At 67.9% G+C, this 56,002-nt stretch carries 49 protein-coding genes, 1 tRNA gene and 1 riboswitch (1 of these 51 only partly in view); of the genes, 36 read left to right on the top strand and 14 right to left on the bottom strand.

What is annotated here, in order from left to right; translation table 11 throughout:
• Positions 1-36: 36 nt before the first annotated feature.
• The 11 genes from clpB to arfB all read left to right on the top strand — a co-directional run bounded on the left by clpB (position 37) and on the right by arfB (position 11,124).
• Positions 37-2,658 carry an ATP-dependent chaperone ClpB gene (gene clpB / locus ABID77_RS11155; RefSeq protein ID WP_429595217.1) on the top strand — a complete coding sequence of 874 codons (2,622 nt, stop codon included), beginning with the start codon at positions 37-39 and terminating at the stop codon, positions 2,656-2,658.
• Between the two features lie 5 nt (positions 2,659-2,663).
• The gene (locus tag ABID77_RS11150; protein WP_429595214.1) at positions 2,664-3,005 is read left to right on the top strand and encodes a hypothetical protein; all 342 of its coding nucleotides are present in this window, start codon (positions 2,664-2,666) and stop codon (positions 3,003-3,005) included.
• A gap of 83 nt (positions 3,006-3,088) precedes the next feature.
• Positions 3,089-4,006: a LysR family transcriptional regulator gene (locus tag ABID77_RS11145; RefSeq protein WP_429595211.1), complete on the top strand. Its 918-nt coding sequence runs from the start codon at positions 3,089-3,091 to the stop codon at positions 4,004-4,006.
• Between the two features lie 127 nt (positions 4,007-4,133).
• Entirely contained in the window at positions 4,134-4,526 is a 393-nt protein-coding gene (locus ABID77_RS11140) for a cupin (protein WP_429595208.1), read from the top strand.
• Positions 4,523-5,332 (top strand): putative hydro-lyase, encoded by an 810-nt coding sequence (locus tag ABID77_RS11135; protein WP_429595205.1) that lies wholly within the window; start codon positions 4,523-4,525, stop codon positions 5,330-5,332. The genes ABID77_RS11140 and ABID77_RS11135 overlap by 4 nt, the downstream gene beginning before the upstream one ends.
• Before the next feature lie 96 nt (positions 5,333-5,428).
• The gene (locus ABID77_RS11130) at positions 5,429-6,514 is read left to right on the top strand and encodes a TRAP transporter substrate-binding protein (protein ID WP_429595202.1); all 1,086 of its coding nucleotides are present in this window, start codon (positions 5,429-5,431) and stop codon (positions 6,512-6,514) included.
• The gene (locus tag ABID77_RS11125) at positions 6,514-7,134 is read left to right on the top strand and encodes a TRAP transporter small permease subunit (protein WP_429595199.1); all 621 of its coding nucleotides are present in this window, start codon (positions 6,514-6,516) and stop codon (positions 7,132-7,134) included. Before ABID77_RS11130 ends, ABID77_RS11125 begins: the two co-directional genes overlap by 1 nt.
• Entirely contained in the window at positions 7,131-8,528 is a 1,398-nt protein-coding gene (locus tag ABID77_RS11120; protein ID WP_429595196.1) for a TRAP transporter large permease, read from the top strand. The genes ABID77_RS11125 and ABID77_RS11120 overlap by 4 nt, the downstream gene beginning before the upstream one ends.
• 23 nt (positions 8,529-8,551) lie before the next feature.
• A complete protein-coding gene (locus ABID77_RS11115) occupies positions 8,552-9,280 on the top strand; it encodes a DUF2848 domain-containing protein (RefSeq protein WP_429595193.1) in 729 nt (242 codons plus the stop codon).
• Positions 9,281-9,323: 43 nt separating this feature from the next.
• Positions 9,324-10,661: an amidase gene (locus ABID77_RS11110; protein WP_429595190.1), complete on the top strand. Its 1,338-nt coding sequence runs from the start codon at positions 9,324-9,326 to the stop codon at positions 10,659-10,661.
• Positions 10,662-10,710: 49 nt separating this feature from the next.
• Positions 10,711-11,124, top strand: a complete 414-nt coding sequence (gene arfB, locus ABID77_RS11105; RefSeq protein WP_429595187.1) for an alternative ribosome rescue aminoacyl-tRNA hydrolase ArfB — start codon at positions 10,711-10,713, stop codon at positions 11,122-11,124.
• Here arfB and ABID77_RS11100 read toward each other — a convergent pair.
• Positions 11,093-12,868, bottom strand: a complete 1,776-nt coding sequence (locus ABID77_RS11100) for a SulP family inorganic anion transporter (protein ID WP_429595184.1) — start codon at positions 12,866-12,868, stop codon at positions 11,093-11,095. The two genes, arfB and ABID77_RS11100, sit on opposite strands and share 32 nt — an antisense overlap.
• Entirely contained in the window at positions 12,865-13,791 is a 927-nt protein-coding gene (locus ABID77_RS11095; RefSeq protein ID WP_429595181.1) for an AraC family transcriptional regulator, read from the bottom strand. Before ABID77_RS11095 ends, ABID77_RS11100 begins: the two co-directional genes overlap by 4 nt.
• Before the next feature lie 92 nt (positions 13,792-13,883).
• Between ABID77_RS11095 and ABID77_RS11090 the strand changes: the two genes are divergently transcribed.
• Together ABID77_RS11090 and ABID77_RS11085 are read left to right on the top strand one after the other, a co-directional pair.
• Entirely contained in the window at positions 13,884-15,158 is a 1,275-nt protein-coding gene (locus tag ABID77_RS11090; RefSeq protein WP_429595178.1) for an MFS transporter, read from the top strand.
• Positions 15,155-15,916: a sulfite exporter TauE/SafE family protein gene (locus tag ABID77_RS11085; RefSeq protein WP_429595175.1), complete on the top strand. Its 762-nt coding sequence runs from the start codon at positions 15,155-15,157 to the stop codon at positions 15,914-15,916. Before ABID77_RS11090 ends, ABID77_RS11085 begins: the two co-directional genes overlap by 4 nt.
• A gap of 7 nt (positions 15,917-15,923) precedes the next feature.
• On the opposite strand, the gene ABID77_RS11080 is transcribed toward ABID77_RS11085, so the two are convergent.
• The 4 genes from ABID77_RS11080 to ABID77_RS11065 all read right to left on the bottom strand — a co-directional run bounded on the left by ABID77_RS11080 (position 15,924) and on the right by ABID77_RS11065 (position 19,538).
• Complete coding sequence (locus tag ABID77_RS11080; protein ID WP_429595172.1) at positions 15,924-16,982, bottom strand: metal-dependent hydrolase; 1,059 nt, start codon at positions 16,980-16,982, stop codon at positions 15,924-15,926.
• A 62-nt stretch (positions 16,983-17,044) separates the two neighbouring features.
• Positions 17,045-17,569: a 6,7-dimethyl-8-ribityllumazine synthase gene (locus ABID77_RS11075; protein ID WP_429595169.1), complete on the bottom strand. Its 525-nt coding sequence runs from the start codon at positions 17,567-17,569 to the stop codon at positions 17,045-17,047.
• A 100-nt stretch (positions 17,570-17,669) separates the two neighbouring features.
• A riboswitch (FMN riboswitch) is annotated at positions 17,670-17,827 on the bottom strand.
• A 186-nt stretch (positions 17,828-18,013) separates the two neighbouring features.
• Positions 18,014-18,427, bottom strand: a complete 414-nt coding sequence (locus tag ABID77_RS11070; RefSeq protein WP_429595166.1) for an SWIB/MDM2 domain-containing protein — start codon at positions 18,425-18,427, stop codon at positions 18,014-18,016.
• Between the two features lie 196 nt (positions 18,428-18,623).
• Entirely contained in the window at positions 18,624-19,538 is a 915-nt protein-coding gene (locus ABID77_RS11065; protein WP_429596126.1) for a DMT family transporter, read from the bottom strand.
• 375 nt (positions 19,539-19,913) lie between these two features.
• On the opposite strand from ABID77_RS11065, the gene aceA reads away from it, so the two are divergent.
• The 14 genes from aceA (at position 19,914) to ABID77_RS10995 (ending at position 31,821) form a co-directional block, all read left to right on the top strand.
• Positions 19,914-21,233: an isocitrate lyase gene (aceA, locus tag ABID77_RS11060; RefSeq protein ID WP_429595163.1), complete on the top strand. Its 1,320-nt coding sequence runs from the start codon at positions 19,914-19,916 to the stop codon at positions 21,231-21,233.
• A 235-nt stretch (positions 21,234-21,468) separates the two neighbouring features.
• Positions 21,469-23,376: a threonine--tRNA ligase gene (gene thrS / locus ABID77_RS11055; RefSeq protein WP_429595160.1), complete on the top strand. Its 1,908-nt coding sequence runs from the start codon at positions 21,469-21,471 to the stop codon at positions 23,374-23,376.
• 74 nt (positions 23,377-23,450) lie between these two features.
• Positions 23,451-24,062, top strand: coding sequence for a translation initiation factor IF-3 (gene infC, locus ABID77_RS11050; RefSeq protein WP_429596123.1), 612 nt, complete (start codon positions 23,451-23,453; stop codon positions 24,060-24,062).
• A gap of 162 nt (positions 24,063-24,224) precedes the next feature.
• A complete protein-coding gene (gene rpmI, locus ABID77_RS11045; protein WP_132733279.1) occupies positions 24,225-24,428 on the top strand; it encodes a 50S ribosomal protein L35 in 204 nt (67 codons plus the stop codon).
• Between the two features lie 24 nt (positions 24,429-24,452).
• The gene (gene rplT, locus ABID77_RS11040) at positions 24,453-24,812 is read left to right on the top strand and encodes a 50S ribosomal protein L20 (protein WP_429595157.1); all 360 of its coding nucleotides are present in this window, start codon (positions 24,453-24,455) and stop codon (positions 24,810-24,812) included.
• A 109-nt stretch (positions 24,813-24,921) separates the two neighbouring features.
• Positions 24,922-25,998, top strand: a complete 1,077-nt coding sequence (gene pheS / locus ABID77_RS11035; protein ID WP_429595153.1) for a phenylalanine--tRNA ligase subunit alpha — start codon at positions 24,922-24,924, stop codon at positions 25,996-25,998.
• A 49-nt stretch (positions 25,999-26,047) separates the two neighbouring features.
• A complete protein-coding gene (pheT, locus tag ABID77_RS11030; RefSeq protein WP_429595150.1) occupies positions 26,048-28,486 on the top strand; it encodes a phenylalanine--tRNA ligase subunit beta in 2,439 nt (812 codons plus the stop codon).
• 8 nt (positions 28,487-28,494) lie between these two features.
• Positions 28,495-28,875 carry an integration host factor subunit alpha gene (locus ABID77_RS11025; protein WP_429596120.1) on the top strand — a complete coding sequence of 127 codons (381 nt, stop codon included), beginning with the start codon at positions 28,495-28,497 and terminating at the stop codon, positions 28,873-28,875.
• 65 nt (positions 28,876-28,940) lie between these two features.
• Positions 28,941-29,513: a MerR family transcriptional regulator gene (locus ABID77_RS11020; RefSeq protein WP_429595147.1), complete on the top strand. Its 573-nt coding sequence runs from the start codon at positions 28,941-28,943 to the stop codon at positions 29,511-29,513.
• Between the two features lie 10 nt (positions 29,514-29,523).
• Positions 29,524-29,600 (top strand) — tRNA-Pro (locus tag ABID77_RS11015).
• 108 nt (positions 29,601-29,708) lie between these two features.
• Positions 29,709-29,855 carry a DUF2256 domain-containing protein gene (locus ABID77_RS11010; RefSeq protein ID WP_429595144.1) on the top strand — a complete coding sequence of 49 codons (147 nt, stop codon included), beginning with the start codon at positions 29,709-29,711 and terminating at the stop codon, positions 29,853-29,855.
• A gap of 138 nt (positions 29,856-29,993) precedes the next feature.
• Positions 29,994-30,278 (top strand): hypothetical protein, encoded by a 285-nt coding sequence (locus ABID77_RS11005; RefSeq protein ID WP_429595141.1) that lies wholly within the window; start codon positions 29,994-29,996, stop codon positions 30,276-30,278.
• 38 nt (positions 30,279-30,316) lie between these two features.
• Positions 30,317-31,420 carry an NAD(P)/FAD-dependent oxidoreductase gene (locus ABID77_RS11000; RefSeq protein WP_429595138.1) on the top strand — a complete coding sequence of 368 codons (1,104 nt, stop codon included), beginning with the start codon at positions 30,317-30,319 and terminating at the stop codon, positions 31,418-31,420.
• A gap of 89 nt (positions 31,421-31,509) precedes the next feature.
• The gene (locus ABID77_RS10995) at positions 31,510-31,821 is read left to right on the top strand and encodes a glycine zipper domain-containing protein (protein WP_429595135.1); all 312 of its coding nucleotides are present in this window, start codon (positions 31,510-31,512) and stop codon (positions 31,819-31,821) included.
• Positions 31,822-31,868: 47 nt separating this feature from the next.
• Here ABID77_RS10995 and ABID77_RS10990 read toward each other — a convergent pair whose 3' ends face one another.
• The gene (locus ABID77_RS10990) at positions 31,869-32,942 is read right to left on the bottom strand and encodes a quinone-dependent dihydroorotate dehydrogenase (protein WP_429595132.1); all 1,074 of its coding nucleotides are present in this window, start codon (positions 32,940-32,942) and stop codon (positions 31,869-31,871) included.
• Positions 32,943-32,991: 49 nt separating this feature from the next.
• Between ABID77_RS10990 and rpiA the strand changes: the two genes are divergently transcribed.
• Positions 32,992-33,693 carry a ribose-5-phosphate isomerase RpiA gene (gene rpiA / locus ABID77_RS10985; RefSeq protein WP_429595129.1) on the top strand — a complete coding sequence of 234 codons (702 nt, stop codon included), beginning with the start codon at positions 32,992-32,994 and terminating at the stop codon, positions 33,691-33,693.
• On the opposite strand, the gene ABID77_RS10980 is transcribed toward rpiA, so the two are convergent.
• The 5 genes from ABID77_RS10980 to ABID77_RS10960 form a co-directional block, all read right to left on the bottom strand.
• Complete coding sequence (locus ABID77_RS10980) at positions 33,694-34,353, bottom strand: glutaredoxin family protein (protein ID WP_429595126.1); 660 nt, start codon at positions 34,351-34,353, stop codon at positions 33,694-33,696.
• 103 nt (positions 34,354-34,456) lie between these two features.
• A complete protein-coding gene (locus ABID77_RS10975) occupies positions 34,457-36,514 on the bottom strand; it encodes a M3 family metallopeptidase (RefSeq protein ID WP_429595124.1) in 2,058 nt (685 codons plus the stop codon).
• Between the two features lie 31 nt (positions 36,515-36,545).
• Positions 36,546-37,403, bottom strand: coding sequence for a bifunctional methylenetetrahydrofolate dehydrogenase/methenyltetrahydrofolate cyclohydrolase FolD (gene folD, locus ABID77_RS10970; protein WP_429595121.1), 858 nt, complete (start codon positions 37,401-37,403; stop codon positions 36,546-36,548).
• A 91-nt stretch (positions 37,404-37,494) separates the two neighbouring features.
• A complete protein-coding gene (locus ABID77_RS10965; protein WP_429595118.1) occupies positions 37,495-38,130 on the bottom strand; it encodes a response regulator transcription factor in 636 nt (211 codons plus the stop codon).
• Positions 38,127-40,667 (bottom strand): PAS domain-containing sensor histidine kinase, encoded by a 2,541-nt coding sequence (locus ABID77_RS10960; protein WP_429595116.1) that lies wholly within the window; start codon positions 40,665-40,667, stop codon positions 38,127-38,129. Before ABID77_RS10960 ends, ABID77_RS10965 begins: the two co-directional genes overlap by 4 nt.
• Positions 40,668-40,884: 217 nt before the next feature.
• On the opposite strand from ABID77_RS10960, the gene aceE reads away from it, so the two are divergent.
• From aceE to lpdA (ABID77_RS10945), 3 genes are read left to right on the top strand one after another with little or no spacing between them, the layout of a single operon-like run.
• Positions 40,885-43,614: a pyruvate dehydrogenase (acetyl-transferring), homodimeric type gene (aceE, locus tag ABID77_RS10955; RefSeq protein ID WP_429595113.1), complete on the top strand. Its 2,730-nt coding sequence runs from the start codon at positions 40,885-40,887 to the stop codon at positions 43,612-43,614.
• Positions 43,615-43,665: 51 nt separating this feature from the next.
• On the top strand, positions 43,666-45,363 hold the full coding sequence (gene aceF, locus ABID77_RS10950; RefSeq protein WP_429595110.1) for a dihydrolipoyllysine-residue acetyltransferase: 1,698 nt from the start codon (positions 43,666-43,668) through the stop codon (positions 45,361-45,363).
• Positions 45,364-45,384: 21 nt separating this feature from the next.
• Positions 45,385-47,247: a dihydrolipoyl dehydrogenase gene (gene lpdA / locus ABID77_RS10945; RefSeq protein ID WP_429595107.1), complete on the top strand. Its 1,863-nt coding sequence runs from the start codon at positions 45,385-45,387 to the stop codon at positions 47,245-47,247.
• A 162-nt stretch (positions 47,248-47,409) separates the two neighbouring features.
• Here lpdA (ABID77_RS10945) and ABID77_RS10940 read toward each other — a convergent pair whose 3' ends face one another.
• The gene (locus ABID77_RS10940) at positions 47,410-47,988 is read right to left on the bottom strand and encodes a C40 family peptidase (protein WP_429595104.1); all 579 of its coding nucleotides are present in this window, start codon (positions 47,986-47,988) and stop codon (positions 47,410-47,412) included.
• Between the two features lie 290 nt (positions 47,989-48,278).
• Here ABID77_RS10940 and ABID77_RS10935 point away from each other — a divergent pair, with 290 nt between their 5' ends.
• Positions 48,279-49,355, top strand: coding sequence for a PQQ-dependent sugar dehydrogenase (locus ABID77_RS10935; RefSeq protein WP_429595101.1), 1,077 nt, complete (start codon positions 48,279-48,281; stop codon positions 49,353-49,355).
• A 52-nt stretch (positions 49,356-49,407) separates the two neighbouring features.
• Here ABID77_RS10935 and ABID77_RS10930 read toward each other — a convergent pair whose 3' ends face one another.
• Positions 49,408-50,187 carry a serine aminopeptidase domain-containing protein gene (locus tag ABID77_RS10930; protein ID WP_429595098.1) on the bottom strand — a complete coding sequence of 260 codons (780 nt, stop codon included), beginning with the start codon at positions 50,185-50,187 and terminating at the stop codon, positions 49,408-49,410.
• Positions 50,188-50,298: 111 nt separating this feature from the next.
• Here ABID77_RS10930 and ABID77_RS10925 point away from each other — a divergent pair, with 111 nt between their 5' ends.
• From ABID77_RS10925 to lpdA (ABID77_RS10910), 4 genes are all read left to right on the top strand, one after another.
• Positions 50,299-50,898: an isochorismatase family protein gene (locus ABID77_RS10925; RefSeq protein ID WP_429595095.1), complete on the top strand. Its 600-nt coding sequence runs from the start codon at positions 50,299-50,301 to the stop codon at positions 50,896-50,898.
• A 179-nt stretch (positions 50,899-51,077) separates the two neighbouring features.
• Positions 51,078-53,969 carry a 2-oxoglutarate dehydrogenase E1 component gene (locus ABID77_RS10920; protein WP_429595092.1) on the top strand — a complete coding sequence of 964 codons (2,892 nt, stop codon included), beginning with the start codon at positions 51,078-51,080 and terminating at the stop codon, positions 53,967-53,969.
• 99 nt (positions 53,970-54,068) lie between these two features.
• Positions 54,069-55,340: a 2-oxoglutarate dehydrogenase complex dihydrolipoyllysine-residue succinyltransferase gene (gene odhB / locus ABID77_RS10915; protein ID WP_429595089.1), complete on the top strand. Its 1,272-nt coding sequence runs from the start codon at positions 54,069-54,071 to the stop codon at positions 55,338-55,340.
• 125 nt (positions 55,341-55,465) lie between these two features.
• A protein-coding gene (gene lpdA / locus ABID77_RS10910; protein ID WP_429595086.1) for a dihydrolipoyl dehydrogenase crosses the window boundary here: on the top strand, positions 55,466-56,002 show its 5' end (the start). It continues 891 nt past the right edge of the window; only the first 537 of its 1,428 coding nucleotides appear in the window; it begins with the start codon at positions 55,466-55,468; its stop codon lies beyond the right edge, outside the window.

Here is a 56,002-nt window from a genome sequence, read left to right as displayed (position 1 = left end):
CCATGGTCCTATTTTCGAGGCAAGGAAACATTCGCCATGCGCCAAGACAAACTCACCACCAAATTCCAGGAAGCCCTCGTCGACGCCCAGTCGCTCGCGCTGGGCAACGACAACGCCTACATCGAGCCGGCCCACCTGCTCGCGGCGATGCTGCGGCAGGAGGACGGCCCGCGCGCGCTGCTCGAGCGCGCCGGCGTCAACGTCGGCGGCCTGTCGCAGGCGGCCGAGGCCGCCATCAAGAAGCTGCCGCACGTCCAGGGCGGCGAGGCCGTGCAGGTCGGCCCCGAGCTCAACAAGCTGCTGCAGGCGACCGAGAAGGAAGCCATCAAGCGCAAGGACCAGTTCATCGCCGGCGAGCTGTTCCTGCTGGCCCTGGCCGACAGCAAGGCCGACATCGGCGACCTCGCGCGCGCGCAGGGCCTCACGCGCAAGTCGCTCGAGGCGGCCATCGACGCCGTGCGCGGCGGCCAGGGCGTCGACAGCGCCGACGCCGAGGGCCAGCGCGAGTCCCTGAAGAAATACACCATGGACCTCACCGAGCGCGCCCGCCGCGGCAAGCTCGACCCGGTCATCGGCCGCGACGAGGAGATCCGTCGCGCCATCCAGGTGCTGCAGCGGCGCACCAAGAACAACCCCGTGCTCATCGGCGAGCCGGGCGTGGGCAAGACCGCCATCGTCGAGGGCCTGGCCCAGCGCATCGTCGCGGGCGAGGTGCCCGAGTCGCTCAAGGGCAAGCGCGTGCTGTCGCTCGACATGGCCGCATTGCTGGCCGGTGCCAAGTTCCGCGGCGAGTTCGAGGAGCGCCTGAAGAGCGTGCTCAACGAGCTGGCCAAGGACGAGGGCCAGACCATCGTCTTCATCGACGAGCTCCACACCATGGTGGGCGCGGGCAAGGCCGAGGGCGCGATGGACGCAGGCAACATGCTCAAGCCGGCGCTCGCGCGCGGCGAGCTGCACTGCGTGGGCGCCACCACGCTCGACGAGTACCGCAAGTACATCGAGAAGGATGCCGCGCTGGAGCGCCGCTTCCAGAAGATCCTGGTGGGCGAGCCGACCGTGGAGGCGACCATCGCCATCCTGCGCGGCCTGCAGGAGAAGTACGAGGTGCACCACGGCGTGCAGATCACCGACCCGGCGATCGTCGCCGCCGCCGAGCTCTCCGACCGCTACATCACCGACCGCTTCCTGCCCGACAAGGCGATCGACCTGATCGACGAGGCGGCGGCCAAGATCAAGATCGAGATGGACTCCAAGCCCGAGGTCATGGACCGGCTCGACCGCCGCCTGATCCAGCTGCAGATCGAGCGCGAGGCGGTGCGCCGCGAGAAGGACGAGTCCTCGGTCAAGCGCTTCGGTCTGATCGAGGACGAGATCGTCAAGCTGCAGAAGGAGATCGCCGACTACGACGAGATCTGGCAGGCCGAGAAGGCCCAGGCGCAAGGTTCCAAGGAGGTCATGGAAGAGATCGACCAGATCCGCTTCAAGATCGCCGAGTTCACGCAGAAGGGCGACTTCAACAAGGTCGCCGAACTGCAGTACGGGCAGCTGCCCGGCTTGGAGAAGCGCTTGAAGGAAGCGCAGGAGAGCGAGACCCACAAGGGCAAGGGCAGCGCCCCCACGCTGCTGCGCACGCAGGTCGGCGCCGAGGAGATCGCCGAGGTGGTGGCGCGCGCCACCGGCATTCCGGTGGCCAAGCTGATGCAGGGCGAGCGCGACAAGCTGCTGGTCATGGAGGACAGGCTGCACGAGCGCGTGGTCGGCCAGGACGAGGCCATCGGCGCGGTCGCCAACGCCATCCGGCGCTCGCGCTCGGGCCTGTCGGACCCGAACCGCCCGACCGGCAGCTTCCTGTTCCTCGGCCCGACGGGCGTGGGCAAGACCGAGCTGTGCAAGGCGCTCGCGGGCTTCCTGTTCGACAGCGAGGACCACCTCATCCGCATCGACATGAGCGAGTTCATGGAGAAGCATTCGGTCGCGCGCCTCATCGGCGCGCCGCCGGGCTACGTGGGCTACGAGGAGGGCGGCTACCTGACCGAGGCCGTGCGCCGCAAGCCCTACAGCGTGGTGCTGCTCGACGAGGTGGAGAAGGCCCATCCGGACGTCTTCAACGTGCTGCTGCAGGTGCTCGACGACGGACGCCTGACCGACGGCCAGGGCCGCACGGTGGACTTCAAGAACACCGTCATCGTCATGACCAGCAACATCGGCTCGCCGATCATCCAGTCGATGGTCGGTCGGCCGTCGGAGGAGATCAAGGAAGCGGTATGGGACGAGCTGAAGAACTACTTCCGCCCCGAGTTCCTCAACCGCATCGACGAGACGGTGGTGTTCCACGCCCTCGACGCGAAGAACATCGAGTCGATCGCGGCGATCCAGCTCAAGGTGCTGCAGGCGCGGCTGGCGAAGATGGACCTGTTCCTCTACGTGTCGGCTCCGGCGCTCGCGGAGATCGCCAAGGTCGGCTTCGACCCGGTGTTCGGCGCGCGGCCGCTCAAGCGCGCCATCCAGCAGCGCATCGAGAATCCGCTCTCCAAGCTGCTGCTCGACGGCACCTTCGGCCCGAAGGACACGATCCATGTCGGAACCGATCCCATCCAGTCGCCAGGGCAGTTCTCGTTCACCCGGAAGGAGGAACCATCGGCCGAGGCTCTGGCCTAATGCCGATGATGAACTTTTTCATACGTATCGTCCTGTTCCTGCTGGGCCTGATCGTCGCGACGGGCCTGTTTTTCCTGGTCGCGGTGCTGGCCGCGGTCTGGGGCGCCCGCTACGGCTGGGCGCGCCTGACCGGCAAGCCGGTGTCGCCCTGGGCCGCCATGGCGGGGCGCTTCGATCCGCGCGGCGGCTTCGAACGCTTCCGTGCGGCGGGCCGGGCCGCCGAGCCCAGCGCGGCCGACGTGGTCGGTGCGCGGGCCCGGGGCGAGTCGGTGCGCAGCCCCGTCGTGCTCGGCCCGGCCGACGACGTGACCGACGTGCGGGCGCGGCCGGTCGTGCGCGGCGAGTAGGGTCGGCACGCATCGTCCCGGCGACGAACGTCCGACGCGGGCGTGTCGCTCGTTTTTCTCTCCTGCCTCGATAGACTGCGTGCATGAACGTGCGCTTTCTCGAGGCCTTCGTCTGGGTCGTCAAGCTCGGCAGCTTCAAGGCGGCGGCCGAGAAGATGCACACCACCCAGGCCGGCATCTCCAGCCGCATCGCCACGCTGGAGGAGCAGTTCGGCGTGCGCCTGTTCGACCGTGAGCACCGTGGCGTCATGCTCACCTACCACGGCACCGAACTGCTGCCGTACGCGGAGCGGATGCTGGAGCTGCAGGCCCGCATGGTCATGGCCATGGGCCAGTCCGATGCCTTCTCGGGCATGCTGCGCATCGGCGTCATCGAGACCGTGGCCCACACTTGGCTGCCCGACCTGTTCTCGCGCTTCGCCGAGAAATATCCCAACGCCACGCTCGATCTGGTGTGCGACATCACCCCTCGCCTGCGCGACGACCTGCTGCGCGGCATGCTCGACTGCGTGATCCTGTCGGAGGAGATCACGCCGGGCTTCATCGACAACCGCCGCATCGCCAACCTCGCGATGCGCTGGGTCGCCAGCCCGGCGCTGGCGCTGAAATTCCCCTCGCGCCGGCTGCTGTCCTTCGCCGACATCGCCGAGCAGCCCATCATCTCGTTCAATCGCGAGTCGAGCGTCTATCGCAACATCGCGCAGAACGCCGGCGGCTGCGCCAAGCTGCGGGTGAGCTATTTCTCGTCGATCGGGGCCATGGTCGATCTGGCGCGAACCGGCTTCGGCACCGCGCTGCTGCCGCCGGCGGTGATCCAGCAGGACCTGCGCGACGGCAGGCTGGTGGCGCTCGACGTCGACCCGACGCCCATCGCGCTCCCGCTGGTCGCCAGCATGCGGCTGGAACCCACGTCGCCGCTGGCCGAATCCCTGGTCGGCATGGCGCAGACGGCGTGCGACCAGTTCCTCTCGACCTGCCGCGACGACGCCCGCGCGCCCTGATGCGGCGCATGCGGCGCCCGAAGATGGGGCGAAGCGATGCGCCACGGTCGTGCATCACGAAACGCTATCGATCGTCAAAAGAATTTCCCGTTTGACCCTGTGGGCGGGCGCGACAACACTGCCCGCCATGCACCGTTCCACGACCACCAAGCGACATCGCGAGTTCTTCGCGATCCGTCCCGACGACACCGCCACGGCCTGGTCGCCGGTGGCCTGCTCGGCCGGCCGCATCGAGGAGATCGTCCTGGCCGACGACTTCGACCCGGCCGCCGGCACCGGCTCGCGCACGCGGCTCGCGCGCTGGTCGGCCGGTGCCCTGATCGACCGGCCGGTGGTGCACGATTTCCACGAGGAGGTCTTCATTGTCGAGGGCGAGCTGGTGGTCGGCTGCGACGCCGAGGGCGAGGGCGGCGAAACCTTCGGCCCCTACACCTTCGCCTGCCGCCCACCCGGGGCGGTGCACGGTCCCTTCGTCTCGCGCACGGGCTGCGTGCTGCTCGAATTCCAGTACCACGCATGAACGCCGCCACCGCTTCCCTGGCCGCGCTCGCGCCCGATGGCCGCACCGCCCGCGCATTGATGCGCTCGGGCCGTCACGCCGGCCACACCGCCGGCATGGCGCCGGGTCACGTGCAGGGCAACCTCGCGATCCTGCCGAAGGCGCAGGCCGACGACTTCCTGCGCTTCTGCCAGCGCAATCCCAAGTCCTGCCCGCTGCTGGCGGTGTCGGAGCCGGGCGATCCGGCGCCGCCCGGACTGGGCACGGACCTCGACATCCGCAGCGACCTGCCGCGCTACCGCGTCTGGCGCGACGGCGTGCTGGTCGACGAGCCGACGGACATCGCCGACCTGTGGCGCGACGACCTGGTGAGCTTCGTGATCGGCTGCTCGTTCTCGTTCGAGGAGGCGCTGCTCGAGGCCGGCGTGCCGCTGCGCCACGTCGCCGAGGGCCGCAACGTCGCCATGTACCGCACCGACGTGCCGACCGCGCCGGCGGGCGTCTTCCGCGGACCGCTGGTGGTGTCGATGCGACCGATGAAGGCGGCCGACGCCATCCGCGCGGTGCAGGTCACCTCTCGCTTTCCGCAGGTGCACGGCGCGCCGGTCCACATCGGCCGGCCCGACCTGATCGGCATCGCCGATCTCGCCGCGCCGGACTTCGGCGACCCGGTCGCCGTCCTGGACGACGAACTGCCGGTCTTCTGGGCCTGCGGCGTGACGCCGCAGTCGGTGGTGATGGCCGCGAAGCCGCCGCTGTGCATCACGCACGCGCCCGGCTGCATGCTGGTCACGGACCTGCTCAATCACCGCATCGCCAGCTTCTAGCGCCACCGCCCCACCGCTCAACGACGGTCGCGGCCTGTCGCTCCGTCTCTTTCCGCTCGATCTTTCCATCCGCCTTTCGTCCCCAGGAGTCCATCCATGAAGCGCTTCCCGACTTCCCTCGCCGCCCTCGCGTCCGTGAGCGCCGCCGCGGCCCTGCTGCTGGGGGGCCCCGCCGCCGCCCAGGTGCCGGCCGGTCCCAAGGTCGCCGTGCAGGCGATCACGCAGGTCTCGCCGAACCTGCCGCAGTACACCCGCGTCGACCAGCCGCTGCTGCGCGACGGCATCGCCAAGGCCACCGGCGGCCGCGTCGAGGTCACGCTGTCGTCCTGGCCGGAGCGCAACGTCAACGGCCCCGAGGTGCTGCGCCTGGTGCGCTCGGGCCAGGTCGACATCGCCGCCGCGCCGCTGACCACCGTCTCGGGCGACGTGCCGATGCTCGACGGCGTCGACCTCGCCGGCATGAACGCCGACATCGCCCAGGCCCGCAAGGTGGCCGACGCCATGGTGCCGGTGGCCAACAAGGACCTGGAGCGCCTGGGCATCAAGCTGGTCGCGACCTATCCGTTCTCCGGCCAGATGCTGTTCTGCCGCAAGCCGGTGGCGAGCCTGGCCGACCTCAAGGGCCTGAAGGTGCGCACCAACGGCCCGTCGGCTTCCGACCTGATCAAGTCGCTCGGCGGCCAACCGGTGTCGCTGGCCTTCGGCGAGGTCTACACGGCGCTGGAGCGCGGCACGGTCGACTGCGGCATCACCGGTGCGGGTTCCGGCAACGGCGTGAAGTGGCCGGAGGTCACGACGCACCTCTACACGCTGCCGCTGTCGTGGTCGACCTCGGGCTACTTCGTCAACCTGGCCTGGTGGAACAAGCTCGATCCGGCCGTCCGCGCCCAGTTCGAGAAGACCATGGGCGAGGTGCAGGAGGCGCAGTGGAAGCTCGGCCTGGAGGCCACCAACGACGGCGTCGCCTGCAACGTCGGCCGTGCCGACGGCTGCAAGCTGCACACGCTGATGAATAAGCCGATGGTCGAGGCGAGGGCCGAGTCCGGCGTCGCCGCCGCGCTGCAGAAGCACGTGGCCGACGACGTGCTGCCCGGCTGGATCAAGCGCTGCGGCGAGCGCTGCGCCGCGACCTACGCCCAGGTGATCGCCCCGATCATCGGCATCGCCTACACGGCCAAGTGATGTTCCGCGCCCTCGAATGGGTGAGCGCCAAGGCGATGACCATCGCCGGCTGGTGCTACCTGGTGATCACGCTGCTGATCTGCTTCGACATCGCCGCGCGGCGGCTGCTGGGCTTCTCGACCGAGGCCACCACCGAGGTCACCGGCTACCTGATGGCCATCGGCATGAGCTGGGGGCTGGCGGGCACGCTGTTCGAGCGCGGCCACGTGCGCATCGACGTGCTGGTGCAGAAGATGCCGCTGGCCGTGCGCGTCTGGCTGCACCTGGCCTCGCTGGTGGCGCTGCTGGTGGCCTCGGGCTTCTTCGCCTGGGGCGCCTTCTCGCTCGCCAAGGACTCGTGGGACTTCGGTTCGACCGACCTGTCGGCGCTGCACACGCCGCTGGCGATCCCGCAGGGCCTGTGGGCCGCCGGGCTCGGTCTGCTGCTGCTGGCGGTGGTGGCGCTGGCCGCGCGCGCCGTGCGACAGATCGCCACCGGCGACGCCGACGGCATGGACCGCATGCTCATGGCGCGCACCTACGTCGACGAGGCCGCGGAAACCCTGGAAGCCGTGGCCGAGGCCCAGCAGGGCATGCAATCGCCGGCCCTCCAGCCCGCCGTCACGGGAGCCGCCCGATGATCGCCATCGTCTTCATCGTCGCCATCGGCCTGCTGATCGGCGGCGCCTCGCTTTTCGGCGTGCAGGGCCCGGCCGCGGCCGCCTCGGCCAGCGTGCCGTGGTGGGCGCTGGCCAGCGTGCTGGTCGCCTTCGTCGGCTTCTTCGCCGGCGGCATCTACGTGGGCGCGGCGCTTGCCCTGCTGTCGCTGCTCGCGGGCTTCGGCCTGTCGGAGCGGCCGTTCTGGAACTTCATCGGCGAGATGATCTGGAGCCCGTCGACCAACTTCGTGCTGGTGTCGGTGCCGCTGTTCCTGCTGATGGGCGAGGTGATGCTGCGCGCCGGGCTGTCGGAGCGGCTCTACCGGGCGCTCAACATCTGGATGGGGCGCCTGCCCGGCGGCCTGCTGCACACCAACATCATCTCCTGCGGCGTGTTCTCCGCCGTGGCCGGCTCCAGCGTGGCGACCGCCGCGACCATGGGCTCGGTCGCGCTGCCGTACTTCGAGAAGAGCCACTACCCGCCCAAGCTGGTGCTGGGCTCGCTGGCCGCCGGCGGCGCGCTGGGCAACCTGATTCCGCCGGGCATCACCTTCATCATCTACGGCCTGATCACCGAGACCTCGGTGGGCGCGCTGTACCTGGCGGCGGTGGGGCCGAGCATCCTGGTGGTGGCGCTGTTCACGGCCGTGATCCTGTACTACAGCCACAAGCTCAAGCTGCACGGCGACGCGGCTTCGAAGGCCATCACGTGGCGCCACCGCATCGCCAGCCTGTCGGACCTGGTGCCCACGGCACTGCTGATCGGGCTGGTGCTGGGCACCATCTACGCCGGCTGGGCCACGCCCACGGAGTCGGCCGCGCTCGGCGTCGCGGGCAGCCTGGTGCTGGCGGCGGCGGACCGCAAGCTGAAGTGGAAGATGCTGTCGGAGTCGATGAAGGCGACCGCGCGCACCACGTCGATGATCGCGCTGATCCTCTTCGGCGCGTACTTCCTCAACTACATCCTGTCGTCGCTGGGCATCCCGCAGATGCTGGCGAAGTTCCTCACGGGGCTGCCCTTCCCGGGCTGGGTGATCATGCTGGTGATCATCGGCTTCTACCTGGCGCTGGGCACCTTCATGGAGGGCATGTCGATGGTGATCACCACCATCCCGCTGCTGTTCCCGGTGGTCACGGCGCTGGGCTACGACCCGATCTGGTTCGGCGTGGTCATCACGATGCTGGTGGAGATCGCCATGATCAGCCCGCCCGACGGCACCGTGCTCTACGTGCTCCAGGGCATGCGCCGCCAGCCCGGGCCGATCACCGACGTCTTCGCCGGCGTGCTGCCCTTCATGTTCGTCTACATGCTCGCGATCGTCGTGCTGATGGTGTTCCCCGCCATCGCGCTGTGGCTGCCGGCCTACCTCATGTGACTTTCTTTCGCGGACCCCTTTCCATGTCATCGACCTCCCCGAACCTCTCCTTCGCCTGCGAATCCGTGGCCACCGACGGCACCCGCGCGACGCGGCTCCTGCACGTGGCGCCGCGCCAGATGGTGATCGCCGGCTGGACCGGCCGCGACGCCGCCGCCATCGCCCACCACATCGAGGAACTCGAGGCTATCGGCGTGCCCCGGCCCTCCAGCGTGCCGCTGTACTACCGCGTCGGCGCCGGGCTGCTGACGCAGTCGGATGTCATCGAGGCCCTGGGCCCGCACAGCTCCGGCGAGGCCGAGCCGATGCTGTTCTTCGCCGCGGGCGAGTGGTGGCTCACGGTCGCCTCCGACCATACCGACCGCCGGGTCGAGACCTACTCGGTCGCCGTCTCCAAGCAGATGTGCGCCAAGCCGGTGGCCGCCACCGCCTGGCGCTGGCGCGACGTCGCCGACCACCAGGACGAGTTGCAGTTGCGCTCGCGCATCCTGGAGGACGGCGTGTGGGTCGACTACCAGGCCGGCACCTTCGCGTCGATCCGTCCGCTCGCCGGCCTGCGCGACGGCATCTACGCCGCCGAGGGTGGCGAGGAGGGCCGCTTCATGACCTGCGGCACGCTCGGCGCCATCCCCAACGCGCGGGGCGAGGGCATCCGCCCGGCGGCGGAGATGGAACTGGAGATCCACGACCCGCGCCACGGCCGCCGCATCGTGCACCGCTACGCCGTGCGGGCGCTGGAGGTGGTGGCCTGAGAATGGCCGTTGGCCGAACACGCGCGCTGCGCAGGAGAACCGAATGAATCCATCCCCGATCGCGACCCTGCGCGCGCGCCTCGCGCGCGGCGAGACCACGCACGAAGCCGTCGTGGCGCAGGCGCTCGAAGGCGCCGCCGGCGCGCCGGCGCGACACGTCTTCACGAAGCTCCATGCCGACGCGGCGCTCGCCGCCGCCCGCCATGCCGATGCCGCCCAGCGCGCCGGCGTGGCGCTGCCCGCCCTGGCCGGCCTGCCGGTCACGGTCAAGGACCTCTACGACGTCGCCGGCGAGACCACGATGGCCGGCTCCGTCGTGTGCGAGGGCGAGCCCGCCGCCGTGGCCGACGCCGTGGCCGTGGCGCGCCTGCGCACGGCCGGCGCCGCCATCCTCGGCAAGACCAACATGACCGAGTTCGCCTTCTCCGGCGTCGGCATCAACCCGCACCACGGCACGCCGCGCAATCCGGCCGATGCGGCCGTGGCGCGCATCCCGGGCGGCTCGTCGTCGGGCGCGGCGGTGTCGGTGGCGCTCGGCCTGGCGGTGGCGGGGCTGGGGTCGGACACGGGCGGATCGATCCGCATCCCGGCCGCGCTGTGCGGGCTGGTCGGCTTCAAGAGCACGCAGTCGCGCGTGCCGCGCACCGGCGCCTTCGAACTGGCGCGCTCGCTCGACACCGTCTGCGCCATGACGCGCAGCGTCGCCGACTGCCTCGTGGTCGACGCCGCCATCGCCGACGCGCCGCTCGCGGTGCGCCGCCGGCCGCTGCGCGGCGTGCGCCTGGCGGTGCCGCGCACGGTGATGTTCGACGGCATCGAGCCGGCGGTGGCGCAGGCCTTCGACCGCGCGGTCGGCACGCTGTCGGCGGCCGGCGCGGAGATCGTCGACGTGCCGCTGACCGAGCTGGCCGAGATCGCGCAGATCAACGCACCGGGCGGCTTCTCGCCGGTGGAGGCCTCGGCCGTGCACCGCGACCGCATCCGCGCGCATCGCGACCGCTTCGACACCCGCGTCGCCGCGCGCATCGAGCTGGGCATGTCGGTCGCCGCGGCCGACTACATCGTCATGCAGGACCGCCGCCGCGATTGGATCGGCCGCGTCGAGGGCGCGCTCGAGGGCTTCGACGCATTGCTGTGCCCGACCGTGCCGATCGTCGCGCCGGCCATCGACGCGCTCGCCGCCGCCGACGCCTTCTTCAAGGCCAACGGCCTGCTGCTGCGCAACACCTTCGCGATCAACTTCCTCGACGGCTGCGCCTTCAGCCTGCCGTGCCAGCGCGCGGGCGAGCTGCCGGTGGGATTGATGCTGTCGTCGGTGCGCGGCGACGACGCGCGGCTGGCGGCGGTCGCGCTGGCGGTCGAGGCGGCGCTGGCGGTCTGACGCGACCCGGTCGCCAGGCGGCCGGACGGCGTTCCGGGACAATCGCCGCATGAACCCGCGCGCCGTCTCCATCCCCATCGACCCCGACGAGGTCGAGCTGAGCGCCATCCGGGCGCAGGGCGCGGGCGGGCAGAACGTCAACAAGGTGTCGAGCGCGGTGCACCTGCGCTACGACATCCCGGCGAGCTCGCTGCCGCCGGACGTCAAGGAGCGGCTGCTGGCATTGCGCGACGGCCGCATCACGCAGGAGGGCGTGCTGGTGCTCAAGGCGCAGCAGCATCGCACCCAGGAGATGAACCGCGCCGATGCGCTCGCGCGCCTGCAGGCGGTGGTCGACAGCGTCGCCGTGCCGCCGCGCATCCGGCGCGCCACCAAGCCGTCCTACGGCGCCAAGCAGCGGCGGCTGGAGGGCAAGAGCCAGCGCTCGGAGATCAAGAGCCTGCGCGGGCGGGTGAAGGACTAGCCGCCGGCGCATCCGCCGTGCCGCCTGCTTCGGGTTCGCGTGGCCGAGGGCCGGTGTCCCGTGCGGCCGGTGTCCCCAGGGCCGCCAGTGCCGCCAGGGCTTCCGCATCGGTCCGGTAGCTCGCCAGCAGCGGATCCGGCGCGAGCAGGCCGGCGTTCTCCAGCACCGTCTGGGCGGGCAGCTTCAGGCCGCTGAGGTACAGCGCGATGCCACGCGCGGCGAGGCTCTGGCGGATCGAGCCGAAGACCTCGGCGCCGGTGACGTCGACGCGGTTGATGGGCTGGGCGAAGAGGCAGACCGCCCGCAGCCCCGGCCGCGCCGCGACCTGCTGGCCGATGGCGCGTTCGAGCGTGCTGGCCGAGGCGAAGTCGAGTTCGGCGTCCATGCGCAGTGCGTAGACGTCGGGCGCCAGCGGCGGCAGGTGCCACAGGTGACGGTCGCGCAGGCTGCCGTCGGCGTGCAGACCCACCTCGATGATGCGCGGGTGCAGGTGCCGGTACATGTAATGGCTCAGGCTCATCAGCAGGCCGGCGAGCACGCCCCAGTAGATGTCCGGTGCCGTGACCACCGTGAGCCCGAAGGTCACGCCGGCCGTGATCGCCTCGACCCGCGAGACGCGCCACAGCTGCACGAAGGCGCGCGGCTTGATCAGCCCCAGGATGGCCGTCACCACCAGCCCCGCGAGCACCGCCTGCGGCACGTGGTAGAGCAGCGGCATCATCCACAACAGCGCCAGCCCGATCAGCGCCACGCAGACGATCGTGGCCCAGCCCGTCTTGGCGCCCGCGTAGAGGTTGATGGCCGAGCGCGAGAACGACGAGCTGGTCGCGAAGCCGCCCGAGAGCCCGGAGGCGATCTTCGCCAGCCCCTGGCCGATCAGGTCCTGGTTCTCGTTCCAGAGCTTGCCGGCACGGCCGTTGTCGATCTTGGCGCTCGAGGCCGTCTCCAGGAAACTCACCAGCGTGATCATGCAGGCCGGCAGCAGCAGCGCGCCCAGCGTGCCGAAGGAGATCGCGCCCGGCCAGTAGGGGGCCGGCAGCCCGCCGGGCAGCGTGCCGACGACCGCGCCGCCGCGCAGGGCGTAGCCGAACGCCGCGCTCGCCAGGGCCCCGACGACCACCACCACCATCGCCGCCGGCAGCCGGGGCCAGCGCTGCTTGGCCAGCCACAGCGCGGCCATCGTGCCCAGGCCGAAGGCGATGGCGACGACGTCCGGCGGCGGCCCGTCAAGCACCCGCGCGATCGGCCGGCCCGTGAAGCCCAGCAGCGCGGGCAGTTGCGACATCACGATCAGCAATGCCGCGCCCTGGGTGAAGCCGATCAGCACCGGCGAGTTGACCAGCTTGAGCAGCCAGCCGAAGCGTCCGACGCCCAGCACCAGCTGGATCGCGCCGGACAGCAGCGCCAGCCACACCGCGAGCGACACCCACTCGGCGCTGCCCGGAATGGCCAACGGTGCGAGCGAGGCGCCGATGAGCAGGCTGGTCAGCGCGGTCGGCCCGACCGACAGCCGCGCCGAGGCGCTCCACAGCACGCCGACGAGCGCCGGCACGAAGGAGGCGTAGATGCCCGTCACCAGCGGCATGCCGGCCAGCGCGGCATAGGCCACGCCCTGCGGGATCACGAACATCGCCACCGTCAGGCCGGCGACGACCTCGCCGCGCAGGGTGGCCCGGTCGGGCCGGGGCCAGCCCAGGAAGGGCAGCCAGCGCGTCAGTCGCGCGCGGGTCGGGCGCACGCTCATCGGTCGCGGGGCTTGGCGGACAGCCGGGGCTTTCGGTGCTGGAAGGTGGTCGGCGAGCGGCCGGTGGCGGCCTTGAACATGGCGCAGAAGGCGCTGTCGGTGGCGTAGCCGCTGGCGCTGGCCACCTGGCTGACCGGCATCCCGCGCGCGAGCAACGGCAGGGCGTGCGCCATCACCGCGTGCTGGCGCCACTGCTGCCAGCCCATGCCGAGCTGGTCGCGGAACAGGCGCGCCACGGTGCGCTCGCTGGCGCCGATGGCCGCCGCCCGCTCGGCCAGCGTGGCGCGGTCGGCCGGGTTGCGCAGCAGCGTCTCGCACAGCTGGCGCAGGCGCTTGTCGGCCGGCAAGGGCACGTCGATGCGGATCTGCGTGGCGCGGCCGAGCTCGTCGATCAGCAGCGGCGCGATCATGCGTTCGCGCTGCGGGGCATGCGGGTCGGCCGGCGGCCGGCCGTCGGGCGTGGTGTCCAGGGCCAGCATCAGGGCGCGCAGCAGCGGGCTGATCTCCAGCACCTCGCAGCGTTCCCAGCCCGGCGCCAGCCACGCGTGGAGGTAGACGGTGCGCAGCTCGGCGTCCTCGATCAGCGTGATGCTGTGCGGCACGTTGGCCGGCACCCACAGGGCGCGCGAGGGCGGCACGATGTAGCTGCCGTCGCGCGTGCTCAGGCGGATCACGCCGCGGGTGGAGAAGGTCAGCTGCGGCCACGGATGCACGTGCAGGTCGACCTGCGTGTCGGCCTTGAGGAAGTGTTCCTTGGCCCGCAGGGGCCGCACCGCGTCGGGCGCGTAGAGATGGGGGGTGAGGGGGCCGACATGGGTGGTCGAGCCGGTGGCCGCGAGGCGCAGGTGGTTGCGCCGGCGGGACGGGGAACCCGGAGCGGGCCCGGTCGGCGCCTGCTCGGGATCGACGGAATCGACTGTCATGGTTTCGACATAGGTTGTCCTTCTATCGCCATTCTGACGTCGGTGCGCGACCTACGATCAGGGCCTTCCGGTTTTTCTCCCCGCCCGACATCATGCCTGCCTCCCACGCTTCTTCGACATCTTCCGCCCCGCCCACCTTCCGGGCCGACGCGCAGCTGATCGGCCTGGTCGGCCTCGGTCACGCGGTCAGCCACTTCAGCCAGCTCGTGCTGGCGCCGCTGTTCCCGTGGCTGAAGGAGGCCTTCGACGTCAGTTACACGCAGCTCGGCGCGGTGCTCACGGTGTTCTTCGTGGTGTCGTGCCTGGTGCAGGCGGCCTCGGGCTTCGTGGTCGACAAGCTCGGTCCGCGGCCGGTGCTGTTCGTCGGGCTGGCGATGCTCGCCCTGGGGTCCTTCGGCTACGCGCTGGCGCAGAGCTACTGGATGCTGCTGGCCAGCGCGGTGGTCGGCGGCGTGGGCAACGGCGTGTTCCACCCGGTCAACTACACGCTGTTCAACCGCAAGGTGGCGCCGACCCGGCTGGGCCACGCCTACAGCGTCCACGGCATCACCGGCAGCCTGGGCTGGGCGCTGGCGCCGGCGTTCGTGGTGCCGCTGGCCATGGCCTACTCGTGGCGGGTGGCGCTGGCCGCGGCGGGCGGGGTGGCGCTGGCAGTGCTTGTGCTGCTGTGGCTGTACCGCGCCATCCTCGCGCTCGACGTCAGGGCGGTGCTCAAGGCGACGGGGCAGGGCGTGCCCGGCGCGCCGCACGCGGCCATCACCGGCCAGTTCGATTTCCTGCGCATCCCGGCGGTGTGGATGTGCTTCGGTTTCTTCTTCTTCTACGCCATGGTCATCAGCATCGTCCAGACCTTCGCGCCGGTCGCCGCCGGCCGTCTGCACGACGTGCCCGTGGGGCTGGTGGCGATGTGCCTGACGATCTACATGGGCGCGAGTGCGGCCGGCATGGTGCTCGGCGGCTTCCTGGCGTCGGACCCGTCGCGTTGCGAGCGCATCGTGGGCACGGGCTTCGGCATCGCCGCCGCGCTGGCGCTGGTGCTGGCCTTCGTCGACTTCGCCCCGCTCATGGTGCCGGTGATCTTCGGCGCGATGGGTTTCGTCTCGGGCATCGCCGGGCCGTCGCGCGATCTGCTGGTCAAGCGCTCGACGCCGTCCAACGCCACCGGTCGCGTCTACGGCGTGGTCTACGCCGGCCTCGACATCGGCCAGGCGACCGCGCCGCTGCTCTTCGGCGGCTTGATGGACCAGGGTCAGTACCGCAGCGTGATCGTCGGCCTGGCGGTGGTGCAGGCGGTGCTGATCGCCAGCGCCTTCAACGTGCGCCGGGTGCGCCGCGAAGCCCTGGCGCCGGCATCCGTGTCGGCATGAGCGCCATTCCGCTCTCGCTCTATCTGGTCGTCGCCCTCGGTGCCGCGGTCGCGGGCTTCGTGCAGGGGCTGTCGGGCTTCGCCTTCGGGCTGGTGGCGATGTCGTTCTGGGCCTGGACGGTGGAACCGCAACTCGCCGCCGTGCTGGCGGTCTTCGGCGCGCTGACGGGGCAGGTGATCGCCGCCGTCACCGTGCGCCGCGGCTTCGACTGGCGATCGCTGCTGCCGTTCGTGATCGGCGGCCTGGTGGGCGTGCCGGTGGGCGTCTGGTTGCTGCCCCGGATCGACGCCCTCGTGTTCAGGGCCGGCCTGGGCACGCTGCTGGTGGTCTGGTGCTCGACGATGCTGATGGCGCGCAGCCTGCCGCGCGTGCGCTGGGGCGGACGGTTCGCCGACGGCGTCTCGGGCCTGCTGGGCGGCGTGTGCGGCGGCATCGGCGGCTTCACCGGACCGATCCCGACGCTGTGGTGCACGCTGCGCGGCCTGGAGCGCGACGCGCAGCGCTCGATCGTGCAGAACTTCAACCTGGCGATGCTCGCCGTGTCGTTCGCGATCCATGCCGCGGCGGGGCACGTCACGTTCGCGATGCTGCCGTTGCTGGCGCTGGTCGGGGTCTGCGTGCTGGTGCCGGTGCTCCTGGGCGCGCGGTTCTACATCGGCATGAGCGATGCGGCGTTCCGTCAGCTGGTGCTGGCGCTGCTGACGGCCTCGGGCGTGGCGCTGCTCGTGGGCTCGCTGCCGGCGCTGCTGTCGCGTTGAAGCGCGTTCAGCGCGCCGCGCCGTCGGGGCGCGAAGGTTCGTTCCAGATGCGCTGCCAGAGCGCCCCCAGGCCGTCGAGCGGTGCCTTCCAGGGCTGCTGGCGGGGCGGGATCGCGCGCCAGGGTCCATCGCCTTCGCGACGCGCGACCTCGAACTGGAAGGTGTAGCTCGGCTCCTGGCCCATGCGCAGGTCCGACAGCACCAGCACGCCATCGGATGTCGACTGCGCGCGCATGAAGCCGCCGTTGAACCACGAGAGACGCCGCACGGCCGGCAGGTCGCCCGCGTCGGCCAACGCCCGCACGTCCGACGGATAGGCCCGGAAGGTCATCGGGCCACGGTCGGCGGCCAGCGAACGTTCGCCTTCGAGATACCCCGTCGGCGTCATCGCGACGACGCGCCAGAGCAGGGTGTTGAACGCGGTCGGACCCGCCAGGCGCGGCGCGTCCGCCAGGCCCATGGCCGCCAGCGCGCGGTCGGCCTCGCGCTCCACGGCGTTTCGCGCCAGCAGAGACCACCCCAGGTAGGCGCTGCTGATCGCCAGCGCACCCACGAGCGCGCGCTGCGAGCGGCGCATCGTCGAGGGCCGCTGCGCTCGTGCCTCGGACGCGGCCCACCAGGCGTAGACGCACGCGGCCAGCAGCCACAGCGTGTAGGCCGGGTCGATGATGAAGACGCTCGACCACGACACCGGCGGTGTCGGCAGGGGCCACCACAGCTGCGTGCCGTAGACCGTGAAGGCATCGAGCAACGGATGCGTGAGCAGCGCGAGCTGGATGGCCCAGAACCAGCGTCCCGGCGACTCGGCCACGCGCCGGCCGCGCCGTCTGAACAGCCACCAGATCAAGGCGCCGACGACGGGCAGCACCAGCAGCGAGTGGCTGAAGCTGCGATGCATCGTCATCAGGGTCACCGGGTCGTCGGTGAAGGGCTTCATCAGCAGCCCGTCGAGGTCGGGCAGCGTGCCGAGCGCGGCGCCGGCGAGGAGGGCGGCGCGGCGGTGGCGGGCCGGGGCGATGGCGGCGGCCACGGCACCGCCGAGCACGATCTGGGTCAGGGAATCCATGCGCCCGATGCTAGCCGGGGCGTTCCTGCCATGCCCGGCGGCGGACCGGGCGCGGGGCGCCGTCAGGCCGTGGTCGGTACCAGCAGCGCGTCGAGCGCCCGCAGGCTGGCGATCGTCTTCATGCAGGCGTCGGCCACCTCGGTGCCCTTCACGGCGAAGTGCTGGTGGAAGTATTTGCGATGCTCCACGTGCTCGTGGAAGTGATGCGGCGTGAGCACCGCCGAGAGCATCGGCACGTCGGTCTGGAGCTGCAGCGACATCAGCGCCTCGACCACCGTGGCGGCGACGAATTCGTGGCGGTAGATGCCGCCGTCGACCACCAGCGCGCAACCGACGATGGCGGCGTAGCGGCCCGACAGCGCGAGGCGCCGGGCGTGCAGCGGGATCTCGAAGGCGCCGGGTACGTCGATGACGTCGATGCGCTCGCGCGGGAAGCCCTGGCGCGCCATCTCGGCGAGGAAGGCGTCGCGCGCCTGGTGGACGATGTCGGCATGCCACTGGGCTTGGACGAAGGCGACGCGCTGAATGCCGGCATCGTCGTCGGCCTTGGCAATGGCGGAGAGTGGAAGGTCGTTGATCTGACTCATGGTGGGCCTCGTGCTTCGGTGAGGAAGCGGGTTTTCCTGAATCAGGGCGCACGAAGCCTGCGGCCTGCCTTGCGCGAGGAGCGCACGGCCGGCCACGGGTTCGCGCTCTCTTTCATCCGGACTGTGACCGTCGGCCCCGGGATCGCACCGGGTCTGCTGACCCCGCCACGCGCAGGGGCACGGCGGGCGCTCGCGGGCTCGTGCGAACGCATCGCCATCACCGCCGGTGGGGAGTTCCGCCCCGCCCTGAGAACGCTTGGTTGCTCCGGTCGGGCCGGAGCGGCGACGATTCTAGGCAGGTCTCGATCCTCGTCCTGTCGCCTTCGCGGCGGCCCCTGCCACCCATGTGGGATCGTTCGGAATCGCATGGACGAAAAAAAACCGGCCGAGCCGGTTTTCCTTTCGAATGTCGCCGGCGTCCGATGCGGACGAGCGACGATTCGCTTACTTGACGTGCTTGCCGATCAGTGCCGCCAGTTCGAACATCGACACCTGCGACTTGCCGAAGATGGCCTTGAGCTTGTCGTCGGCGTTGATGTTGCGCTTGTTGTTCTTGTCCTGCAGGTCGTTCTTCTTGATGTAGTCCCACAGCTTGCTGACCACCGCGGTGCGGGGCAGGGGCGTCGAGCCGACGACGGCCGCGAGTTCGGCGCTGGGGGTCAGTTCCTTCATGAAGGCGGCGTTGGGCGTGCGCTTCTTGGCCGGAGCGGCGGTCTTCGACGCGGCGGACTTCTTGGCCGGAGCGGCAGCGCTCGTGTCGGCGGCCGTCGTCTTCGCAGGAGCCGCTGCCTTCTTGGCGGGTGCCTCGGCCTTGGGTGCCTCGGTCTTCTTGGCCGGAGCCTTCTTTGCAGTTGCCATGGTTGATTTCCTTGTTGGATTTGCGGATCTCGCCAATGAAAAACGGGTCTTCATCGGAAGATCGGATGCTAAAGGAGAAGAAACGCGTTTCCAAGGGAAAAAGGGACTTTTCGCTGGGCGGCTGTTGCTTTTTTCCGAGGGTCGACGAGCGTGGTTTGCGTGTCCTGGACATGGGGTGCCGGGGATCGTCGCGGCGTCAACGCGAAGGACCTTCGACACCGCGTTGCGGCCATGTCGCCAGCATCACGCCGGCCAGCGCCACCGCGAAGGCCGCGAACTGCGCAATGGAGAGGGTTTCTCCCAGCGCGAGGACGCCTGTCAGCGCCGCGCTGACGGGAAGCAGCACGGCGAACACGCCGGCCTGCGACGCGGGCACGTGTGCGAGTCCCGTCATCCACAGCCACACGGTCCCGATGCTCGCGGCCATCGCGTAGAAGACCAGCAGCAGCCACGTCGCACCGCCGACCGCACCGAAATCGAATCGCCACGCCAGCCACAGACCGAAGGGCGTCGAGAGCGCGAAGCCCCAAAGGTTGATGAGCGACGAGATCCGCTTGGGTCCCAGGCGACCGGTGAGCGACTTGCCGATGACCGCATAGGCCGCCTCGCACAGCACGGCGCAGAACACCAACGCATTGCCCAACCACGGCAGGGCCGACCGCGCGTCGCCACTCGCCGACGCGTGGACCGGCGCCGTTGATGGCGCCAGGGCGAGCAGTCCGATGCCGAGGGCCGCGCAGCCGACCGCCAGTCCCGTGCGCCACGTGATGCGTTCTCCCAGGAAGACGAAGCCCGCGACGGCGATCGCCGCCGGAATCGACGCCATGATCACGCCCGCCGACACGGCGCTCGTCATGCTCACGCCGAACAGCATGCAGATCGAGAACATGAAGTTGCCGAGGAACGATTCCAGGAACACCAGGCCGCGCGTGCGCAGGGTCATGGGCGGCTCGCCCGGCGGGCGACGCAGCCAGTGCGGCATGGCCAGGGCAGCGAGACCGAAGCGCAGCCATGCCAGCAGCAGCACCGGGAAGGCCGCCACGAGCGGCTTGGACAGCGCGACGTAGGTGCCGACGAGCGACATGCTCAGCGCGAGACAGCCGTAGGCCATCCAGCGGCTGGAGGCGGAATCGGGATGGATCAAGGAGACGACGCCGGTCACGGCGCGGTGGCGGCGAGACGTTCGATGATGCCCGATGCGTCATGGCGGCTGACGACGGTCGCGCCGGAGGAAATGTTTTTCACAGTCAGGAAGCTGTTTTGCATCGTGGAATATGAGTTTGCTGCAGCGCGGTATATTTTCTCGATATGAGACATTGGATTTCACATTGAAATATATAGACTTCAAGTCATTGATTTCATTGAATAAAAAATAAGTCTTATATAAGACATAAGACAAGCGAGAGGCGTTAAAGTCATGCCATGGCGACGACGTCGGATCCGAACCGATGCCAGCCACCGATCAACAACCATCCCAGGAGTGACCATGCCCCAGACCCTCACCGAACAACTCAGCCGTGAACAGCAGATCGCCGCCCTCGAAAAGGACTGGGCGACCAACCCGCGCTGGAAAGGCATCAAGCGTGGCTACAGCGCCGCCGAAGTGGTTCGCCTGCGCGGCTCCTTCCCCATCGAGCACACGCTGGCGCGCCGCGGCGCCGAGAAGCTCTGGGACCTCGTCCACGACGAGCCCTATGTCAACTGCCTTGGCGCCCTGACCGGTGGCCAGGCCATGCAGCAGGTCAAGGCCGGCATCAAGGCCATCTACCTGTCGGGCTGGCAGGTCGCGGCCGACAACAACAGCTACGCGTCGATGTACCCCGACCAGTCGCTCTATCCGGTCGACTCGGTGCCCACGGTGGTCGAGCGCATCAACAACACGTTCCGCCGCGCCGACGAGATCCAGTGGTCCAAGGGCACCAACCCGGGCGACGCCGGCTACATCGACTACTTCGCACCGATCGTGGCCGATGCCGAAGCCGGCTTCGGCGGCGTGCTCAACGCTTTCGAATTGATGAAGGCCATGATCAAGGCCGGCGCCGGCGGCGTGCACTTCGAGGACCAGTTGGCTTCGGTCAAGAAGTGCGGCCACATGGGCGGCAAGGTGCTGGTGCCGACCACCGAAGCGGTGCAGAAGCTGATCGCCGCGCGCATGGCGGCCGACGTCTGCGGCACGCCGACGCTGGTCATCGCCCGCACCGACGCCGAAGCCGCAGACCTCATCACCAGCGACTACGACGAGAACGACAAGCCCTTCATCACCGGCGAACGCACGGCCGAAGGCTTCTACCGCACGAAGAAGGGCATGGACCAGGCCATCAGCCGCGCCGTCGCCTATGCCCACTACGCCGATCTGGTGTGGTGCGAGACCGGCACGCCCGACCTCGAGTTCGCCCGCAAGTTCGCCGAAGCCGTGCACAAGGTGCATCCGGGCAAGATGCTGGCTTACAACTGCTCGCCGTCGTTCAACTGGAAGAAGAACCTCGACGACGCGACCATCGCCAAGTTCCAGCGCGAACTCGGTGCGATGGGCTACAAGTACCAGTTCATCACGCTGGCCGGCATCCACTCGATGTGGTTCAACATGTTCGATCTGGCGCAGGACTATGCGGCACGCGGCATGTCGGCCTATGTCGAGAAGGTGCAGGAGCCCGAATTCGCGGCCCGCGACCGCGGCTACACTTTCGTGTCGCACCAGCAGGAGGTCGGCACCGGCTACTTCGACGAGGTGACGACCGTGATCCAGGGCGGCAAGTCGAGCGTCACGGCACTGACCGGCTCGACCGAGGAAGAGCAGTTCCACTGATCCGGCGACTTGCCGGGGCGGGGCGGGCGGATAGAATCGCCGGCTCCGCCCACAGCAACAAGAGCGAGAAAGGCAATCTGGTTATGACACCGCGAACTACGTCCGACGCACTCGCCAGCGCTTCCGTCGAAGGAATGCGCCGGTAGAACCGCGCACGTCGGCAGGGTCGCCGTCCATCCACCAGCAAAGCGCGGTCACCACCGCGCTTTTTTGTTTTTCCGGCTCAAGGTCTCACATGATCCACATCACGCTCCCCGACAACTCGCAGCGCGAGTATCCCGGCCCCGTCTCCGTCCTCGATGTGGCCCGCTCCATCGGGCCCGGTCTCGCCAAGATGACCGTGGCCGGCAAGGTCGACGGCCGGCTGGTCGACGCCAGCGACGTCATCGACCGCGATGCCAGGCTCCAGATCATCACCCCCAAGGACGACGAGGGACTGGAGATCATCCGCCACTCCACGGCGCACCTGGTCGGCCACGCCGTCAAGCAGCTCTATCCGACGGCGAAGATGGTCATCGGTCCGGTGATCGACGAAGGTTTCTACTACGACATCGCCTACGAGCGCCCCTTCACGCCCGAGGACATGGTCGCGATCGAGCAGCGCATGAAGGAGCTGATCGCCCAGGACTACGAGGTCGTCAAGAAGGTGACGCCACGCGCCGAGGTGATCGAGGTCTTCCAGTCGCGTGGCGAGGACTACAAGCTGCGCCTGGTCGAGGACATGCCCGACGAGCAGGCCATGGGGCTCTACTACCACCAGGAATACGTCGACATGTGCCGCGGCCCGCACGTGCCGAACACGCGGTTCCTGAAGGTCTTCAAGCTGACCAAGCTGGCCGGCGCCTACTGGCGGGGGGATGCCAAGAACGAACAGCTCCAGCGCATCTACGGCACCGCCTGGGCCGACAAGAAGCAGCTCGACCAGTACATCCAGCGCATCGAGGAGGCCGAGAAGCGCGACCACCGCCGGCTGGGCAAGGAACTCGACCTGTTCCACATCGACGAAGTCGCGCCCGGTGTCGTCTTCTGGCATCCGAAGGGCTGGGCGGTGTGGCAGGCGGTCGAGCAGTACATGCGCCAGGTCTACAAGGACACGGGCTACCAGGAGGTCAAGGGTCCTCAGATCCTGGACAAGAGCCTGTGGGAGAAGACGGGCCATTGGCAGAACTACCGCGAGAACATGTTCGTCACCGAATCGGAAAAGCGCGAGTACGCGCTCAAGCCGATGAACTGCCCGGGCCATGTCCTGATCTTCAAGTCGGACCTGCGCAGCTATCGTGACCTGCCGCTGCGCTATGGCGAGTTCGGCCAGTGCCATCGCAACGAGCCCAGCGGTGCGCTGCACGGCATCATGCGGGTGCGTGGCTTCACGCAGGACGACGGTCACATCTTCTGTACCGAGGACCAGATCCTGGAGGAGTGCGTCAACTACACCGCGCAACTCCAGAAGGTCTACACCGATTTCGGTTTCACCGACATCCTCTACAAGGTGGCGACGCGGCCGGAAAACCGCATCGGCTCCGACGCTCTGTGGGACAAGGCGGAGCATGCCGTCATGGAAGCGCTGCGTCGCTCGGGTGTCGATTTCGTCATCGCGCCGGGTGACGGCGCCTTCTACGGCCCCAAGATCGAATACACGCTCAGGGACGCCATCGGCCGCCAGTGGCAATGCGGCACCATGCAGGTCGACTTCAACATGGCCGAGCGCCTGGGCGGCGAGTACGTGACCGAGACCAGCGGTCGCGCCCATCCCGTGATGCTGCACCGCGCGATCGTCGGCAGCCTGGAACGCTTCATCGGCATGCTGATCGAGCACCATGCGGGTGCTTTGCCGGCATGGCTCGCTCCGGTACAGGTCGCGGTACTGAACATCAGCGAAGGACAGGCCGATTACGCCGCGTCCGTGGCGAAAGCGCTGCAGAATCAAGGGCTTAGGGTCCAACTGGATCTGCACAACGAGAAGATCACGTATAAAATACGGAAGCATTCGTTGCAAAAGCTTCCTTACATCGTTGTCGTGGGCGACAAGGAAAAGGAAGCTGGTGCCGTCGCAGTGCGCGCCCGAGGCAATGTTGACCTCGGTGCCATGTCGGTGGAGGCGTTCTTGCAGAAGGTCGCCGACGACATCCAACACAAACGCTGATCCTGGGTTGAAAAGCGGTTCGTGAGCGCAATCTGCGGCAATCGTCGTCATTCCGGCGACAAACTGTTTGAAGGATCCTGACCATCGCTACTGCATTCCGCGACCGCCGCCACCGCGAGGAACGCCAACACCGCCTGAACCGGGAAATCATGGCCCCGGAAGTCCGCCTGATCGGGCCCGAGAACGAGCCGCTGGGTGTCGTGAGCCTCATGGAGGCGCTGCGCCTGGCCGGTGACCAGGACGTCGATCTGGTGGAAGTCGTCGCGGCGGCCAATCCGCCGGTCTGCCGCCTGATCGAGTACGGAAAGTTCAAGTATCACGAGCAAAAGAAGGCGGCCGAGGCGAAGTCGAAGCAGAAGATCGTCGAAGTCAAGGAAATCAAGTTCCGACCGGGTACCGACGACGGCGACTACAACATCAAGATGCGCAACATCAGGCGTTTTCTTGAAGAAGGCGACAAGTGCAAGATCACCTTGCGCTTCCGCGGTCGTGAGATCACGCACCAAGAACTCGGTCTGGCACTGCTACAGCGCATTCGCGACGAATTGGGCGACACCATCATGGTGGAGCAGTTTCCGAAGCTCGAAGGGCGTCAGATGATCATGATGATCGCTCCGGGCCGCAAGAAGGCCGGGGCTGCCAAGCCGATCAGCGAAACCGCAGCATCGTCGACCGCAGCGGCTTGAAGACCGCCTGCGGATCGAGTCGATCTGATTTCGGGTTTCGAAGGGTTTCTTGCCGGCGATGCCTCAAAGCATCGATGGCGGGGGAAAAAGAAGTGTCTCGGGGCCAACAAGTCTGTGGACGATCCGCAGCGCCTCACGAGCACAAATCAAAGGAGCATTCACATGCCCAAAATGAAGACCAAGAGCAGCGCGAAGAAACGTTTCCGCGTTCGTCCCGGTGGCACCGTCAAGCGCGGTCAAGCCTTCAAGCGTCACATCCTGACCAAGAAGACCACCAAGAACAAGCGCCATCTGCGCGGTGCAGTGACCGTCCACGAAACCAACATGGTTTCGATGGCCGCGATGCTGCCCGGCATGGGCATCTAATTCAGACGAACAAGGAGTAAATACATGCCTCGCGTCAAACGTGGTGTAACGGCTCGCGCCCGCCACAAGAAAGTTCTCAAGCTCGCCAAGGGTTTCCGCGGCCGCCGCGGCAATGTCTTCCGCATCGCCAAACAGGCGGTGATGAAGGCGGGCCAGTACGCCTACCGTGATCGCCGCACCAAGAAGCGCGTGTTCCGTCAACTGTGGATCGCGCGTATCAACGCCGCGTCGCGTGAACTGGGTCTGACGTACAGCCAGTTCGCCAACGGCATCCGCAAGGCCGGCATCGAGATCGACCGCAAGGTCCTCGCCGACATCGCCGTGCACGACAAGGCCGCGTTCGCTGGCATCGTGGAACAGGTCAAGGCCAAGCTGGCGGCTTGATTTTCGCCCGGTGGGTGATTGCTTCCGGGCAATCGACCACGCCCACGGCACGAGGGCTGGCGCTTGAAGAAAGCTCCAGCCCTTTTTTATTTTCCTCTGAAGAATTTTCATGAACGAGCTGGATTCCCTGGTCGAGACCGCGCGTGCCGCCTTCGCCGAGGCGGTGCTGCCCGCAGAGCTGGAGAACGCGAAAGCACGCTTCATCGGCAAGGCCGGTCGCATCACCGAACTGATGAAGGGCATGGCCCAGCTGCCGGTCGAAGAGAAGAAATCCCGCGGCGCGGCGATCAACGTTGCCAAGCAGGCCATCGAAGCGGCGCTGTCCGAACGCCGCCAGCAACTCGCCGACCTCGAACTGGAAGCCCAGTTGCGCGCCGAAGCGCTCGACGTCACCCTGCCGGGCCGCCGCCGCGTGACCGGCGGCCTGCATCCGGTGAGCCGCACGATGGAGCGCATCGAGGCCATCTTCTCCAGCATGGGTTTCGACGTCGCCGACGGCCCGGAGATCGAGAGCGACTGGCACAGCTTCACCTCGTTGAACAACCCGCCCAACCATCCGGCGCGTTCGATGCAGGACACCTTCTACGTCGACCTCAAGGGCGAGGACGGCATCGCCTACAACCTGCGGCCCCACACCAGCCCGATGCAGGTGCGCTACGCCCATCAGCACATCAAGAAGCACGCGGCCGCTTTCGAGGCCGCGGCGCAGGACACCAGCGGCACCGTCAAGGCGCCGGAGATCCGCGTGATCGCCCCGGGCCGGACCTACCGCGTCGACAGCGACGCCACCCACTCGCCCATGTTCCACCAGTGCGAGGGCCTGTGGCTCGGCGAGAACGTGAGCTTCAAGGACCTGAAGGTCGTCTTCACCGACTTCTGCCGCACGTTCTTCGAGAGCGACGACCTGGTGCTGCGCTTCCGTCCGAGCTTCTTCCCGTTCACCGAGCCCAGCGCCGAGATCGACATCCAGTTCCAGAGCGGGCCGCTGGCCGGTCGCTGGCTGGAGGTGGCCGGCTCGGGCCAGGTGCATCCGAACGTGGTGCGCAACATGGGGCTCGATCCCGAGCGCTACATCGGCTTCGCCTTCGGCATGGGCCCGGACCGGCTCACGATGCTGCGCTATGGCGTGAACGACCTGCGCCTGTTCTTCGACGGCGACCTGCGCTTCCTGTCGCAGTTCCAATGACGCGCCGACGTCCGCTCGCGCGCCCCATCGATTCCTGAGAGAACAACGAATGCAATTCCCCGAGTCCTGGTTGCGCGAGTTCTGCAACCCGCCGCTGTCCGGCACCGAACTGGCCGAGACGCTCACCATGGGTGGTTTCGAGGTCGAGGAACGCCGTCCCGTGGCGCCGCCGTTCAGCCGCATCGTCGTCGGCGAGATCAAGGAGGCCGTGCAGCATCCCAACGCCGACCGCCTGCGCGTGTGTCAGGTCGACGTCGGCCAGGGCGCGCTGCTCAACATCGTCTGCGGCGCGCCGAACGCCCGCGTGGGCATCAAGGTGCCCTGCGCGCTGGTGGGCGCCGAACTGCCGCCCGGCGACGACGGCAAGCCTTTCCTCATCAAGCTCGGCAAGCTGCGCGGCGTCGAGAGCCAGGGCATGCTGTGCTCGGCACGCGAACTGAAGCTGAGCGAGGACCACGGTGGCCTGCTCGAACTGGATGCCGATGCACCGCTCGGTGCCGACGTGCGCGACGTGCTCGCGCTCGACGATGCGCTCCTCACGCTCAAGCTCACGCCCAATCTGGCACACGGCCTGAGCGTGTACGGCATCGCGCGCGAGCTGTCGGCGCTGACCGGCGCGGTGTTGAACACGCCCGCCATCCCCGCTGTGGAGTCGACGCTGGCCGACACGCTGCCCGTCAGCGTGGAGGCTCCCGACCTGTGCGGTCGTTTTTCCGGCCGCATCGTGCGCGACGTCGACACCACGGTGAAGACGCCCGCCTGGATGGTCGACCGGCTCGCGCGTTGCGGCCAACGCAGCGTGTCGCCCCTGGTGGACATCTCCAACTACGTGATGTTCGAGTACGGCCAGCCGACGCACATCTTCGACCTGGACAGGATCGACGGCGGCCTTTCGGTGCGCTGGGGCCGCGCGGGCGAGCAACTGAAGCTGCTCAACGGCAGCACCGTGACGCTCGACGAGAAGGTCGGCGTGATCGCCGACGAACGGGAGGTCGAGTCGCTCGCCGGCATCATGGGCGGCGATGCCACGGCCGTGTCCGACACCACCCGCAACATCTATGTCGAGGCCGCCTTCTGGTGGCCCGAAGCGATCCAGGGCCGCTCGCGGCGCTTCAACTTCTCGACCGACGCCGGCCATCGCTTCGAGCGCGGCGTCGATCCGAGTCGCACCGTCGAGATCATCGAGCGCATCACGCGGCTCATCGTCGACATCTGCGGCGGATCGGCCGGTCCGGTCGACGACCGCATCCTGCGGCTGCCCGAAGCCAAGTCCGTCACGCTGCGCGTCGCGCGCGCGGCGCGCGTCATCGGCATGCCGGTCACGCAGGCACAGTGCGTCGACGTGCTGCAGCGGCTCGGCCTGCCGATCGAACAAGGCGACGGCGTCGTCGTCGTCACGCCCGCGCCGCACCGCTTCGACCTGCGGATCGAGGAGGACCTGATCGAGGAGGTCGCGCGGCTGATCGGCTACGACAAGCTGCCCGTCACCGCGCCGCTCGCACCCATCACGGCGCGCGTGCAGCCCGAAGACCGGCGCGGCCGCTTCGCCATCCGCCATCGCGTGGCCGGACTCGGTTATCAGGAGACGATCAATTTCAGCTTCGTGGAAGCGCACTGGGAGCACGAACTCGCGGGCAATCCCGATCCGGTGAAGCTGCTCAATCCGATCGCCAGCCCGATGAGCGTCATGCGCTCGTCCCTCATGGGATCGCTGCTGCAGGTGCTCAAGTTCAACCTCGACCGCAAGGCGCCGGGCGTGCGCGTGTTCGAGATCGGTCGCGTGTTCCTGCGTGATGCGAGCGTCGCGACCACCGACACCACGGTACAGGGCATTCACCAGCCGATGCGCCTGGCCGGTCTGGCGTGGGGCGACGATGCCGAGTCGCGCTGGAACGGCAAGCCGCAGCGCGTCGATTTCCACGACGTCAAGGGCGACGTCGAAGCGTTGCTCGCCCCCCGCGTGGCGACCTTCGAGGCCGTCGAGCATCCGGCGCTGCATCCCGGCCGCTCGGCGCGCGTGACGGTCGACGGCCGTGCCATCGGCGTCATCGGTGAACTGCATCCGCGCTGGCGCCAGAGCTGGGACTTCGCCCAGGCACCGGTGCTGTTCGAACTCGATCTGGATGCGGTCGCCGTGCAGCCCGTGCCGGTGGCCCGGCCGGTGCCCAGGCATCAGGCGGTCGAACGCGACATCGCCGTGATCGTGGGGGAGTCGGTCACCCATCGCGCGCTGCTCGACGCCATCGAGGGCGCGTCCACCCAGGGCCTGCTGCGCGATGCCGTGCTGTTCGACATCTACCGGCCTCAACCCGCGCGCGACGGTGCTTCTTCCGGCACCGCCGGCTTGGCACCGGGGGAAAAGAGCATGGCCGTGCGTCTCGCTTTCCAGTCGGAAAGCGGTACCTTGAACGATGATCAGGTCGAACCGGCCGTGCGTGCCATCGTCGAACGTCTGGCATCGACCCTGGGCGCGCGACAGCGAGGATGAACAAGATCATGGATTTCACGCTCGAAGCCTTGGAAACGCCCGCTTTGACGAAGGCGCATCTGGCCGAACTGCTGTTCGAGCAGATCGGCCTGAACAAGCGCGAATCGAAGGACATGATCGAGGCGTTCTTCGAACTGGTGGCGACCAGTTTGATCGAGGGCACCGACGTCAAGATCTCCGGCTTCGGCAATTTCCAGATCCGCATGAAGGCGCCGCGCCCAGGGCGCAATCCGCGAACAGGCGAGGCCATCCCGATCGGCGAGCGTCGCGTGGCGACGTTCCACGCCAGCGCCAAGCTCAAGGAACAGATCCAGAACGGCGGCGGAACCGACGAGGCTTCCGACACCGGGTCGACCGAAATCGAGGTTTGGCGAGTCGGTGCCGAATAAGTGCTTGGTCGGCTGCAGGCGCGTGGAGTAACCTTCGAGGTTTGGCTCGTACGGCATTGATTTCAATGGAGAAAGCGCTTCCACCGATTCCCGCCAAGCGCTACTTCACCATTGGTGAGGTAGGCGAACTGTGCGGGGTCAAACCGCACGTGCTGCGTTACTGGGAGCAGGAGTTCACGCAACTGCGTCCCATGAAGCGCCGCGGCAACCGGCGTTACTACCAGCACCATGAAGTGCTCATGATCCGGCGCATCCGAGATCTCCTCTACGACCAGGGATTCACCATCAGCGGGGCACGCAACAAGCTCCAGGAACTCGCGCAGTCCGAACGCGAGCGTCGCAGGGCGATGGTGGAGAACGCCACGACAGGCCGTTTCGAGCCGGACGATGGCGACGTCGAGGTCGAGGAAGAAGGCCGTGGCGTGGACGGTGTCGAGACCACGGACATCGATCGCGAAGTCTGGGAGGCCGCGGTGCACGAATCCTTTCCAACGTTTCCTGCGACGCAGGCCACGACGGTCGAGACTGCGACCACGTCGATCGATGGTCATCGCGAGCCGCTGCTGCAGGAGCTGCGACGCGAATTGTTTGAAATTCGCGAACTCCTGGCCTTGGAGCCGGGTTTGCGCCGGCTATAATCGCGGGCTTCGGTGTGTGGCGCAGCCTGGTAGCGCACTTGCATGGGGTGCAAGGGGTCGAAGGTTCGAATCCTTTCACACCGACCAACATGGAAACGGGTCGGCAACTTCAAGTTGCCGACCCGTTTTTCTTTGGCCATGGCAAATTCGGCGGATTGGAAGATTTGAAGAAGCCAGCGATCGAAAGTCCCCGCCATGCGCATGCGAAAAAAAGCTGATCTGCCTCAAAAGAACTGCCTGCGTTGCGGTCTGCCCTTCACTTGGCGCAAGAAGTGGAGCAAGGATTGGGAAGCGGTGAAGTACTGCTCGGAGCGCTGCCGCAACGAACGCAAGAGCGGTTGAAGGTCGTCATGTGCCTCGCGATGCTTCGACCGGGCTTCTCGTTTTTCCTGTCGGTCCGCACCGACGCCGTTTGGGCTTGGCTGCTTGCGCACGCGGTTCCAGCAACTCCTGAAAAAGAGGCCATTCAAGGAGTCGCCCATGACAAACGGTACCCACCTCCCAGTTCCCGATCTTCCGACACCCATCACGACGCCCGACCCCGTCGAAGAAGATCCGTCGCAACTGCCTGTCGAGCCGGAACTCGATCCTTCGAATCCGGCCAAGCCCTTGAGCGTCGCAGGATCACGGGTTTCCAGAACGATCTCGAATCGCATCCGCTCGCTCCATACCGCCACGAGACTTCGATTCGTGGCCAACCGGCAATTCATGCGAGCCGCGACCTTTCGCTGGCCGAACATCAAGGCGTCGGTGCTGCCCACCTAGGAAGCAAATACTCCGCCGGCTTGCGATAAGCTGGCCGGATGAATGATCTAGATTGTGTCGTCGTCGGTGCGGGTGTCGTCGGTTTGGCGGTAGCACGCGCATTGGCATTGCAGGGGCGTGACGTGATGGTGCTCGAAGCGGCATCGTCCATAGGGACCGGCATCAGTTCGCGCAGCAGCGAAGTCATCCATGCAGGGATGTACTACCCGCAGGGCTCGATGAAGGCGAAGTTGTGCGTCGAGGGTCGACGCCTCCTTTACGAGTACGCCGTCGAACGAGGGGTGCCGCATCGGCGCTGCGGCAAGTTGATCGTGGCGACCTCGGAACCACAGAAGGCCTATCTGCAGAAGATCATGGCCAGTGGCGTCGCCAACGGGATTCCGGATCTGACGCTTCTCACGGCCGAGGAAGCCAAGTCCATCGAGCCGCAACTCCAGTGCAGTGCCGCGCTGCATTCGCCGAGCACCGGTATCGTCGACAGCCATGCGCTCATGCTGTCCTATCAAGGTGACATCGAGAACGTGGGCGGCATGGTCGTGTTCAAGACCGGCGTGAGAGGTGGTCGATGCGATTCTCGGGGGATCGAACTGATCCTGGAGGACGACACGGTCGTGCGATGCCGGACGCTGGTGAATTCGGCCGGCCTCGACGCGCCTCTGCTGGCGCGAAGACTGGCCGGGCTGTCCTCCGAATTCGTTCCCACACCTCATTACGCCAAGGGCAGCTACTTCACGCTGGCGGGCAAGGCGCCCTTCGAGCGACTCATCTATCCCGTGCCTGAAGCCGCAGGCCTCGGGGTTCATCTGACGCTCGATCTCGGGGGCCAGGCCCGTTTCGGCCCCGATGTCGAATGGGTGTCCTCGCCCGACGATCTGGTCGTCGATCCGGCGCGCTGTGCCGGCTTCTACGCCGAAGTGCGGCGCTACTGGCCGGGGCTGAAGGACGACAGCCTGGTTCCCGCCTACGCCGGCATGCGACCGAAGATTTCGGGACCCGGTGAGCCTGCCGAGGATTTCCGCATCCAGGGTCCCGCGGTGCACGGCATTCCCGGACTCGTGAACCTGTTCGGCATCGAGTCGCCCGGCCTGACCAGCAGCCTGGCCATCGGCGCGCACGTGGCGCAAATGCTGGAGGCCGCGTGAATCGTCTGTAACATGAAGTGGCATGCCATTTGCGGGCATGCGGGTTACCGGCACTCGGCCGGCATTTCGCGTGAAGGAACGTTTTTCCCATGAGTGCAGCCAACAACCTCGAAGCAGCCTCCAACGCGGTGATCGAGGACATCGCCACCGAAGTCAAGGTCGGGCTCGGCGGCAAGGACCTCGAGGCCAATCCGCAGATCAAGGCGCTGCGCCAGCGTCTGGAGGCCAAGATCACCATCGCACGCGAACTCGCGGCCGAGAAGGCCAAGATCGCGGCGCACAAGGCCAAGGAAGCGGCGAACACGGCCAACGCCTACGCGCACGACGAACCCTGGCAGATCGCCGCCGGCGCGATGGCGGTCGGCGTGTTGGTCGGCCTGTTGATCTCGACGAGACGCTGAGGCATCGACGCGCTGCGACAGGCGAGTCCTTCCCCGTCACATCCGCTTCAGCGCCGCGCTGAGCGCAATGCTCGGGCCGTCTGCGTGACGAGACCGGGTCCGCGGTAGATGAGGCCGGTGTAGATCTGCACCGCGTCCGCACCGGCGTCGATCTTGGCCTGGGCATGGACCGCATCGAGGATGCCGCCGACACCGATGATCGGATAGCCCGGACCCAGCGCGCCGCGCAGTTGCGCGACGACCCGATCGCTGGCTTCGCGCACCGGCGCACCCGACAGTCCTCCCGTTTCGGCCGCATGGGGCAGACCCTGGACCGCGTCGCGCGACAGCGTGGTGTTCGTCGCGACGACACCGTCCACGCCATGGCGCCGGAGGGCGGCGGCGATGACTTCGACCTGTGCGGACACCAGATCCGGGGCGATCTTCAGGAAGATCGGCACCCGCCGGCCCTGCGACTGCGCGAGCCGCCCGCGGCGTTCCATCAGGGCCTGCAGCAAGCCATCGAGCGCCTCGTCGCTCTGGAGCGAACGCAGGTTGGCGGTGTTCGGACTGGAGATGTTCACCGTCACGTAGTCGGCATGCGGATAGACGCCTTCCAGGCAGGTCAGATAGTCGTCCGTGGCGCGTTCGATCGGCGTCGCCGCGTTCTTGCCGATGTTCAGGCCGAGCAGCATCGCCGGCATGTGCTCGGGCCGACCGCGTTGCCGGTGGAAACGCGAGCGCCGCACGTTGGCGACGAAGGCGTCGAGCCCGTCGTTGTTGAAGCCCAACCGGTTGATCAGTGCCTGGCGTTCCGGCAGCCGGAACATGCGCGGCTTCGGATTGCCCGGCTGCGCCTTCGGCGTCACGGTACCGACCTCCACGAAACCGAAGCCCATCGCGGCGAAGGCATCGATGCAGCGCGCGTTCTTGTCGAGCCCGGCGGCGAGGCCCACCCGGTTGGGGAAGGTCAGACCGGCCAGCGTGACCGGGTCCTCGACCCGCCGCGTCCGGTAGAGGCGGTCGAGTGGGGTGTTCTGGCTGCGCTCCAGGGCACCGAGAGTGACTTCGTGGGCATGCTCGGGATCGAGCCCGAAGAGGACGGGTCGGGCGAGTCCATAGAGGGACGAGGTCAGCGGCATCGGATAATTCCCGGCTTCGATTGTTCGGAACAACCCAGGATTCTCCCCGATGACCACACCCCGCTTCACCCAGGACGAACTCAAGTCGCAGGTCGGCCGCGCCGCGCTCGACCATGTCGTGAGGGGTGCCATCGTCGGGGTGGGCACCGGCTCCACGGTCAACAAGTTCATCGAGGCGCTGGCCGACATCAAGGACGACATCGAGGGCGCGGTGTCGAGTTCGCTGGCTTCGACCGAGCGCCTGCGCGCGCTCGGCATCCGGGTGTTCGACAGCAACGAGGTCGACGAACTGGCCGTCTACATCGATGGCGCCGACGAGATCGACGGCCACGGCTTCATGGTCAAGGGCGGTGGCGCCGCGCTCACGCGCGAGAAGATCGTGGCGGCGCAGTCGCGCCGCTTCGTCTGCATCGCCGATGCGTCCAAGCGCGTCGACGTGCTCGGCACGTTCCCGCTGCCGGTCGAGGTGATCCCGATGGCGGCGCGCCGCGTCATGCGACAGTTCGAGCGCCTGGGCGGCATCGCCCAGGTGCGCGAGAGGGACGGCGTGGCCCTGGTGACCGACAACGGCCAGCACATCGTCGACGTGACCGGGCTGAGGATCACCGACCCGCTCGGTTTCGAGACCGAGGTCAGCCAGTGGCCGGGCGTCGTGACCGTCGGCGTGTTCGCCCACCAGCGCGCCCACGTGTGCCTGCTGGCCACGCCGGACGGCGTCCGGACCCTGCGTTTCGACGGAACGACCGACTGATCAGAACTGGATGCCCGCCGGGTTCTGCGGTGTCGGGCCGCGCGGCACGGGCGTGGCGGGCGCAGGCGGGCCGGCCGCCGGCACCGCATCGCGACCGCTCGCCGTCGTCGATTCGGCGGGCGTGATCGCCACCAACGGCTGTGCCGCCGGACGGCGATAACCGGCGGGCAGTGCAATGCTCTTCGGATAGCCGGCCGCGTCGAGGTATTGCGACCACTCGGTGTCCGCGAAACCCTTGAGCTGTTGCGTGCCGATCGACAGCAGCGGCAGGGCGTCCTGCCCGCTCAGACGCCTCAACGCATCGCTGTCGGCATTCGTCCGGACCTGGCGCTCGTCGAACGGAATGCCGCGCGCGGCGAGCAGGGCGCGGCCCGCGTCGCAGGGCTCGCAGTCGTCGCGCGTGTAGATCGTGACCGGGTAGCGCTGCACGACCTGGCGCAGTTCGTAGGGCAGCCCGGCGCCGCCGCCATCGAGCACCGATGCGCCCGCTGGTGCCACCGGCTGGGCATTGGCCGCCGGCGGCTGGTCCGAGAACACGACCTGGCCGTTGCGGTCGAGATGGCGGTAGATGGGCTGGGCCGCGACGACGGCGGGTCCGGCCATCGCCAGCAAGGTGGCAGCGCCGGCGAGCATCCGGGCGAGTGAGGCGGCGGGCATCATGAGAGGAACGTCTTTCGTGATGTGGGGACCGCCCGAGTATGTCAGGCGGTCTCCGTCCGCTGCGGCGTGCAGATGAAAGCCTCGCCCAGGGGCGGCCTGCGGATCAGGCCGGCTGCGGCTCGGCCATGCCCTGGTGGCGCAGCAGGGCGTCGAGCTGCGGTTCGCGGCCGCGGAAGGCCTTGAACGACTCCATCGCGCTGCGGCTGCCGCCGGCCTCGAGGATCGCCTGGCGGTACCTGCGCCCGGTCTCGACGCTGGGCAGGCCGTCGTCGCCCACCGTTTCCTCGAAGGCCGCGTAGGCGTCAGCGCTCAGCACCTCGGCCCACTTGTAGCTGTAGTAACCGGCCGCGTAGCCGCCCGAGAAGATGTGGCTGAAGGTGTTGGGCGTGCGGCTGAAGGACGGCGAGGGCATCACGGCGACCTCGCGGCGCACGTCGGCGAGCAGTCCCAGCACGCCGCCGTCCGGCGCGCTCGCGGCCTGGTACTCGGTGTGCAGCAGCATGTCGAAGAGCGACAACTCGATCTGGCGCAAGGTCTGCAGGCCGCTCTGGAAGTTCTTGGCCGCCGTCATTTTGTCGAACAGCGCGCGCGGCAGCGGCTCGCCGCTGTCGACGTGCCCGGTCATGTGGCGCAGCACGTCCCACTCCCAGCAGAAGTTCTCCATGAACTGACTGGGCAGTTCGACCGCGTCCCATTCGACGCCGCTGATGCCCGAGACGTCGCGCTCGTTCACGCGGGTGAGCATGTGGTGCAGGCCGTGGCCGAACTCGTGGAACAGCGTGGTCACGTCGTCGTGCGTGAGCAGTGGCGGCTTCCCGCCGACGCCCTCGGCGAAATTGCACACGAGATGCGCGACGGGGGTCTGCAGCGCCCCGGTGTCGGGGCGGACCCAGCGTCCACGCACGTCGTCCATCCAGGCGCCGCCGCGCTTGCCCTGGCGCGCGGACGGGTCGAGGTAGAACTGGCCGACGAGTTCGCCAGCGCGCTCGATGCGGTAGAACTCGACCGTCGGATGCCAGACCGGCGCGCTGTCGCGGCGGATCGCCACCTCAAACAAGGTCTCGACGATCTTGAACAGGCCGCCCATGACCTTCGGTGCCGGGAAATACGGCTTCACTTCCTGCTCGCTGTAGGCGTAGCGCGCCTCCTTGAGCTTCTCGCCGACGTAGCTCCAATCCCAGGGCTGCGGATCGTCGAGGCCGAGCTGCGAGGAGGCGAAGGAGCGCAGGTCGACGAGATCGCGTTCGCCGTAGGGCCGCGCTTTGACGGCCAGGTCGCGCAGGAACTTCACGACCTGCTCGGGCGAATCGGCCATCTTGGGCACGACCGAGAGTTCGCCGAAGTTTCGGTAGCCCAGGAGCCGGGCTTCTTCCTCGCGCAGCGCCAGGATCTCGGCGATGAGTGCCGTGTTGTCGAAGGCCGGATCGCCCAGGTCGCTGGCGCGGGTGCCGAAGGCACGGTAGAGGTGCTCGCGCAGGTCGCTGCGCTTGGCGAACTGCATCACCGGCAGGTAGCACGGCATCTTCAGCGTGAGCTTGTAGCCGGCCTTGCCTTCGGCCTCGGCGGCGGCGCGGGCGGCGTTGACCACGTCCTCGGGCAGGCCCTCGAGCTCGCTCGCGTCGGCGTAGTAGGCGAAGGCGTCGGTGGCGTCGAGCGCGTTCTCGCTGAACTTCTGGCCCAGTTCGGCCTGGCGCTCCTGGATCGCGGCGAAGCGCTCCTTGGCCGCGCCCTGCAGGTCGGCGCCACCGAGCACGAAGTTGCGCACCGCGTTGCGGTGCGCCTGGCGCTGCTCGGCGTTCAGGGTGGCGGGATCGATGGCCTTGTACTTGGCGAACAGCCGCTCGTCGGAGCCCAGGCGCGTCCAGAACGCGGTGACGCGGGGCATCGCCTCGTTGTAGGCGGCGCGCAGCTCGGGCGTGTCGGCCACGGCGTTCAGGTGCCCGACGGCGCTCCAGGCACGGCCGAAGCGTTCGGAGGCGACGTCCAGCACCTTCGAGATGGCGAGCCAGTCGGTCGGGAATTCCGGTGCGGTCACGGTCTGCAGCGCGGCCTCGGATTCGGTGAGGAGGGCGTCGACGGCGGGTGCGACGTGCTCGGGCCGGATGCGGTCGAACAGCGGCAGGTCGGTGAAGTCGAGGAGCGGATTGGACGTGGTGTTCATGGAGTTCATCTGGCGCCGCGTGGCGGCAAGTTCAAGTCGGGGTGGCCGCGCGTTCGGCCGCTTCCAGCGTGTTGACCAGCAGCATCGTGATGGTCATGGGGCCGACGCCGCCGGGCACCGGCGTGATCCAGCCGGCGACCTCGCGCACGCCGGCGAAGTCGACGTCGCCGCAGAGCTTGCCTTCGTCGTTGCGGTTCATGCCGACGTCGATGACGACGGCGCCGGGCTTGACCATGTCGGCGGTCAGCACGTTGCGCTTGCCGACGGCGGCGACGACGACGTCGGCCTGGCGCGTGAAGGCGCCGAGGTCGGCGGTGGCGCTGTGGCAGACGGTGACGGTGGCGTGCTTGGCCAGCAGCATCAGCGCCATCGGCTTGCCCACGATGTTGCTGCGGCCGATGACCACCGCGTGCTTGCCGCGCAGGTCGCAGCCAATCGATTCGAGCATCTTCATGCAGCCGTAGGGCGTGCAGGGCCAGAAGCCGCTCGCGCCGGTCATCAATGCGCCGGCGCTCGCGACGTGGAAGCCGTCGACGTCCTTGTGCGGCGCGATCGCCTCGATCACCTTCTGGGCGTCGATGTGCGCCGGCAGGGGCAGCTGGACGAGGATGCCGTGGATGGCCGGGTCGGCGTTGAGGGCGTCGACGCGCGCGAGCAGTTCGGCCTCGCCGAGGTCGGCGGGGTACTTCTCCAGCACCGAATGCAGGCCGTTGTCCTCGCAGGCCTTGACCTTGTTGCGCACGTAGACCTGGCTGGCGGGGCTGTCGCCGACCAGGACCACCGCCAGGCCGGGGGTCGTGCCGCGTGCTTTCAGGGCCGCGGCGCGCCGGGCCACGTCGGCGCGCAGGGTGTGCGAGAGGGCATTGCCGTCGATGAGTTGGGCTGTCATGGGAGGATTCGATTTTCCAAGTGGAAACGCCCGCTTGCGCAGGCGTTCCGAGCGGTTGTCGCTATGCGTGCGATAGCGGGGTCGGGGGGAGTCAGGGGGTCTTGGCCGTCGGCTGGACCTGGCCGAGCGCGATCTTGAGCAGGTCGGCGACGGTGTTGGCATTGAGCTTTTCCATGATGTTGGCGCGGTGCGCCTCCACCGTCTTGATGCTGATGCCGAGGTCGTCGGCGATCTGCTTGTTCAGGCGGCCGGCGACGATGCGCTCGAGCACCTGGGCCTCGCGGCCGGTGAGTTTGGACAGCAGCGCGTCGCGGCTGGCGGACTGCTGGTGCTGCGCGAAGGCGTCGCGCGCGTGTTCGAGCATGCGCTCGACCAGCGTCACGAGCTGGTCCTCGTTGAAGGGCTTCTGGATGAAGTCCATCGCGCCCTTCTTCATCGAGTCGACCGCCATCGGCACGTCGCCGTGACCGGTGATGACGACGATCGGCAGCGGCGAGCGGCGCTCGATCAAACGGTCCTGGAGTTCGATGCCCGACATGCCGCCCATGCGGATGTCGACGATCAGGCAGGCGACTTCGCGCGGGTCGTAGCGGGAGAGAAAGGATTCGGCGGAATCGAAGCAGCGGACCCGGTAGTCCTTGCCTTCGAGCAGCCACTGGAGCGAATCGCGCACCGCTTCGTCATCGTCGACGACGTAGACCGTGCCCTTCTTCGGAATCAAGCTCATGCGGGTACCTTCGCCTCGTCGTTTGCTATGGAATTCGTAGCGTCCGACACCGGAATCCAGAAGGAGAAACGGCATCCGACCACATCCGATCCATTGTAGATGTTCTCCGCCTGCATCCGTCCGCGGTGGGATTCGACGATGGTGCGGCAGAGGTTCAGGCCGATGCCCATGCCTTCGGGCTTGGTGGAGAAGAACGCCTCGTAGAGCCGGTCCATGACCTCGGGCGCCAGGCCGCGGCCGGTGTCCTGCACCGAGAACTCGACCGCCGCCTGGGCCTCGATGGTCTTGGGCAGCACGCGCAGCTCGACGCTGCGCCGCGCCAGCGGCCGCCTGGCGTTGTCGATCGACTCGGCCGCGTTCTTCAGCAGGTTGACCAGCACCTGCTCGATCAGGATCGGATCGACCCGCACGATGGGCAGGCGTGCCGCGACGTAGTGGTTGAGCCGCACGTTGTGGCGGCGCAGCTCGATGCCGGCGAGTTCGACCGCCTCGCTCACCATCGTCGCCACGTCCGACGGCGTGCGGTTGGGTTCGCTGCGTTTCACGAACGAGCGGATGCGCTGGATGATCTGGCCGGCCCGCTGCGCCTGCTTGGAGGTCTTGTCGAGCGCGGCGAGGAGGGCGTCGGTGTCGATCTGCTGGTTGCGGATGCGCGACATCATCCCGTTGCAGTAGTTGGTGATGGCGGTGAGCGGCTGGTTGAGCTCGTGCGCGACGCTGGAGGCCATCTCGCCCATCGTGATGAGCCGGCTCGACGCATGCGCGCGGTCGGCCTGCGCCGCGGCCAGTTCCTCGGCGTCGCGCCGGGGGGTGATGTCGGTGGCGATGACGAGCTGCGCCAGGCGGCCGTCGACCCAGGTCAGGTAGCGCGAGCGCACCTCCAGCCACTTGCCCAGTTGCGGCACGAAGATCTCGTTGTTGGCCGGCTGGGCGGCGGTCAGCGTGTCGATGGGCAGGCCGGCGAACGGATCGACGTCGTCGAGCGCGTCGTCGTGCGCGGCCGAGGCCGGCACGCCCGCCTGGGCGACCATGCCCAGGTGGCCGATGGTGTCGGAGCCGAACCAGAGCCGGTAGAGCTTGTTGGCGAACAGCAGCTCCTCGCTGCCGATGGGCGCCACCGACACCGCCGCGTCGAGCGCTTCCAGCACGGTCGTGAAGCGCTCGTAGGAGGCCGACAGCTGCTCGCGGATGCGGGTCGGCTCGGTGATGTCGGTCATCGAGGTCATCCAGCCGGCCTGGTGGCCGCGCGCGTCGATGAGCGGCGAGACGTAGAGCCGGGCGTTGAAGACCGTGCCGTTCTTGCGTCGCACCCGCACCTGGAAGCCGCCGGGCAGGGCGCGGCCGTGGATCTCTTCTTCCAGCCGCTCGTTCATGACCTCGCGCTCGGACTCCAGCCAGTAGGGGAAGGGCGGCTTCTTGCCCACGAGGTCGGCCTCGCTCCAGCCGGTCATGGCGCAGAAGGCGGCGTTCACGTAGGTGATGCGGCCTTCGAGGTCGAGCACGCGCATGCCCGTGAGCATGGAGTTCTCCATCGCGCGGCGGAAGTTGGTCTCGGCCACCAGTGCCTGCTGCGTCTGCAGCCGCCGCCGGGTGTGGCGCCAGGTGCCGATGAGCATCCAGGCCGTGAGCACGCTCAGTGCGCCCACCAGCCAGAAGAGCCCGTTGCCCACCAGCCCGGGCGAGGTGCGGTAGGCCTGCGCACGCAGAATCAGACCGTTGCCCACCGGCGAGACCGGCACTTCGTATTCGTTGGTGCGCTCGGCCCAGGGCAGCATGCGCGCGCCGCTCTCGCGCGGGTTGACCGTGTTGCCCGCCAGCAGGCCGCCCTTGCCGTCGAGCAGCGCTACGGCGTAGCGCGCGGCCACCTCGGGCGGCACGCCGTAGCGCAGCAGGCTGTCGATGGAGAACTCGCCGAGCACGACGCCCGCGAACAATCCTTGCTCGTACAGCGGGATGTGCAGCTGCAGCATGGGATTGGGATCGTCGCCCTTCATCGGTTGCGAATAGACCGGCTGACTGAGTTCGCGGGCCAGGGCGTAGTTGCTTTCGATCTCGCCCGGACGCAGCACGTCGTCGACCGGGTGCTGCTGCGCCGGATGCACGCTCGGCGCGGCATGGCTGGCCTTGAAGCGGCGGCGGTCGTCGATCCAGCTGAGGGCCTGCAGTTCGGGGTACTGGCTGATCAGCGATTCGGCCCGGCTGGTGAACTCGGGACCGTCGATCTCGCGGTTGGAGGCGTCGCGTGCCAGGCGCATGAGCTGTTCCTGGCGCTCCAGCAGCCGCAGTCGCAGGCGCTGCTGGGCGTATTCGACATCGCGCTTGACCGACTCCTGCTCGCGCTCGACCTCCTCTGCCCGCAGGTACCAGAACGCGCAGACGATGGCCGCCAGGAACAGCACCACCGCGGCCAACGGCGCCAGCATCGCCACGGCGTCCTGCAGCATCGGCGTCTGCCGGCGCCACCAGCGGCGCCACCACGACAGGGGCGACGCCTTCGCGGCACTTCGTGCGGCGGCGAGCGGGTTGAAGTGAGGCATTCGATCGAGTGTAGGGGAAGCCCCTAATGTGGCGGTCACGACGCCTTCGGAAAAACCGTTCAGACTGGCAGGCGCCTGTTTCGCCCAGGTCGCTGGCCATCGGATCAATCGACTAAATTTCACATGAAGAAAACATAAAACACCATTTGAAATTCGACTGGTTATGTGAGACATTTCCGCCTAATTTTTCAAGCCACGCCCCCAACAGGAGACAAGCATGTCGGCAATCCCCGAGAACACCCACGGCTCGGCCGCGAACGACGCGGATGCGCAAGAGACCCGTGAATGGACCGACGCGCTGTCCGCGGTCATCCAGAGCGAAGGCCCCGAGCGGGCGCACTTCCTGCTCGAACAGCTGCTCGAGCACGCGCGCCAGAACAGCATCGACAAGCCGTTCTCGGCCAATACGGCTTACATCAACACCCTGGAGCCCGACCAGGAAGAACGCTCGCCGGGCAACCTGGAGATCGAGGAGCGCCTGCGTTCCTACATGCGCTGGAACGCGATGGCGATGGTGGTCAAGGCCAACCGCCTGCACCCGCCCGAAGGTGGCGATCTCGGCGGCCACATCGGCTCCTTCGCCTCGCTGGCGAGCATGTTCGGCGCCGGCTTCAACCATTTCTGGCACGCCGAGAGCGAGAACCACGGCGGCGACTGCCTCTACATCCAGGGCCACGTATCCCCGGGCATCTACGCCCGCGCCTACCTCGAAGGCCGCCTGACTGAGGAGCAGCTGCTCAACTTCCGCCAGGAAGTCGACGGCAAGGGCCTGTCGAGCTACCCTCATCCGAAGCTGATGCCCGAGTTCTGGCAGTTCCCGACCGTCTCGATGGGCCTGGGCCCGCTGATGGCGATCTATCAGGCGCGCTTTCTGAAGTACCTGCACGCCCGCGGCATCGCCAACACCGAGAACCGCAAGGTCTGGGTCTTCTGCGGCGACGGCGAAATGGACGAGGTCGAGTCGCTCGGTGCCATCGGTCTGGCCGCGCGCGAGAAGCTCGACAACCTGGTGTTCGTCATCAACTGCAACCTGCAGCGCCTCGACGGCCCGGTGCGCGGCAACGGCAAGATCATCCAGGAGCTCGAAGGCGAGTTCCGCGGTGCCGGCTGGAACGTCCTCAAGCTGATCTGGGGTTCCGGCTGGGACCCGCTGCTCGCCCGCGACAAGGAAGGCGCGCTGCGCAAGCTGATGATGGAGACGAACGACGGCGACTACCAGTCGTTCAAGGCCAACGACGGCGCCTACGTGCGCAAGAACTTCTTCGGCCGCGATCCGCGCACCCTGGAGATGGTCGCCAAGATGAGCGACGACGACATCTGGGCGCTGCGCCGCGGCGGCCACGACGCGCAGAAGGTCTATGCGGCCTTCGACGCCGCGGTCAAGCACAAGGGTCAGCCGACCGTGCTGCTGGTCAAGACCGTCAAGGGCTTCGGCATGGGCAAGATCGGCGAGGGCAAGAACAACGTCCACCAGACCAAGAAACTGGCCGACGAGGACATCAAGACCTTCCGCGACCGCTTCAACATCCCGATCCCGGACAGCCAGCTCGCCGACATCCCGTTCTACAAGCCGGCCGACGACACCCCGGAGATGAAGTACCTGCACGAACGCCGCAAGGCGCTCGGCGGCTACCTGCCGCACCGTCGCGTGAAGGCCGACGAGAGCTTCACCGTGCCGGCGCTGGAGACCTTCAAGTCGGTGCTGGAGCCGACCGCCGAGGGCCGCGAGATCTCCACCACGCAGGCCTACGTGCGCTTCCTCACGCAGCTGCTGCGCGACCAGGCGCTGGGCCCGCGCGTCGTGCCGATCCTGGTCGACGAGGCCCGCACCTTCGGCATGGAGGGGTTGTTCCGCCAGATCGGCATCTACAACCCCGCCGGCCAGCAGTACACCCCGGTCGACAAGGACCAGGTCATGTACTACAAGGAGGACAAGGCCGGCCAGATCCTGCAGGAAGGCATCAACGAGGCCGGCGGCATGTCCAGCTGGATCGCCGCGGCGACGTCGTACTCGACGAACAACCGCATCATGGTGCCGTTCTACGTGTATTACTCGATGTTCGGCTTCCAGCGCATCGGCGACCTGGCCTGGGCGGCCGGCGACATGCAGGCACGCGGCTTCCTGCTCGGCGGCACTTCGGGGCGCACCACGCTCAACGGCGAAGGACTGCAGCACGAGGACGGCCACAGCCACATCCTGGCCAACACCATCCCCAACTGCGTGAGCTACGACCCGACCTTCGCGCACGAGGTCGGCGTGATCCTGCACCACGGCCTGAAGCGCATGGTGGAGAAGCAGGACAACGTCTACTACTACCTGACGCTGCTCAACGAGAACTACGCCATGCCCGGCCTGCAGCCCGGCACCGAGGAACAGATCATCAAGGGCATGTACCTGTGCCGCCAGGCCCCGGTGGTCAAGCCGGCCAAGGGCGCCAAGGCGGCGCCGACCGTGCAGCTGCTGGGCAGTGGCACCATCCTGCGCGAGAGCTTCTTCGCCCAGGAACTGCTGGAGAAGGACTGGGGCGTGAGCGCGGCGGTGTGGAGCTGCACCAGCTTCAACGAACTCACCCGCGACGGCCAGGACGCCGACCGCTGGAATTTGCTGCACCCGACCAGCGAGGCGCGCGTGTCCTTCGTGGGCCAGCAGCTCGCCGCCAGCGAAGGCCCGGTGGTGGCCTCGACCGACTACATGAAGGCCTACGCCGAGCAGATCCGCCCCTACATCCCCAAGGGCCGCACCTACAAGGTCCTGGGCACCGACGGTTTCGGCCGCAGCGACTTCCGCAGCAAGCTGCGCGAACACTTCGAGATCAATCGCCACTTCATCGTCGTCTCCGCGCTCAAGGCGCTGGCCGAGGACGGCGTGCTGCCGGCATCGAAGGTCGCCGAAGCGATCGCCAAGTACGGCATCAACGCCGAAAAGGCCAACCCGCTCTACGCCTGACAGCAAGCGCAACCCACAACCGACGCGCCCCACGGGCGGGAGACAACAGACATGGCAGCAGTGGAAGTCAAGGTGCCGGACATCGGCGATTTCGATGAAGTCGCGGTGATCGAGGTGCTGGTTAAGGTGGGCGACACGGTCAAGGCCGAACAGTCGCTCATCACGGTGGAATCGGACAAGGCCTCGATGGAGATCCCATCGTCGACGGCCGGCGTCGTCAAGGAGATCAAGGTCGCGGTCGGCGGCAAGGTCAAGGAAGGCTCGGTCGTGCTGATCGTGGAGGCCGAGGGCGCCGCAGGCGCAGCGCCCGCGCCCGCATCCGCGCCGGCTGCCGCCGCGCCGGCGCCCGCTGCGGCTCCGGCCGCAGCGGCCCCTTCCCCGGCGCCTGCGGCGGCCCCTGCCGCCGCGGCCGGTCCGATCGAGATCAAGGTGCCCGACATCGGCGACTTCAAGGACGTCGCGGTGATCGAGGTGCTGGTGAAGGTCGGCGACACGGTCAAGGCCGAGCAATCGCTCATCACGGTCGAATCCGACAAGGCCTCGATGGAGATCCCGTCGTCGCATGCCGGCGTGCTCAAGGAACTCAAGGTCAAGGTCGGCGACACCGTGAACATCGGCGATCTGATCGCCATGCTCGAAGGCGCGGGCGGCGGCGCGGCCCCGGCCGCCGCGCCGGCCCCTGCGGCATCGGCCCCGGCGCCCGTGGCCGCCGCGCCGGCACCGGCCGCCGCTGCCGCGGCACCGGCGTCGTCGACGGCATCGGCCCCGGCACCCGCCGCGCACAACCCGACGGTCGCGCCCTCGGGCAGCCTGCCGCATGCCTCGCCGTCGGTGCGCAAGTTCGCCCGCGAACTCGGCGTGCCGCTCGAGGAGGTCAAGGGCACCGGTCCCAAGGGCCGCATCACGCAGGAAGACATCCAGGGCTTCACCCGCTCGGTGATGAGCGGCCAGACGACGACCAAGGCTGCCGCGGCGTCCGCCAAGCCGGCGGCATCCGGTGGTGGCGACGGTGCCGGCCTGGGCCTGATCCCCTGGCCGAAGGTCGATTTCGCGAAGTTCGGCGCGGTCGAGCGCAAGGACCTCTCGCGCATCAAGAAGATCAGCGGCGCGAACCTGCACCGCAACTGGGTGATGATCCCGCACGTCACCAACAACGACGAGGCCGACATCACCGAACTGGAAGCCTTCCGCGTCTCCACCAACAAGGAGAACGAGAAGTCGGGCGTGAAGGTCACGATGCTGGCCTTCGTGATCAAGGCCATGGTCTCGGCGCTGCGCAAGTTCCCCGAGTTCAACACCAGCCTCGACGGCGACCAGCTGGTCTACAAGCAGTACTTCAACATCGGCTTCGCCGCCGACACGCCCAACGGGCTGGTCGTGCCGGTGCTCAAGGACGCCGACAAGAAGGGCGTCATGCAGATCAGCCAGGAGATGGGCGAGCTCGCCAAGAAGGCGCGCGACGGCAAGCTCGGCGCCGCCGACATGCAGGGCGGATCGATCTCGATCAGCTCGCTCGGCGGCATCGGCGGCACGCACTTCACGCCCATCATCAATGCGCCCGAAGTGGCGATCCTGGGCCTGTCCAAGGGCGCCATGAAGCCGGTGTGGGACGGCAAGCAGTTCGTCCCGCGCCTGATGCTGCCGCTGTCGCTGTCGTTCGATCACCGGGTCATCGACGGCGCACTGGCCGCGCGCTTCAACGCCTACCTGGGCCAGGTGCTCGCCGACTTCCGTCGTGTGCTGCTCTAAGAGAACCAAGGAAACGACGAGATGAGCGAACAACAGATCAAGGTGCCGGACATCGGCGATTTCGACGAAGTCGCGGTGATCGAGGTGCTGGTGAAGGTGGGCGACACGGTCAAGGCCGAGCAGTCGCTGATCACGGTGGAGTCGGACAAGGCCTCGATGGAGATCCCGTCGTCGGCCGCGGGCGTGGTGAAGTCGCTGTCGGTGAAGGTCGGCGACAAGGTCAAGGAAGGCTCGGTCGTGCTGGTGCTGGAGGGTGCCGGCGAGGCGGGCGCCGCCGCGCCGGCGCCCGCACCGGCCGCGTCCGACGATGCCGCTTCCAAGCCTGCCACCGTCGGCGAGAGCCAAGCACCGGCGCCCGCGCCGGCCGCCGCGGCCCAGACCCAGGCGCCGGCCGCGCCCAAGCCTGCTGGCTCGTACGGCGGGCCGGTCGACGTCGAGTGCGACGTGCTGGTGCTCGGCGCCGGACCCGGCGGCTACTCGGCCGCCTTCCGCGCCGCCGACCTCGGCCTGAAGGTCGTGATGGTCGAGCGCTACGCCACCCTCGGCGGCGTCTGCCTGAACGTCGGCTGCATTCCTTCGAAGGCGCTGCTGCACGTGGCCGCCGTGATGGACGAGGTCAAGCACTTCGCCGACATCGGCGTGGACTTCGGCGAACCGGTCATCGACCGCGCCAAGCTGCGCGGCCGCAAGGAGCAGGTCGTCGGCAAGCTGACCGGCGGTCTGGCGGCGATGGCCAAGATGCGCAAGGTGACGGTGGTGCGCGGCGTCGGCGAGTTCGTCGACCCCTATCACGTCACCGTGCAGGAGACCTCGGGCGGCGGACGCGACACCACCGGCAAGGCGCAGACCGTCAAGTTCCGCCACTGCATCATCGCGGCGGGCTCGCAGGCCGTGCACCTGCCGTTCATGCCCAAGGACCCGCGCGTGGTCGACTCGACCGGCGCCCTGGCGCTGGCCGTGGAGCCCAAGCGCATGCTGATCCTGGGCGGCGGCATCATCGGCCTGGAGATGGGCTCGGTGTACTCGTCGCTCGGCGCACGGCTGGACGTGGTCGAGATGCTCGACGGCCTGATGCAGGGCGCCGACCGCGACCTGGTGAAGGTCTGGCAGAAGATGAACGCGCCGCGCTTCGACAACATCATGCTCAAGACCAAGACGGTCGGCGCCGAGGCGACGCCCGAGGGCATCAAGGTCACGTTCGAGGGCGAGAACGCGCCCAAGGAACCGCAGGTGTACGACCTGGTGCTGCAGGCCGTCGGCCGCAGCCCCAACGGCAAGAAGATCGGTGCCGAGAAGGCCGGCGTCGCGGTGAGCGATCGCGGCTTCATCCCGGTCGACGTCCAGATGCGCACCAACGTCGGCCACATCTTCGCCATCGGCGACATCGTCGGCCAGCCGATGCTGGCGCACAAGGCGGTGCACGAGGCGCACGTGGCGGCCGAGGTGATCGCCGGCGAGCAGCAGGGCAACAAGGAACTGGCGAGCGCGGCCTTCAACGCCCGCGTGATCCCGAGCGTGGCCTACACCGATCCGGAGGTGGCCTGGGTCGGCCTGACCGAGGACCAGGCCAAGGCCGAGGGCATCAAGGTGACCAAGGGCCTGTTCCCTTGGACCGCCTCGGGCCGGGCCATCGCCAACGGGCGCGACGAGGGCTTCACCAAGCTGCTGTTCGACGAGAGCCACCGCATCGTCGGCGGCGGCATCGTGGGCACGCACGCCGGCGACATGATCGGCGAGGTGGCGCTGGCCATCGAGATGGGCGCGGACGCCATCGACATCGGCAAGACCATCCACCCACACCCGACGCTCGGCGAGAGCATCGGCATGGCGGCCGAAGTCGCGCACGGCAGCTGCACCGACCTGCCACCCGTCAAGAAGAAGTGAGCGGCCGGACCGCCGGCACCGCCGACGTGTCCCTGAAAGCAAAAAACCCGCCGAGGCGGGTTTTTTGTCGTGTGGACAAGCGATGCCTCAGAGAGGTCTTGCCCGTGTAGCGTCGACGCTGAAAGACATTTCGGCAGCGGGAGAAACCGTCTCGGCGACCGCTCACTCGCCGCCCGCCGACGACGCGTCGCGGTCCGCGATCGACTTGTCGTCGGCCGATGCCTGGACACGCCGCGCGCCGTCGAAGCGTCGCTGCCAGTAGTTGCCTTCGAAGTTCTCGACCCGCACCGTCGCGCCCGGCTTGGGCGCGTGGATGAACTTGCCGTCGCCGATGTAGATCCCGACGTGGCTGAAGGCACGGCGCATGGTGTTGAAGAACACCAGGTCACCCGGCTTGAGGTCGGTGCGATCGATCTTCTCGGTCGCGGCGGCCTGTTCCTCGGCCCGACGCGGCAGCAGGTGGCCGATGGTCTGCGTGTAGATGGCGCGGACGAAGCCGCTGCAGTCGAAACCGGTCTCTGCACTGTTGCCGCCGCGACGGTAGGGCACGCCGAGGAAGCCGAAGGCGGTGTCGACCAGGTCGGACGTGCGGTCGACGACGGTCTGGCGAACCTGCTGCAGGTGGCTGATCAGGCCGCGCTCGAACAGCATCCGGTCCATGGCTTCCGACCGGTCCTGGGGGGGCGATGCATGAGCGGTCGAAGCCAGGACGAGGGCGGCAAGTAGGACGGTAAAACGCATGCCGCGTAGGATATTGACGACGACAGTGAGTGTCAACCTCGAATCGACATCAATTACCTGGGGTAAGTTGTTGTTTCAATTGATTTTTTAAATTTTTAAGAAATTAGTTTATCAATAGAAGATCAGCAAAAAGTAAGCTGTCAATTAAAGCGTATGACAAAAGTTTATAAGATTTCGTGAACTTGTCATCGTTTGGGTTGGAAATCGAAGCCAACTTCTGGAGGTCATCGATGCCGTTGTCATCTGGAATTCTGGGTCGCCGTCCGGGTGGAACCGTGCTCGCCATCGCGATGACGGCAGCCGTCGTGCCGGCGACGGCCCAGGTCCGCGCCGAGGTCGTGACCTCGGAACTGCAGAACCCGTGGGGCGTCGCCTTCCTGCCCGATGGCCGTTTCCTGGTCAGCGAGAAGGCGGGCCGCCTGCGCGTGGTGGAGTCCGACGGCAGGCTCGGCGCGGCGCTCCAGGGCGTGCCGCCGGTCGCCTCGGGCGGGCAGGGCGGCCTGCTCGACGTGATGGCCGATTCGGGCTTCGCAGCGAACCGCACGGTCTACTTCTGCTATTCCGAACCGGCTGCGTCCGGTCCGGCCAATGGCACGGCCTTGGCCCGCGCACGCCTGTCGGGCGATCGCACCCGGCTCGAAGCGGTGAAGGTGCTCTTCAGCCAGAAGCCGAAGGTCGCCAGCTCGGCCCACTTCGGCTGCCGCATCGTCGAGGCGCGCGACGGCACGCTGTTCCTGACCCTGGGCGATCGGTTCGGCCGCAAGGACGACGCGCAGAAGCTCGACAACCATCTCGGCAAGATCGTGCGCATCCGCAAGGACGGCACGGTGCCGCCGGACAACCCCTTCGTCGGACGCGCCGGTGCCGTGCCCGAGATCTGGAGCTACGGCCATCGCAACGGCCAGGGCGCCACGCTCGCGCCCGACGGAAGGCTCTGGATGACCGAGCATGGTCCGCAGGGCGGCGACGAGATCAACGTCCCCGTGGCCGGTGCCAACCACGGCTGGCCGGTCGTCACCTACGGCGAGAACTACGGCGGCGGCAGGATCGGCGACGGTCTCACCAGCAGGGAGGGCATGGCGCAGCCGCTGCATCACTGGGTGCCGTCGATCGCGACGTCGGGCATGGCCTTCCTCACCAGCGATCGCTACGGCGCCGCCTGGAAAGGCAACCTGTTCGTGGGTTCGCTCAAGTTCGGCTACCTCGACCGCATCGAGTTGAAGGACGGCAGGGTGGTCGCCGAACACAAGCTGCTCGAGGATGGCCGCGCGCGCATCCGCGACGTGAAGCAGGGCCCCGACGGCCTGCTCTACGTGCTGACCGACGCGTCGCGCGATGGCAGCCTGATCCGTCTGCGTCCGCAATAGACCTGACCAGGCGATGCGGGCCTGGCCGGCATTCGCGCGGCGACGGTGCCGTTCAACCGCAGCGCGGCAGCGGCAGCGTCGACAGCAGCGATCGCCAGAGGCGCTTCCATTCCGGCCAGTCGTGGCCGCCCTCGGTGGTCGCCACGCGGTCGGCGGGCAGGGCGGCGGCCAGCAGGCGATGGTTGAAGGCGAAGCGATCGTCGAGGCCATAACCCAGGTAGAGCGGCGGCGCACCCGCGTCCGTCGGTCGCGCCGCACGGCCCTGCAGCCAGCGCCAGAGTGCCGGGTCGCGGGACTCGCGCGATTCGCGTTGCGCCGGCTGCAACGGTCCGGTCGGCGCCTGCCAGCGCAGGAGCCCGCCGGCGTTGTCGATCTCGGTGGCCGTCGCGCGTTCGCCCAGATAGGGCGCGATGAGGACCAAACCCGCCAGATCGGCCGGACGTGCCTGCGCGTACAGCACGCCGCCGAGGCCGCCCAGGGAGATGCCGGCGATCCAGATCGAGCGGTAGCCGCGGGCCTGCGCCGGCGCGATCACGTCCTCGCGCAGGCGCTGCACCACGGCGAGAGAGGCGTCGTAGTAGGCCCGGTGCGCGTCCGCGCGCACCACGTCCACCGCCAGGCCGCGCTCGCGGACCTCCTCGATGAAGCCTTCGCGCTCGAATTCGTCGATGGGCGAACGGGCACCGGGCAGCAGCACGAGAAGGGTGTCGGTGGTCGCCGGGCAGGCGCCGGCGTCGAAGCGCGTCGGCATCGGGACGGTGACCGGGCGGGAGGCGCAGCCGGTGCCGAGCAGGGCGCACAGGACCATCGGTACGATGAAGGATCGGAGCATCGATCCAGTCTATGCGCGCCATGGTGGGCCGGCGCGGTGGTACGGTTCGGGTCGCGGGCCGGACACCGACGCCGGCCGTCCTTCTTCCCTTTTCTCGAACCCATCGATCCCATGCTGCTCGACGCCTCCCAATCCCAGCTCGTGCTGGTCGACTACCAGTCCCGCCTGATGCCCGCCATCTTCGAGGGCGACGCCGCGGCGGCCAACGCATTGCGGCTGGCGAAGATCGCCGCGCTGGTCGACGTGCCCGCCTGGGGCACCGAACAGAACCCGTCCAAGCTCGGCGAGAACCCGGCCGAACTCCGCGCCCTGTGCCGGCGCACGTTGGCCAAGATGCATTTCAGCGGTGTCGAGGAGGGGCTGGGCGAATGGCTGCGCGCGCCGGCCAAGGCGCCCCAGGGCAATGCGCGCAGCCTGCCCAAGCACCTGCAGAAGCCGGCCGCCGCCGACGAGCGCAACACCATCGTCGTCGCCGGCTGCGAAGCCCACGTCTGCCTGCTGCAGACTGCGCTCGACCTGCTGGAGGACGAGTTCGAGGTCTGGGTCGTGACCGATGCCTGCAGCTCGCGCACCGAGCGCAACCGGGACGCCGCCTTCGACCGCTTGGCCGGCGCCGGCGCCGAACTCGTGACCACCGAGATGGTCGGGTTCGAGTGGCTGGGCACCGCCGAGCATCCGCGCTTCCGGGAATTCCTCGAACTGATCCGGTGAGCGTTTGTCGGATCGCGGCGACAGGCGATCGAAAGAGTTTTCGATATGCCGTGGCACAATCGTAGAGTACTAGGCCCTTCCCCAGCCACAGTCGCATCCGCCAATCGGTTCAGCCGTGTCGCGGAAGGTTTCTCAAACCAGCTAATGCTTCCCAGAGGGAAGCGAAGGTCAGCGGAATAATGAGCGATTCAACGACGCCCTCGGCGTCTGCCCACCAGATCTACCAAGCCTACGAAGGCAGTACCTACCTCTTCGGCGGCAACGCGCCGTATGTCGAGGAGATGTACGAGAACTACCTCGCCAATCCCGGCAGCGTCGCCGACAACTGGCGCACCTACTTCGACGCCCTGCAGCACGTGCCCTCGGCCGACGGCGGCAACGCCCGCGACGTGCCGCACCTGCCGGTCGTCAACGCCTTCGCCGAACGCGCCAAGCAGGGCACCACCCGCGTCGTGCACGCGAGCGGCGCCGACTCCGAACTCGGCCGTCAGCGCACCGCCGTCCAGCAGCTGATCGCGGCCTACCGCAACGTCGGTGCCCGTTGGGCCGACCTCGATCCGCTCAAGCGCACCGAGCGTCCGTCGATTCCTGAACTGGAGCCGTCGTTCTACGGCTTCACCGACGCCGACCTCGAGACGGTGTTCAACACCAGCAACACCTTCTTCGGCAAGGACACGATGTCCCTGCGCGATCTGCTCAACGCCCTGCGCGAGACCTACTGCGGCACGATCGGCGTGGAGTACATGTACACCACCGACCAGAACCAGAAGCGCTGGTGGCAGCAGCGGCTCGAGAGCGATCGCGCCAACCCGAAGTTCAACGCCGACCAGAAGAAGCACGTGCTCGAGCGCCTGACGGCGGCCGAGGGCCTGGAACGCTTCCTGCACACCAAGTACGTCGGCCAGAAGCGCTTCTCGCTCGAAGGCGGCGAGAGCTTCATCGTGTCGATGGACGAGATCATCAACGGCGCCGGCGAGAAGGGCGTTCAGGAGATCGTGATCGGCATGGCCCACCGCGGCCGTCTCAACGTGCTGGTCAATTCGCTGGGCAAGCTGCCGGCCGACCTGTTCGCCGAGTTCGACCACACCGCGCCCGAGGACCTGCCCAGCGGCGACGTGAAGTACCACCAGGGCTTCAGCTCCGACGTCACCACGCGCGGCGGCCCGGTCCACCTGAGCTTGGCCTTCAACCCCTCGCACCTGGAGATCGTCAACCCGGTGGTCGAGGGCTCGGTGCGCGCGCGCATGGACCGCCGCGACGACCCGCAGGGCAAGCAGGTGCTGCCCATCATCGTGCACGGCGACGCGGCCTTCGCCGGCCAGGGCGTCGTCATGGAGACGCTGGCGCTGGCCGAGACGCGCGGCTACCACACCGGCGGCACGGTGCATCTGGTCATCAACAACCAGATCGGCTTCACCACCAGCGACCCGCGCGACAGCCGCTCGACGCTGTACTGCTCGGACATCGTCAAGATGATCGAGGCGCCGGTGCTGCACGTGAACGGCGACGACCCCGAAGCCGTGGTCCTGGCCTCGCAGCTGGCGCTGGACTTCCGCATGGAGTTCCAGAAGGACGTGGTCGTCGACATCATCTGCTTCCGCAAGCTGGGCCACAACGAGCAGGACACGCCCTCGCTCACCCAGCCGCTGATGTACAAGAAGATCGCCCAGCATCCGGGCACGCGCCGCCTCTACGCCGACAAGCTCGCCGCCCAGGGCCTGGGCGACACGCTCGGCGACGACATGGTCAAGGCACAGCGCGCGGCCTTCGACGCCGGCAAGAACACCACCAACCCGGTGCTGACGAACTTCAAGAGCAAGTACGCCGTCGACTGGAGCCCCTACCTCAACAAGAAGTGGACCGACGCCGGCGACACGGCGCTGCCCACGGCCGAGTGGAAGCGCCTGGCCGAGCGGATCACCACCGTGCCCGCCGGCTTCACCGTGCACCCGCTGGTCAAGAAGGTGCTCGACGACCGCGCCGCCATGGGCCGCGGCGACGTCAACGTCGACTGGGGCATGGGCGAGCACATGGCCTTCGCTTCGCTGGTGGCCAGCGGCTATCCGGTGCGCCTGTCGGGCGAGGATTGCGGCCGCGGCACGTTCACGCACCGCCATGCCGTGCTGCACGACCAGAACCGCGAGAAGTTCGACGAAGGCACCTACGTGCCGCTGCAGAACGTGACCGACAACCAGGCCCCGTTCGTCGTCATCGACTCGATCCTGTCGGAGGAGGCCGTGCTGGCCTTCGAGTACGGCTACGCCTCGAACGATCCCAACACGCTGGTGATCTGGGAAGCCCAGTTCGGCGACTTCGTCAACGGCGCGCAGGTCGTGATCGACCAGTTCATCGCCTCGGGCGAAGTGAAGTGGGGCCGCGTCAACGGCCTGACCATGATGCTGCCGCACGGCTACGAGGGCCAGGGCCCGGAGCACAGCTCGGCGCGCCTGGAGCGCTTCATGCAGCTGAGCGCCGACACCAACATGCAGGTCGTGCAGCCCACCACCGCCAGCCAGATCTTCCATCTGCTGCGTCGCCAGATGGTGCGCAACCTGAGGAAGCCGCTGGTCATCCTCACGCCCAAGTCGCTGCTGCGCAACAAGGACGCGACCTCGCCGCTGTCCGAGTTCACCAAGGGTTCGTTCCAGACCGTCATCCCCGACAGCCGCAACCTGAAGGCGGAGAAGGTCCGCCGCGTGATCGCGTGCTCGGGCAAGGTCTACTACGACCTGGCCAAGAAACGCGAGGAGAAGGGCATCGACGACGTGGCGATCATCCGCGTCGAGCAGCTCTATCCGTTCCCGCACAAGGCCTTCGCCAACGAGATCCGCAAGTACCCGAACCTGGTCGACGTCGTCTGGACGCAGGACGAGCCGCAGAACCAGGGCGCCTGGTTCTTCGTGCAGCACTACATCCACGAGAACCTCTCCGAAGGCCAGAAGCTCGGCTATGCCGGCCGCACCGCCTCGGCCTCGCCGGCGGTGGGCTACTCCCACCTGCACCAGGAGCAGCAGAAGGCCCTGGTCGACGCCGCGTTCGCCAAGCTCAAGGGCTTCGTCCTCACCAAGTAAGTCCGGACCGGGAGTCCGCGCCGGCGCCGTCGCGCGCCGGCGCTTCCCGTCTTCCGCCGTGCCCCCATCCCACCAGTCATAACGAAGAGAACAACCACCATGTCCATCGTTGAAGTCAAAGTCCCGCAGCTGTCCGAATCCGTGGCCGAAGCCACCATGCTGACCTGGAAGAAGAAGGCCGGCGACGCCGTCGCCGTCGACGAGATCCTGATCGAGATCGAGACCGACAAGGTCGTGCTCGAAGTGCCGGCCCCCTCGGCCGGCGTGCTCGCCGAGATCGTCCAGGCCGATGGCGCCACCGTGGTGGCCGAACAGGTCATCGCGCGCATCGACACCGACGCCAAGGCCGGCGCCGCCGCACCGGCCGCCGCCGCGCCCGCGCCCGCCGCCGCTCCGGCACCGGCCGCTGCCGCCGTCGCCGCACCGGCCGCCTCGGGCGGTTCCAAGTCGGACGTGGCCATGCCGGCCGCGGCCAAGCTGCTGGCCGACAACCAGCTCACCGCTGGCGACGTTTCCGGCACCGGCCGCGACGGCCGCGTCACCAAGGGCGACGTGCTCGGCGCCGTGGCCTCGGGCACGACCGCCAAGGCACCTGCCGCCGCTCCCGCGCCGGCCGCCAAGCCGGCCCTGCAGCAGGTCGCTGCTCCCTCGGCACCTAAGGACCTGGGCGAGCGTCCGGAACAGCGCGTGCCGATGAGCCGCCTGCGCGCCCGCATCGCCGAGCGCCTGCTGCAGTCGCAGTCGACCAACGCCATCCTCACGACCTTCAACGAAGTGAACATGGCCCCGGTCATGGACATGCGCAAGAAGTTCCAGGACTCCTTCACTAAGGAACACGGCGTGAAGCTCGGCTTCATGAGCTTCTTCGTCAAGGCGGCCGTGCACGCGCTCAAGAAGTTCCCGGTCATCAACGCCTCGGTCGACGGCAACGACATCGTCTACCACGGCTACTTCGACATCGGCATCGCGGTGGGTTCGCCGCGCGGCCTGGTGGTGCCGATCCTGCGCAACGCCGACCAGATGAGCTTCGCCGACATCGAGAAGAAGATCGCCGAGTTCGGCAAGAAGGCCCAGGACGGCAAGCTCGGCATCGAGGACATGACCGGCGGCACCTTCTCCATCTCCAACGGCGGCACCTTCGGCTCGATGCTCTCGACCCCGATCATCAACCCGCCGCAGTCGGCCATCCTGGGTGTGCACGCCACCAAGGACCGCGCCGTGGTGGAGAACGGCCAGATCGTGATCCGCCCGATGAACTACCTCGCCATGAGCTACGACCACCGCATCATCGACGGCCGCGAAGCCGTGCTGGGCCTGGTGGCCATGAAGGAAGCGCTGGAAGATCCGTCGCGCCTCCTGTTCGACATCTGATCCGCCCCCAGTCTTCGCGCACTCCGTGTCGCTTCGCCAACCCCCTCGCGGGGGCGACACCGGCGGCCCGGCAAAGCCGGTTCCGCGGTGTCCTGGCGGAGGGCACTCCCCCCTGAAAGAGTTCTATGTCTAAACAATTCGATGTCGTCGTGATCGGCGGCGGTCCCGGTGGCTACATCGCGGCGATCCGCGCGGCGCAGCTCGGCTTCAACGTCGCCTGCGTCGATGAGTGGACCAACGCCAAGGGCGGCCCGGCGCCGGGCGGCACCTGCACCAACGTCGGGTGCATCCCGTCGAAGGCGCTGCTGCAGTCGTCCGAGCACTTCGAGCAGGCCGGCCATTCGTTCGCCGACCACGGCATCGGCGTCGAGGGCCTGAGCCTCGACGTGGGCAAGATGCTGGCGCGCAAGGACAACGTCGTGAAGCAGAACAACGACGGCATCCTGTACCTGTTCAAGAAGAACAAGATCGCCTTCTTCCACGGCCGTGCGTCGTTCGTGAAGGCCGGCGAGGGCGGCTACGAGCTCAAGGTCGCCGGCGCCGCCGAGGAGAGCCTCTCGGGCAAGCACGTCGTGGTGGCCACCGGCTCCAACGCCCGCGCGCTGCCGGGCGCCCCCTTCGACGAGAAGAACATCCTGTCGAACGATGGCGCGCTGCGCATC

It is taken from the genome of Variovorax sp. PvP013, from assembly GCF_050435945.1.
Classification (GTDB): domain Bacteria; phylum Pseudomonadota; class Gammaproteobacteria; order Burkholderiales; family Burkholderiaceae_C; genus Variovorax.
This window is presented reverse-complemented; position numbering and strand designations above follow the sequence as displayed.

What these genes read in the sequence shown, in the direction of transcription:
- clpB (WP_429595217.1), top strand. Translation starts at nt 37, where the DNA reads ATGCGCCAAGACAAACTCACCACCAAATTCCAGGAAGCCCTCGTCGAC.
- lpdA (WP_429595107.1), top strand. Translation starts at nt 45,385, where the DNA reads ATGAGCGAACAACAGATCAAGGTGCCGGACATCGGCGATTTCGACGAA.
- ABID77_RS10930 (WP_429595098.1), bottom strand. Translation starts at nt 50,187, where the DNA reads ATGCTCCGATCCTTCATCGTACCGATGGTCCTGTGCGCCCTGCTCGGC.
- ABID77_RS11115 (WP_429595193.1), top strand. Translation starts at nt 8,552, where the DNA reads ATGTCATCGACCTCCCCGAACCTCTCCTTCGCCTGCGAATCCGTGGCC.
- aceA (WP_429595163.1), top strand. Translation starts at nt 19,914, where the DNA reads ATGCCCCAGACCCTCACCGAACAACTCAGCCGTGAACAGCAGATCGCC.
- ABID77_RS11080 (WP_429595172.1), bottom strand. Translation starts at nt 16,982, where the DNA reads ATGGATTCCCTGACCCAGATCGTGCTCGGCGGTGCCGTGGCCGCCGCC.
- odhB (WP_429595089.1), top strand. Translation starts at nt 54,069, where the DNA reads ATGTCCATCGTTGAAGTCAAAGTCCCGCAGCTGTCCGAATCCGTGGCC.
- ABID77_RS11025 (WP_429596120.1), top strand. Translation starts at nt 28,495, where the DNA reads ATGGATTTCACGCTCGAAGCCTTGGAAACGCCCGCTTTGACGAAGGCG.
- ABID77_RS11100 (WP_429595184.1), bottom strand. Translation starts at nt 12,868, where the DNA reads ATGAGCGTGCGCCCGACCCGCGCGCGACTGACGCGCTGGCTGCCCTTC.
- ABID77_RS11090 (WP_429595178.1), top strand. Translation starts at nt 13,884, where the DNA reads ATGCCTGCCTCCCACGCTTCTTCGACATCTTCCGCCCCGCCCACCTTC.
- ABID77_RS11150 (WP_429595214.1), top strand. Translation starts at nt 2,664, where the DNA reads ATGATGAACTTTTTCATACGTATCGTCCTGTTCCTGCTGGGCCTGATC.
- ABID77_RS11000 (WP_429595138.1), top strand. Translation starts at nt 30,317, where the DNA reads ATGAATGATCTAGATTGTGTCGTCGTCGGTGCGGGTGTCGTCGGTTTG.
- ABID77_RS11140 (WP_429595208.1), top strand. Translation starts at nt 4,134, where the DNA reads ATGCACCGTTCCACGACCACCAAGCGACATCGCGAGTTCTTCGCGATC.
- ABID77_RS11020 (WP_429595147.1), top strand. Translation starts at nt 28,941, where the DNA reads ATGGAGAAAGCGCTTCCACCGATTCCCGCCAAGCGCTACTTCACCATT.
- aceF (WP_429595110.1), top strand. Translation starts at nt 43,666, where the DNA reads ATGGCAGCAGTGGAAGTCAAGGTGCCGGACATCGGCGATTTCGATGAA.
- ABID77_RS11130 (WP_429595202.1), top strand. Translation starts at nt 5,429, where the DNA reads ATGAAGCGCTTCCCGACTTCCCTCGCCGCCCTCGCGTCCGTGAGCGCC.
- ABID77_RS11145 (WP_429595211.1), top strand. Translation starts at nt 3,089, where the DNA reads ATGAACGTGCGCTTTCTCGAGGCCTTCGTCTGGGTCGTCAAGCTCGGC.
- ABID77_RS11075 (WP_429595169.1), bottom strand. Translation starts at nt 17,569, where the DNA reads ATGAGTCAGATCAACGACCTTCCACTCTCCGCCATTGCCAAGGCCGAC.
- rpmI (WP_132733279.1), top strand. Translation starts at nt 24,225, where the DNA reads ATGCCCAAAATGAAGACCAAGAGCAGCGCGAAGAAACGTTTCCGCGTT.
- ABID77_RS11010 (WP_429595144.1), top strand. Translation starts at nt 29,709, where the DNA reads ATGCGCATGCGAAAAAAAGCTGATCTGCCTCAAAAGAACTGCCTGCGT.
- ABID77_RS11005 (WP_429595141.1), top strand. Translation starts at nt 29,994, where the DNA reads ATGACAAACGGTACCCACCTCCCAGTTCCCGATCTTCCGACACCCATC.
- ABID77_RS10920 (WP_429595092.1), top strand. Translation starts at nt 51,078, where the DNA reads ATGAGCGATTCAACGACGCCCTCGGCGTCTGCCCACCAGATCTACCAA.
- ABID77_RS10935 (WP_429595101.1), top strand. Translation starts at nt 48,279, where the DNA reads ATGACGGCAGCCGTCGTGCCGGCGACGGCCCAGGTCCGCGCCGAGGTC.
- ABID77_RS10940 (WP_429595104.1), bottom strand. Translation starts at nt 47,988, where the DNA reads ATGCGTTTTACCGTCCTACTTGCCGCCCTCGTCCTGGCTTCGACCGCT.
- ABID77_RS11120 (WP_429595196.1), top strand. Translation starts at nt 7,131, where the DNA reads ATGATCGCCATCGTCTTCATCGTCGCCATCGGCCTGCTGATCGGCGGC.
- ABID77_RS11135 (WP_429595205.1), top strand. Translation starts at nt 4,523, where the DNA reads ATGAACGCCGCCACCGCTTCCCTGGCCGCGCTCGCGCCCGATGGCCGC.
- rplT (WP_429595157.1), top strand. Translation starts at nt 24,453, where the DNA reads ATGCCTCGCGTCAAACGTGGTGTAACGGCTCGCGCCCGCCACAAGAAA.
- rpiA (WP_429595129.1), top strand. Translation starts at nt 32,992, where the DNA reads ATGACCACACCCCGCTTCACCCAGGACGAACTCAAGTCGCAGGTCGGC.
- ABID77_RS11085 (WP_429595175.1), top strand. Translation starts at nt 15,155, where the DNA reads ATGAGCGCCATTCCGCTCTCGCTCTATCTGGTCGTCGCCCTCGGTGCC.
- ABID77_RS10925 (WP_429595095.1), top strand. Translation starts at nt 50,299, where the DNA reads ATGCTGCTCGACGCCTCCCAATCCCAGCTCGTGCTGGTCGACTACCAG.
- thrS (WP_429595160.1), top strand. Translation starts at nt 21,469, where the DNA reads ATGATCCACATCACGCTCCCCGACAACTCGCAGCGCGAGTATCCCGGC.
- arfB (WP_429595187.1), top strand. Translation starts at nt 10,711, where the DNA reads ATGAACCCGCGCGCCGTCTCCATCCCCATCGACCCCGACGAGGTCGAG.
- folD (WP_429595121.1), bottom strand. Translation starts at nt 37,403, where the DNA reads ATGACAGCCCAACTCATCGACGGCAATGCCCTCTCGCACACCCTGCGC.
- ABID77_RS10995 (WP_429595135.1), top strand. Translation starts at nt 31,510, where the DNA reads ATGAGTGCAGCCAACAACCTCGAAGCAGCCTCCAACGCGGTGATCGAG.
- ABID77_RS10960 (WP_429595116.1), bottom strand. Translation starts at nt 40,667, where the DNA reads ATGCCTCACTTCAACCCGCTCGCCGCCGCACGAAGTGCCGCGAAGGCG.
- ABID77_RS10965 (WP_429595118.1), bottom strand. Translation starts at nt 38,130, where the DNA reads ATGAGCTTGATTCCGAAGAAGGGCACGGTCTACGTCGTCGACGATGAC.
- ABID77_RS10975 (WP_429595124.1), bottom strand. Translation starts at nt 36,514, where the DNA reads ATGAACACCACGTCCAATCCGCTCCTCGACTTCACCGACCTGCCGCTG.
- ABID77_RS11125 (WP_429595199.1), top strand. Translation starts at nt 6,514, where the DNA reads ATGTTCCGCGCCCTCGAATGGGTGAGCGCCAAGGCGATGACCATCGCC.
- ABID77_RS10980 (WP_429595126.1), bottom strand. Translation starts at nt 34,353, where the DNA reads ATGATGCCCGCCGCCTCACTCGCCCGGATGCTCGCCGGCGCTGCCACC.
- pheS (WP_429595153.1), top strand. Translation starts at nt 24,922, where the DNA reads ATGAACGAGCTGGATTCCCTGGTCGAGACCGCGCGTGCCGCCTTCGCC.
- ABID77_RS11110 (WP_429595190.1), top strand. Translation starts at nt 9,324, where the DNA reads ATGAATCCATCCCCGATCGCGACCCTGCGCGCGCGCCTCGCGCGCGGC.
- ABID77_RS10990 (WP_429595132.1), bottom strand. Translation starts at nt 32,942, where the DNA reads ATGCCGCTGACCTCGTCCCTCTATGGACTCGCCCGACCCGTCCTCTTC.
- ABID77_RS11095 (WP_429595181.1), bottom strand. Translation starts at nt 13,791, where the DNA reads ATGACAGTCGATTCCGTCGATCCCGAGCAGGCGCCGACCGGGCCCGCT.
- pheT (WP_429595150.1), top strand. Translation starts at nt 26,048, where the DNA reads ATGCAATTCCCCGAGTCCTGGTTGCGCGAGTTCTGCAACCCGCCGCTG.
- ABID77_RS11070 (WP_429595166.1), bottom strand. Translation starts at nt 18,427, where the DNA reads ATGGCAACTGCAAAGAAGGCTCCGGCCAAGAAGACCGAGGCACCCAAG.
- aceE (WP_429595113.1), top strand. Translation starts at nt 40,885, where the DNA reads ATGTCGGCAATCCCCGAGAACACCCACGGCTCGGCCGCGAACGACGCG.
- ABID77_RS11065 (WP_429596126.1), bottom strand. Translation starts at nt 19,538, where the DNA reads ATGGCCTACGGCTGTCTCGCGCTGAGCATGTCGCTCGTCGGCACCTAC.